Genomic DNA, 57,671 nt, shown 5'->3' with positions numbered 1-57,671 from the left:
GCGTCGGTCAACGTCTGCAGCACGTGCCAGCCGAAGCTGTCCTTCTTCGGTACGGAAGTGGGTGTCAGGGTGGAGGTGACGACGATTCGGATTCCGGAGTCGCTCACTGCGAACATGCACGACAGTTCGGCATCGGTGACCGAGCCCTTGATCAGCTGCGAGCACACCTCGTCGACGACCAACTTCACATCGGCGATGTCGTCGAGCGTGAAGTCGCTGAGCACTGCGAGGGTTTCGGCGACGGCACGAACCACAGGAAGTTGGTCTGCCTCTGCACGCACCCTCAGCTCGACCGGTGCACCGGAACCTCGCTCCAGTTCTTCGATCTTGCTGACCCCAGCCATCCGCACTTCCCATCGTCGCCGAGCAGTCGTTTTACCGTTCGCCGAGCCAGACTACCCAGCGCCCGGCGTTTCAATCCTGGCAGTCGGAAGCAACACAGGCGTCAGGTGAGCGCTCGGAGCGCTGCCGTTGCCGGCCCCACGAGCCTGCCTGCGCTCATCGTCGCTCCGGCGGATCCCTGCCCGGACGCCACCACCGTGTGCACGAGCACCGCCGACGTCTCTTCCGCCGCAGCGACCCGGTCGACCACGTCCGCCTGGGTACGGCGCGCATCGCACCGGCCCTCGACCACGTCCGCCAGGGCACGCACGAAGTCGGCACCGGCGACACGGACGTCGTCTCCGAGCGGGTGGAACGGCGGAACGGGATCGAGGCGACGTCCCGCAACAGGGATCCCGCGGCCGAGGGCACCGACTCCACCGCGTGTTGTGATTGCCGCCAGTACAGCGGCGGTGCTGCGAGAGCGTTCACCGCCACACCAACCGCGAGCTCGACGATCCTGTCCACGAAGGCGACCGGATCGGATGCCGATCCGTAGGTGATCATCAGCAGCGCGGTCACCGGTATCCAGATTCCGCTCGTACCGAACTTCGACCAACGGCCCACGAGCGCACCGACGAAGACGCTGACCGCCAGAGCCACACTCGGCTGGCCGACGATGCGAACCACGAGTGCCGCGACGAGAACCCCTGCGGTCACCGTGGCGATCTGCTCGGCCGCCGAGCGCAGGCTTCGGCTGATCGTCACCTCGATCAGGAACACCGCTGCGTAGGGAGCGAGGAAAGGCTGCGACATCGACAGCAGTTCGGTGGCCAGAATCCACGCCGCCGCCGCGGCACCCGCCATTTTCGCGGACACCACGAGGGTTTCGATCGTCCTGTCTCGCGAGGCCGACTGTCGTGTCCACCTCATCGCAGTTCGCCTACCCCACCCCGGTCGACCCGAAACCGCCCGGCCCGGGTGACGGGGACGCAGCGAACTGGCACGATCATCGATGTGGACTACTCGCAGGCACTTCGCTCTCTCGCTCGACGTCTCGGCACATCGACCTCGTACCGAGGCTGGGACGACACCGTTCGCGAAGTGAGCGACGACACCCTGCGTCGAGTGCTCGCCGCGCGCGGCTACGCAACCGAATCGACCGAGGACGTCGACCGAGCTCGGGCCGACATCGAGAACGCGCCGTGGCGGCGTCTGCTTCCGCCGGTGGTGGTGGCGACCCAGGGCACCGATGCAGTGGTGTGGGTGCATGTGCCACACGGCAATCCGGTCGAGGTCTCGATGGTCTCCGAGGACGGCGAGACCATCGAGGTGACCCAAGCCGACGTCTGGGTCGATCCCCGTGAGGTCGACGGCCGCCTGATCGGTCGCGCCACGTTCGTCGTTCCCGGCAGCGCACCGCTCGGTTGGCACAGCCTGACCGCGACGACGATCAGCGAGGACAACACGGTCCGAACCTCGGACACGGTCGTGGTGGTCACGCCGAAGTCGTTGTCCCCCAATGCAGAACTGGCAGACCGGCAGCGCACGGGTTTGCTCACTCAGTTGTATTCGGTGCGATCGAAGCGGTCGTGGGGAATCGGTGATCTCGGTGACCTGGAGGACATGGCCGACATCGCGGGCCGCGAGCACGGGTTCGACTACCTTCTCGTCAATCCGCTGCACGCCGACCGACCCACCACACCGGTCGAGGCGTCGCCCTACCTGCCGACCACCCGCCGGTTCTTCAACTCGCTCTACATCCGCGTGGAGAACATTCGCGAGACCGCACTGCTGTCGCCGCAACAGTTCGCCAAGGTCGAGAAAGCCGCGAAGCGTTTCGACAAGGCCAACAAGCGAACCGGGAAGCTGAACCGAGACTCGACATTCAGGGCCAAACTGCGTGCCCTGGAACGTGTTCACAAAGTGGAACGAAGCCCGGCCCGCGAGTCCGCATTCCGTGCATTCGTCGAACGGGAGGGTTCCGGACTGCGCGATTTCGCGGTGTGGAGCGCATTGGCGGAGAAATTCGGACCCGAGAATTCGGCGTGGACCGACAGAGCAGCGCACCCACGGACCGACTTCGTGCTCGAGCAGCGCACCAAGCTCGCCGAGCGCATCGACTTCCACATGTGGCTGCAGTGGATCTGCGACGAGCAGTTGGCCGCCGCGCAGCGTGCGGCGCTCGATGCGGGGATGGACATCGGCATCATGCACGATCTCGCCGTCGGCGTGGCGCGGGGCGGAGCCGACGCGTGGGCGCTCGGTGACGTGCTCGCGTCGGGAGTCACGGTGGGCGCACCGCCGGACAACTTCAACCAGCAGGGCCAGAACTGGAATCAACCCCCGTGGGATCCCGACCGACTCCGCGAGCTGGCATACGTGCCGTACCGGGACATGCTGCGCACGATCCTGCGTCATGCCGGCGGCATCCGCGTCGACCACATCCTGGGCCTGTTCCGCCTGTGGTGGATTCCGCAGGAGGCCGAGAACGCAGGCGGCGGAACGTATGTCGAGTACGACCACGAGGCCCTGATCGGCATCCTGGCCCTCGAGGCCGAACGCGCAGGCGCGGTGGTCGTCGGTGAGGATCTCGGCGTCTTCGAGCCGATGGTGCAGGAGTACCTCACCGAACGCGGCATCTTCGGCACCTCGATCCTGTGGTTCGAGGCCGACGAATCCGGACCGATCCCGCCCGAGAACTACCGCAGTCTGTGTCTGACGTCGGTGACCACGCACGACCTGCCGCCCACGGCCGGATATCTCGACGGCGAACACATCGACCTGCGATCACGTCTCGGCCTCCTCGAACGCGATATCGACTCCGAGAAGGAGGTCGACGCGAAAAAACGCGAGGCGGTTCTCGAGCTGGCGCGTGAGCGCGGATTGCTCGACGCCGACGCCGACAACCACCGAACGGTGGAAGCTCTGCATCGCCTCGTCCAGCGCAGTCCGTCCCTGCTGATCGGTGTCGCTCTCGTCGACGCCGTCGGAGAACATCGCATCCAGAACCAGCCCGGCACCGACGAAACCCAGTACGAGAACTGGAAGATCCCGTTGGCCGACGCCGAAGGCAAGCGAGTACTCGTCGACGACCTCGTCGATCACCCGCGCATGGTGTCGTTGGTGAACGCAATGACCGACCGCGTCGACGGCCCGAGAACGCCGGGGTCCACAATCGAAGAATGAGTCACCGTCGTCACCGCGAATCCAACCGACACTGATGGGCCGCATCACTACCCGCAGACCCGTCGTCCGACTCAGGAGTGGGCACCGCGTCGAGCGCCCGGACACCCTCGTGGTGGAGGAGCCGATGGAGTTGAGAGTCGACGGCACAGCGCTGGCCGTCACCATGCGAACTCCCGGCCACGACGTCGAGCTCGCTCACGGCTTCCTGCTGACCGAAGGTGTGATCGCCTCGGGGGCCGATATCGCAGCGGCTCGCTACTGCGACGGGGTCGACGACGAGGGCGCGAACACCTACAACGTCCTCGACGTCACCCTGGCCGAGGGTGTCGCTCCACCGGAGACCGGCGTCGAACGGAACTTCTACACGACGTCCTCGTGCGGGGTGTGCGGCAAGGGATCGTTGGACGCAATTCGATTGCGCACCAAGCATTCCCCCGTGGCCGATTCGGTCGTCGTGACGTCCGATACTCTGTCCGGGCTACCCGACACGTTGCGGGCCGCGCAGAAGGTCTTCGATGCCACCGGCGGTCTGCATGCCGCCGCCCTGTTCACCGCAGACGGCGAGATGCTCGTTCTACGTGAGGATGTCGGACGCCACAACGCCGTCGACAAGGTGGTCGGTTGGGCGGTGACCAACGATCGAATTCCCCTGCAGGCCACAGTGCTCATGGTCAGCGGCCGCGCCTCGTTCGAATTGGCCCAGAAGGCCGTGATGTCCGGAATACCGATTCTCGCAGCGGTCTCGGCCCCGTCCTCGCTTGCGGTCGACCTCGCCACCGAGTCCGGTTTGACGGTCGTCGGCTTCCTCCGCGGTAGGTCCATGAACATCTACTCTCACGCCCACCGCGTTCACGTCTCAGACGTCGGCGTCGACCAGTAGTTCGGCAGCGGTCGCATTTCTGACCTCGTCGACGGACACACCGGGCGCGGTCTCGACCAGGCGCAGTCCGCGTTCGGTGACGTCGAGTACGGCCATGTCCGAGATGATGCGGTGCACGCAGCCTTTGCCGGTGAGCGGCAGAGAGCAGCGTTCGAGGATCTTCGGCTCACCCTTGCGAGAGACGTGTTCCATCATCACGATGACGCGTCGCGCTCCGTGCACCAGATCCATCGCGCCACCCATCCCCTTGACCATGTGCCCGGGAATCATCCAGTTCGCCAGATCACCGGTGGCGCTGACCTGCATCGCCCCCAGTACTGCGACGTCGACCTGGCCGCCACGGATCATTCCGAACGACTGCGCGGAGTCGAAGTAGGACGCACCGGGCAGGACCGTGATGGTCTCCTTGCCCGCGTTGATGATCTCGGCGTCGAGTTCGTCCTCGGTGGGATAGGGGCCGACACCGAGCACTCCGTTCTCCGAATGCAGGATCACCGATACGTCGGTGGGGATGTAGTTGGGCACGAGAGTCGGCATGCCGATGCCGAGGTTGACGTACTGACCGTCGCCGAGTTCCTGCGCCACCCGAGCCGCCATCTGTTCGCGGGTCATCTTCTCGCTCATGCTCGTACCGTCCTCTGCTCGATGCCGACCTCGACCGGTCCGACGTGGACCACCCGCTGCACGTGAATACCCGGGGTGTGTATCTCGTCCGGTCCGATCTCCCCCGGCTCGACCAGATGCTCGACCTGTGCGACGGTGATGCGCCCCGACTCGGCGGCCGGCGGGTTGAAGTTTCGTGCACTGGCATGGAACACCAGGTTGCCGTGTCGGTCGCCCTTCCATGCGTGCACGAGCGCGTAGTCGGCGACTATTCCGCGTTCCATCACGTAGGTGACACCGTCGAATTCGCGGGTCTCCTTGGGAGGACTGGCCAGTGCGATACCGCCGCTGCCGTCGTAACGCAACGGCAATCCGCCGTCTGCGACCTGAGTTCCGACCCCTGCGGGGGTGAAGAACGCCGGAATGCCGGCACCGCCCGCTCGCAGTCGCTCGGCGAGGGTGCCCTGTGGGGTGAGCTCGACCTCGAGTTCTCCGGAGAGATACTGCCGCGCGAACTCCTTGTTCGAGCCGACGTACGAGCTGATGGTTCGGCGAATACGGTGCTGCGCCAGTAGCACTCCCAAGCCGAAGCCATCCGTCCCGCAGTTGTTGCTGATGGTTTCCAGATCGGTCGCACCCTGCGCGAGCACGGCGTCGATGAGAATCTCCGGCACTCCGACCAATCCGAAACCGCCGACGGCGATCGACGATCCGTCGGGAATGTCCGCTACGGCTTCGGTGGCGCTGGCCACGACTTTGTCCAACATGAGACGCACGCTACCGCATGTTGTGCGGAATATGAACAGGTTGCCACAATGCGAACATCTCGCTATGGTGTCTGTTGCGTAGATCACCACAATCGTGAGGAACCTTCGATGCTTCTTCTCCCGCCCGAGTATCGGGATCAATCGGGGGTCCATGCCCCGCTCGACTTCCCCGAGTACCGGACCACCGCTCTTCGGCATCCGGCGCAGCCGCTGACCCTGCTCCCCCAGCGACTCACCGAGATCACCGGACCGGTGCTGGGCGAGGGACGCGTCACCGCCGCCGACGCCGATCTCACCCTGGCGAACGGCGGTGAGGCACAAGGGCAGAGGATCATCGTGCACGGCCGCGTACTCGACAGCGACGGCAAGGCGATTCCGAACACCCTCGTCGAGGTGTGGCAAGCCAATGCAGGCGGCCGTTACCGCCACACCGGCGATCGGTGGCCTGCACCGCTCGATCCGCACTTCAACGGCACCGGACGCGTTCTCACCGATGCCGAGGGTCGATACCGCTTCACCACGATCAAGCCGGGCGCATACCCGTGGGGCAACCACCACAACGCGTGGCGGCCGGCCCACATTCACTTCTCGCTGTTCGGACAGGCGTTCACTCAGCGACTGGTGACCCAGATGTACTTCCCGGACGACCCCATGTTCTTTCAGGATCCGATCTTCAACGCCGCACCCGAGGACTCGCGAGCCCGAATGATCGGCGCGTTCGATTACGAAGCGACACAGGACAACTGGGCCCTCGGATTCCGATTCGACATCGTGCTCCGCGGCCGAAACGCCACCCCCTTCGAGGAAGACGACCACGATGACTGATCCCGAGTTCGCCCCGCGCTACCCGGTGGTCTCCGGTGCCGACTTCACCACCGCACCGTTCGGCCAGACGCCGTCTCAGACAGTGGGTCCCTACGTCCATATCGGACTGCTGTGGCCCGACGGTGAGAGCGTGGTACCGCAGGGCGCCGACGGCGAGATCACCGTCTCGTTCACGGTCATCGACGGAGCCCGAAACCCCATGTCCGACGCCATGATCGAGACCTGGCAGGCCGATGCCGACGGCCGGTTCGATCACCCCGACGATCCGCGCGGCGCGGTGGCGTCACGCACAGTCGGTTTCCGCGGCTTCGGGCGCGCGTTCGCGGACGAGACCGGGACGATGTCGATCACCACGATCAAGCCCGGACCGTTGCCGGCCGAGGACGATCGTGTCGAAGCACCGCACATCGACGTCAGCGTCTTTGCTCGCGGGATGCTCGACCGAGCTGTGACACGGGTGTACTTTCCCGACGAAGTCGAGGCCAATGCGGTCGATCCGGTGTTGTCCGCCATGCCTGCGCACAAGCGTGCCAGACTCGTCGCAGCACCGGTCCACGGTGGGTATCACCTGGACATCGTGCTGCAGAACACCGATCCGGACGGCGACGAGACTCCGTTCTTCGCGCTGTGACACACGATTGCCGAGAGGGGACGATGGAATCCGAGCGAGGGGCACTGTTCGATCCGACGTTCGGTAGCGATACCGTTGCGCCGCTCGTAGGCGACCGAGCCTGGGTGACAGCGATGTTCGCCGTCGAGGCGGCGCTCTCCCGGGCCGCGGTCACGGTCGGTCTCGTGCAGGCCGGTCACGCCGAGGTCGTCACCTCTGTTGCGACCGAACTCGGAGCGGGACTGGACATCGCGAGGCTCGGAGTGGATTCGGCGGCCGGAGGCAATCCGGTGATCCCGTTGGTGAAGATCCTTCGCAGCGAGGTGGCCGAGGCCGATGTTCCTGCTACGGCAGTGCATCCCGGGGCCACCAGCCAGGACATCATGGACACCGCGCTGATGCTCGTCTCCCGCGATGCGCTCGGTGCGATCGAGGGCTCGCTCGACGCCGCGAGTGCGGCAGCGCGGGGTCTTGCCCTGACCCACCGGACCACCCCGATGGCGGCGCGCACTCTCGGACAGCAGGCATTGCCCACCACCTTCGGTCTGGTGGCCGCGAACTGGTTCTCGGGGTTGCGCCGCGCGCAGACCGGGATCGCGGCCGTTCGACGTGCGTGCGCCGTCCAGTACGGCGGTGCTGCAGGCACTCTCGCGGCCGTGTATCCGCACGGACCCGCCATCGCAGCGGCGATGGCCGTCGAACTGGGCTTGGCTCGACAGAACACTCCCTGGCACACCGACCGCACCGCGATCGCCGACATCGCGTGTTCCCTGGGCATCGCGGCAGGAACGATCGGCAAGATCGCCCAGGACATCGTGTCGATGTCCGCCACCGAGTTGGGCGAGGTCTCGGAGGACGCGCCGGGTGGATCATCGGCGATGCCGCACAAGCGAAATCCCGTTGCGGCCATCACCGCTCAGGCTGCGGCCCGGCGAGTCCCGGGTGCGGTGTCGACGGTGCTGTCGAACATGGACCACGAACATCAGCGCGCCGCAGGAGCGTGGCATGCCGAATGGGAGACGATCACCGATCTGCTGCGCTTCACCGGTGGTGCCGCCCATCGACTCTCGCAGAGCCTGAGCGGGTTGCACGTTCATCCGGAGGCGATGGGCCGCAATCTCGATGCGACGGGTGGAGCGCTGCTCGCCGAACGTGTCACCGCGGCATTGGCAGCGCACACCGAGCAGGCCCGCGAGATAGTCACTGCGCGATGCGCGGTGGGAGCGCCGCTGGACAGCGACCCTGCCATCACGGCATTCCTGCCACCGTCGACGGTGCGCGAACTACTCGACCCGGCCGCGTATCTCGGCCACGCGCCCGAGCTGGTCGACGCGATCCTCGCCGAGCACGCCCTCGACACCGAACTCACCACAGAATCGAAGGATTCACGATGACCGTCGCACTTGCTCACGAACGCACCGAAGGACCCCGCGCCGACGCGGAGACCGTCGTGCTGATCGGATCGCTCGGCTCCGACCGATCGATGTGGAACCCGCAGATCGGACCACTGTCCGCTTCTGCCCATGTGGTCGCCGTCGATCTTCGTGGGCACGGGGCATCGCCGGTGCCATCGGGCCCGTACTCCGTCGCGGAACTGGCCGAAGATGTTCTGGCACTGATCGATTCCCTGAATCTACGGCGTGTACACATCGTCGGTCTCTCGCTCGGCGGCGCAGTCTCGCAGTGGATCGCCATCCACCGCCCGGAGCGCGTGATCACTCTGACGTTGCTGTGCACCTCGGCCAGGTTCGGTGAGCCGGCGCAATGGCTCGATCGGGCCGCAACGGTCAGGTCGGCGGGAACCGCGTCCCTGGCCGACGCCGTCCTCCAGCGCTGGTTCACCCCCGAACTGGCCGCTCGCGACGTCGATCTCGTCGACCGGCATCGCCGGATGATCGCCGGCACGTCCGACGAGGGCTACGCAGCATGCTGTGAGGCGTTGTCGGATTGGGACTCTCGTTCGGATCTGAACCGAATCACCGCTCCGACCCTGGTGATCGCGGGCCGGCAGGACCCCTCGACCACGCCCGAGGACCTGAAGATCATCGCCGACGGCGTCATCGGATCGACGTTCCGAGTTCTCGACCCGGCCGCGCACCTGGCCAACGTCGAACAAGCCGGGCCCGTCACCGCGGCGATCGCCGCACACATCGGAGCGGATGCGTATGCGCTCGGACGCGCAGCTGCCCACGATGCCGGAATGGCGGTGCGGCGCAGCATCCTCGGTGATGCGCACGTCGACCGCAGCGTCGCCGCGCGAACCGACTTCACCGCACCGTTCCAGGACTTCATCACCCGCACTGCATGGGGTGACATCTGGAATCGGCCAGGACTCGATCACCACACCCGCCGACTGCTGACCCTGGCGATCCTGACGGCGGTGGGCAACCAGCACGAACTCGACATGCACATTCGGGCCGCCTTGCGAGCGGGCACTGCGCCGGACACGATGGCGGAGGTGTTCCTGCACACCGCGGTGTACGCGGGAGTTCCGAACAGCAACAGTGCATTCGGTCTCGCGAACGCGGCCATCGCCGAGACATCGGCCGAGACCGAATCGGGTACCTCGTGAACTCCGCGGAATCGCCGCCGCCGTCCTCGGACTACGTCCAGTCACTGGGCCGTGGTCTTGCGGTGATCCGAGCCTTCGACGCCGAGCATCCGCGTCGAACACTCTCCGATGTCGCCCGAGCCACCGACCTCACCCGAGCCACCGCTCGGCGGTTCCTGCTCACCCTCGTCGAACTCGGCTACGTCCGTACCGACGGCTCGATGTTCTGGCTCACCCCGCGAGTGCTCGAGCTGGGCTACAGCTACCTGTCGAGCCTGTCGCTCCCGGAAGTCTCGGGACCGCACCTGGAGGCTCTCGCCGAACGAGTGCGCGAGTCGTCCTCGGTCTCGATTCTCGATGGTGACGACGTGGTGTACGTCGCCCGTGTTCCGGTCAGCCGCATCATGACCGTCGGCATCAACATCGGCACCCGATTTCCCGCGTTCGCAACATCGATGGGGCGCGTGCTGTTGGCCGGACTGCCTGCCGACGAACTCGCGGCATACCTCGATCGGGTGCGGTTGACTCCGCTCACCGGTAAGACCATCACCACTGCCGACGCGCTCGGCCGCGAACTCGACCGGGTCCGATCCGACGGCTTCTGCCTGGTGGACCAGGAACTCGAAGAGGGTTTGCGCTCCATCGCGGCTCCCATCCACGACGGACACGGAGCCGTGGTCGCAGCGGCGAACGTCTCGACCCAGGCCGCGCGGCATTCCGCCGATGCGGTGCGCACCGAACTGCTACCGGCTCTGCTCGACGCCACCCGCGCCATCGAGATCGACCTGCTCCGGGTGAGCACCGGACCCAACGACAAGCGAGGAACCACCCATGCCTGATGCCGTGATCTGCGAACCACTTCGGACCCCGGTCGGTCGCTTCGGCGGCCAGTTCAAGGACATTTCCGCCCAGGCTCTTGCCGGTGCCGTGATCGCCGAACTGGTCACCCGCACGGGCATTTCCGGTGCCGACATCGACGACGTGATCCTCGGTCAGGCGTCCCCGAACGGCGATGCACCGGCCATCGGACGCATTGCCGCGCTCGATGCAGATCTGGGTATCGACGTCCCCGGGATGCAGGTCGACCGTCGCTGCGGCTCCGGTCTGCAAGCGGTGTTGCAGGCGTGCATGCAGGTCCAGTCCGGCGGCAACGTTCTGGTGCTGGCGGGCGGTGTCGAGAGCATGAGTCAGACCGAGTTCTACGCCACCGGCATGCGCTGGGGCGTCAAGGCCGAGGCCGTGGCTCTGTCCGATCGCCTCGCCCGGGCGCGAGTGACCGCGGGCGGCAAGAACTTTCCGGTTCCCGGCGGCATGATCGAAACCGCAGAGAACCTGCGCGCGGAGTTCTCCATCAGCCGCGCCGATCAGGACGCACTCGCAGTCCAGTCCCACCGACGTGCAGTCGCCGCGCAGAACAGCGGTGTGTTCGCCGAGGAGATCGTGGGAGTGTCGGTCCCCCAACGTAGATCGGATCCGTTGCTCGTCACCACCGACGAGCATCCGCGAGCCGACACCACCGTGGAGTCACTGGCGAAGCTGAAGGCGATCCGCGCGTCGATCGACCCCGAGTCGACCGTCACCGCAGGAAACGCCAGCGGACAGAACGACGGTGCCGCCATCGCCATCGTCACCACCCCGGAAAAAGCTGCCGCACTGGGCCTTCGGCCGCTGGCACGATTGGCGGGCTGGGGCGTCGCAGGCGTGGCTCCACGCACGATGGGGATCGGGCCGGTCCCCGCGAGCGAGAAGGCTCTGGGACGGCTGGGACTGAGTCTCGACGACATGGGCATCATCGAACTCAACGAAGCATTCGCCGCGCAGGCTCTCGCCGTGACCAGGTCCTGGGGCATCGACCCCGACGACCCGCGACTGAACCCCCATGGCTCCGGCATCTCGCTCGGCCATCCCGTCGGAGCCACCGGAGCCCGCATTCTGGCGACGCTGTTGCGCGAAATGGACCGCCGAGAGGTCCGCTACGGACTCGAGACGATGTGCATCGGCGGCGGCCAGGGACTCGCTGCGGTGTTCGAGCGAATCGGCTGACCACCGTCCGGTGACTGCTACTGCAGTTGCGCCGCCAGTCGCACGGCCGAATTGGTCTCTCCGTAGCCCTCGTAGCCACCCACGCGCTGGACCACCTCGAAGAACAGGTCGTCACCGACGGTCTCGGTGAAGAAGTGGAAGAACTCGCCGCCGGTCGCGTCCGCGTCGTACAGGATCCCCAGACGCTGCATCGCGTCCAGGGTCTCGGGGCCGAGCCCGAATCGCGCGTCGAGATCGCGATAGTAGTTGGGCGAGATCCGCAACGGGGTGAGCCCGCGTTCGGTCATCGCTCTCGCAGCGGCATGGATGTCCTCGCATCCGAACGCCACGTGTCCGACGCCTCCGCGCCGGGCCGCGGGAAGCGGGTCCGAGTCGGACGGGCGGCCGGGAACCATGTTGAGCGAGAGTCGAATCGTGCCGTTGGCGGTGGCGAGGGTGAGGGCTCGGCTGCGAACCAGGCCTATCGCGTCGACGACGTCCTGGCCCTCGTGTGGCACCATGCCGAACACCGAGCGCAGCAGCAGCATCACCCCGTCCCAGCTCTCGGCAGGCACGGCGAGCGCGATGTGATCCACGTGCGTGACGCATGCCCGGTTCTCCTCCACCACCCTCGGCACCAGATCGAACGCCGATTGCCAGGCACCCGCACTGTCGCGGGTGCGTAGGTCCAGCGACGTCGCACCGGTCACGGCCAGACGCACCACCGCATCGGTCGCGTCAGCCACACCGGGCATGGAGACGGTGGATGCGGTGACTCCCAGTGCGCGGGCCCGAGTCAGCCACAGATCCGGGCGCTCGCTGCGAACCCCGATCTGGGCCAACGCCGGTAGATGAGCCGGGACACCCGGCGCGGTCCACAACGTGTCCACCGTGGTGTCGACGGCGACGGCCAGCGGACCCTGGGTGAACAGGCTGAGTCCGTGTTCGCTGTGTGCTGCGGTGAGATCGAAGCCCAGGTGCCGCAGTGTGGTGCCCAGCTGCGCTGCTTTCGCAGGCCCTGCCGCGATCCGCAGGGAGACGACGTTCTCGATCGGACCCGGCGGTGGCGGCGCGAACAGATCGTTTCCGTCCGTGGGTGTTTCGACGCCGCGCACCTGCTCCTGGAGGTACAGCAGCGACCGGTGCGCGTCGGATGCCGTGCGGCCGGTGTCGGAGTGTCGGAAGACGTCGTTGAAGATTTCGAGCGACCACGGGCCGGAATACCCGGAGCCCGCGACATCGGCACCGAAGCGCGCCAGATCGAAGCTGCCCTGACCGGGGAAGCATCGGTGATGTCTGCTCCACTGCAGTACGTCCATCACCAGGTGCGGGGCATCGGCCAACTGGAGGAAGAAGATCTTCTCGCCGGGGATCTCGCGAATGCCTGCGGAATCGTCACCGCGGGAGAGGATGTGGAAGCTGTCCAGGCACGTTCCCAGCGCGGGATGATCGACCTGCCGGACGATGTCCCAGGCGTGGCGGTAGGTGTTGACGTGGGCACCCCACGCCAACGCCTCGTACGCCAGTCGCATTCCGCGCCGATGCGCACGCTCGGCGAGGGTTGCCATCTGTTCGACCAGCAGGGCGTCGTCACGGACGGCACCGGCAAGCGGAGAGGAGCAGACCAACAGCAGATCGCACCCCAGCTGTTCCATCACGTCGAATTTGTGTTCGGCGCGAACGAGGTTGCGGGCGAACTGTTCCGGGTCGGCCGAGTCGGCGTCACGAAAGGGCTGATATAGATCGAGGGTCAAACCGAGGTCGGCTGCCTTCTTCGCAATGTCCTCGGGAAGGTCGGGTGAGCTGATCAAGTCCGGCTCGAACACCTCGAAGCCGTCGAACCCGGCGTCTGCGATGGCGCGCATCTTCTCGTCCAGCGAACCACTGAGCGATACCGTGGCCACCGATGTGGCGATGTGCTTCATGCGAGAGCACCTGCGGTCGCGCGATCCTCCAGTGCGATCAGCGAGCTCATGTGGGCGATCATGCGATCGGCGTCGGCGGTGCGTCCAGTGAATATCTCGAAGGCGTCGGCGGCCTGGAACACCGCCATTCCGGTTCCGCTGAGCGTTCGGCACCCAGCTCGGGATGCAGCAGCGAGCAATTCGGTTTCGGCGGGCCGATACACGACCTCGGCGACCCACATCCTCGGGTTCAGCAGTGACTCGGGCACAGCAGATCCGGGATGTTCGACCATTCCGATCGGGGTGGCATGCACCAGGCCGGTCGCGGTGTCGAGAACGGCGGCGAGCCGGTCGAGGCCCGCCGAGAGGATCTCGACGTCCGGGAACATCACGGACAAGGATTCCCGTAGTTGTTGTGCCCGCAGCGGATCGGCGTCCACGAGGGTGAGCCTGCCTGCGCCGCGGCGGGCCATCGCGTAGGCGACGGCCGCCCCTGCTCCCCCGGCACCGAGTTGCACCACGTCGCCTATGTCGGCACCGGGTAATCCGCGGCCGAAGTTGCGATCGAATCCGGACCAGTCGGTGTTGTGGCCGACGGCCCGGCCGTCGGCGAACACCACGGTGTTGACGGCTCCGAGTCGGGCGGCGTCCTCGGAGAGCGCATCGAGAGAGGAGATGACGCGTTGTTTGCACGGGTGCGTGATGTTGAGTCCCCGAAATCCGAGGTCCGCTGCGGTGGAGACGAGACGGGGAAGGTCCTCTTCGGTCAGTCCACGGCTGTCCAGGTCGATGATCCGATATTGGTAGGTCAGCCCGTGCTCGGAGCCCTCTCGTTCGTGCATCGCGGGCGTGAGCGACTTGCCGATACCCGTCCCGATCAGTCCGCAGAGCAGGGATTCCGGCATGTCGATCTCCTCGAGCCTTAATGTACGAATTGGTGAATTAGCTCGACGGTACTACGCGACCGCGTCGCGCCCAACCCTTTCGCCACAATCGGCGCCGATAGAGTTGTTCCATGGCTCCGCGCGCAACCGACACGTCCGACGACACCAGCGGACCCGGCGTCAAGCGTCGACGCAACAGCGACCTGACCCGGCACAACATCCTCGAGGTGGCCACCGAGGAGTTCGCGGACAAGGGCTTCGCAGGAGCGCGCATCGACGAGATCGCCGAGCGGACACACACGACCAAGCGAATGTTGTACTACTACTTCACCGACAAGGAAGGCCTGTACAAGGCCGTGCTCGAACGGTCGTACATGCGCATTCGCGAGCGCGAACGAGACGTGGACGTCGAAGGCCTCGGACCGGTCGAGGCCATTCGTGCCATCGCATCGCTGACATTCGACCATCACGAGGAAAATCCCGACTTCATTCGCCTGGTCTCCACCGAGAACATCCTTCGCGGCGAACACATCTCCACGTCCGAGGCCTTGAGCAACCTCGGCAATCCCGCCGCGGAGCTGCTGTCGAGCATCCTGGCGCGGGGCCAGGCGGACGGCGTGTTCCGGACGGACGTCGATGCCCTCGACGTACACATGACGATCAGCAGCTTCTGTGTGTTCCGCCTGTCGAATCGGTACACCTTCGAGGCCCTCTTCGGCCGTGACCTCACCGATCCCCGGCATCGAGACCGGCTGCGCTCGATGCTCGGCGACATGATCATCGCGTTCCTGACCTCGCCTTCTCGCTGAAATTCGCGATTTCTCGGTAGGTCTCGTCACGTCAGGGGTTGACACGTGGCATGGATCACGTTCAGTATTCAGAGGCACCCGGTGTTAACCATTTAGTACATTAGCGGTCCGATTGCCGAGAACGCATCGTCGACCAGCGCCTACGCTCCCCCGCCTCACGAAGAGAGACACGAGAACGATGGATTCGCACACCCCCGGCACCCACCCGACGCCGCTTCGCCCCGGGGCGAACCCGCGCAAAGCGGCGACAGCCGCATGGGTCGGAAGCGCCCTCGAGTACTACGACTTCTTCATCTACGGCACGGCCGCCGCGCTCGTCTTCGGCCGCGTGTTCTTCCCGGGCTCCAACCCGGCGACCGGCACCCTGCTGGCCCTGGCCACCTTCGGCGTCGGATACCTCGCACGGCCGCTCGGCGCACTGGTCCTCGGCCACATCGGTGATCGGTACGGACGCAAGAAGGTCATGGTCGCCACGGTCCTGCTGATGGGAATCGCCACCCTGGGCGTCGGCGTCCTGCCGTCGTACGAATCCATCGGCATCGCCGCTCCCATCATCCTGGTGCTGCTTCGGTTGTGCCAGGGATTCTCCGCCGGCGGCGAGCAGGCCGGAGCGAACTCGATGACGCTCGAACATGCCCCGGACAACAGGCGCGCGTTCTTCACCAGCTTCACCCTCAGCGGCACCCAGGGCGGACAGATTCTCGCCACCGCCGTGTTCCTGCCCGTCGCCATGCTCCCCGAGGAGGCACTGCTCAGCTGGGGTTGGCGAATCCCGTTCTTCCTCAGCGCTTTCGTCGTCGTCGCCGCCTTCGTCATCCGCCGTTCGCTCGACGAGACCCCGGTCTTCGAGGAAGAGAAGGCCTCGACCGAGCCGCAGCGCCTGCCCGTGGCCGAACTGCTCAGCGAGCATGGGTCGGCCGTGGTCCGCGTCATGTTGGCCGCAGTCATCGCCTCGGTCAGCACCATCTTCACCGTCTACGCGCTGTCCTACGCCGTGAACACCGTCGGCCTCGAACGCACCCCCATGCTGTGGGTCGGCGTTCTCGCCAACGTCGTCGCACTGTTCGCACTGCCCTTCTTCGGTGCACTGTCGGATCGCATCGGTCGCAAGCCGGTGTTCCTCTTCGGCTCCATCGGCTGCGCGATCCTGATGTTCGGCTACCTGTGGTCCATCTCGAGCGGCAACTACGTTCTCATCTTCGTCTTCGGCATCGTGATGTTCGGTTTCGTGCACAGCGCCACCGGCGGCGTCTGGCCCTCGTTCTACGGTGAGATGTTCCCGGCCCGGGTCCGCCTGACCGGAACCGCACTGGGAACCCAGATCGGTTTCGCCATCGCAGGATTCGCGCCGACCATCGCGGGCGCGATCGCCGGAGCCGAGATCGGTGCGTGGCTACCCGTCGCGATCGTCACCGCGGTCTTCTGCACCATCAACGTCGTGATCGTCGCGACCTCGAAGGAGACCTTCCGTACCCCCACCGACGAGCTCGGTGTTCGGACCCGCACCACCGACAGCGCGCGCGTCGCGTCGGTCTGACCGACATCGTGATCGACGCACTTCGACCTGCAGCGGCGGGCACCTGGACGGTGCTCGCCCTGCAGTATGCCAGTCGAACGGCAATGCGCGGCAACCTCTTTCACCAACGTGACGAACGCAGTACCGAAAGCCAGACGGTGGCCTACTACGTGTGGCTCGCCCTCTCGAAGAACAACACGGTGCTGATCGACGCCGGAATATCCGCTGCCACAGCAGAATCTGTCGACGGGCTCGACTATCACGGATCGCCGATCGACCTGCTCGGCGAGCTCGGCCTGACACCGGACGACATCGACACCTGCATCCTGACCCACCTGCACTACGACCACACCGGGGTCGTCGCGGAGCTCCCGATCGCACGATACGTGGTGCAGCGCAGAGAACTCGAGTACTGGACCGGGCCGTGGGCCGCCCGCATCACCCGAGAGCACTGGTTGCACTCGCGAGCCGACACCGAACACATCGAAACCGCCGATCGCGGCAGTCGACTCGACCTCGTCGACGGCGATCTCGACCTGTTCCCCGGGCTGTCCGCGCACGCCGTCGGCGGACACACTGCAGGCATGCAGGTGGTCAGGGTGAACACCGACCGCGGCCCGGTGGTGTTGGCCTCCGACGCCAGTCATTTCTACGAGAACTTCGAGGACGACAGCCCGTTCGCGATCCTGCACGCGTTGCCGGACATGTACGGGGCCTTCGACCGAATCCGAGAGCTCGCCGCCGGCTCCGGTACCGTCGTGCCCGGCCACGACCCCCTGGTTCGAGACCGATTCGCCGCGTTGACCGACGTTCCCGGCGCGCACGCGGTGATCATCGGCTGAACACAGCGACAACGACGAATCCCCGACCTCGCGATGAGGTCGGGGATTCGTCGTTGTTCGGCAGCTCGGTCGGCGCGTATCAGGCGGACTTGTCGCGGCGTTCCGGACGCTCGGGCTTGCGCGGCACGATGGTCGGCAGCACGTTGTCGTTTACGGTCTCGGCAGTCACGACGACCTTCTCCACGTCGTCGCGGCTCGGGATGTCGTACATCACCGGAAGCAGAACTTCTTCCATGATGGCGCGCAGTCCACGAGCACCGGTTCCACGGAGAATGGCCTGGTCCGCGATCGCTTCGAGGGCCTCGGTGGTGAACTCGAGCTCGACGCCGTCCATGTCGAACAACCGGCGATACTGCTTGACCAGCGCGTTCTTCGGCTCGGACAGAATCGTCACCAACGACTCCTTGTCCAGATTCGTCACCGACGCGATCATCGGCAGTCGCCCGATGAACTCGGGAATCAGACCAAACTTGATCAGATCCTCCGGCATGACCTCGGCGAAGTGATCCTGCGTGTCGATCTCGGCCTTCGAGCGAACTTCGGCTCCGAATCCGAGCCCGCGCTTGCCGACCCGATCGGAGACGATCTTCTCGAGTCCGGCGAATGCACCGGCGACGATGAAGAGCACGTTGGTGGTGTCGATCTGGATGAACTCCTGATGCGGATGCTTGCGACCACCCTGCGGCGGCACGCTGGCCTGAGTTCCTTCCAGAATCTTGAGCAGCGCCTGCTGCACGCCTTCACCGGACACGTCACGCGTGATCGACGGGTTCTCGCTCTTGCGAGCGATCTTGTCGACCTCGTCGATGTAGATGATGCCGGTCTCGGCGCGCTTGACGTCGTAGTCCGCGGCCTGGATCAGTTTGAGCAGGATGTTCTCGACATCCTCGCCCACGTATCCGGCCTCGGTGAGCGCGGTGGCGTCGGCGATGGCGAAGGGCACGTTGAGCATCTTGGCCAGGGTCTGCGCGAGGTATGTCTTTCCACACCCCGTCGGTCCGAGCATCAGGATGTTCGACTTCGCCAGTTCGACGGATTCGCCTCGCACGTCGCGTGCCTTGTCACCGGCCTGGATGCGCTTGTAATGGTTGTAGACCGCTACGGCCAATGTGCGCTTGGCAGCGTCCTGACCGATCACGTAGTTCTCGAGAAAGTCCTTGATCTCGGAGGGCTTGGGGAGGTCGTCGAGCTTGACCTCGCTCGATTCGGCCAATTCCTCTTCGATGATCTCGTTGCAGAGGTCGATGCACTCGTCGCAGATGTACACCCCTGGTCCAGCGATGAGCTTCTTGACCTGCTTCTGGCTCTTGCCGCAGAAGGAGCACTTCAGCAGATCGCCACCGTCACCGATGCGTGCCATTCGGAGGTTCCTACTTCCTTGTCCGCGTACGACCCACGCCGACCGGGTGTGGCCGAAACCTTCGTGGGCTACTTCTCGGTCTGTCGTCATGCCGACTTCGGTCGACCGAGTTCTTGGATGCGACGGTACCCGTGTTCGCCGAACATGGGCGGGTTGTTTCCGGTGATTCGCCACCCGATTTCGTCGAATGGACCATTCGGGTCGTCGATCACGACCGCCGGGCGGAGTTTCACACTCACGCCCGGCGTCGGAATCTTCTGCCGGACCCTTCAGGTCCGACCGGTGATACTCGCTCTGCTACTTCTGGGCAGAGAGCTTGCGGTACTCGAACACGGTGTCGATGATTCCGTAGTCCTTGGCCTGTTCCGCGGTGAGGATCTTGTCGCGATCGGTGTCCTTGCGGATGACGTCGGGATCCTTGCCGGTGTGGCGGCCGAGGGTGGTCTCCATGAGTCGACGCATGCGCTCGATCTCGGCGGCCTGGATCTCCAGGTCGGACACCTGGCCCTGAATGCCACCGCTCGAGGGCTGATGAATCAGCACGCGCGCGTTGGGCAACGCCGCACGCTTACCGGGAGTGCCTGCGGCGAGCAGGACGGCCGCGGCCGACGCGGCCTGGCCGAGGCAGACGGTCGCAACATCGGCGCGGACGTACTGCATCGTGTCGTAGATCGCCATCAGCGAGGTGAACGAGCCACCGGGCGAGTTGATGTACATCGTGATGTCTCGGTCGGGGTCGAGGCCCTCGAGCACCAGCAGCTGCGCCATGACGTCGTTGGCGGACGCGTCGTCGACCTGGACGCCGAGGAAGATGATGCGCTCCTCGAACAGCTTGTTGTACGGGTTCGATTCCTTCACGCCGTAGCTGGAGTGCTCGACGAAGGAGGGCAAAATGTATCGGGAGGACGGCAGCTGAGTGGGGTCGAACAGGTTTGTCATCGTTTCTCCAAGATGTAAGTGATCGAGGGTCGCCGGGAGCGGCCGAGTTACTCGCCGATTCCGCCGGCCTGCCGCGCACGGCTGACGACGTGGTCCACGAACCCGTATTCCTTGGCCGCCTGCGCCGTGAACCAGCGGTCACGATCTGAGTCTTCGGTGATCTGCTCGACGGTCTGGCCGGTGTGCTGGGCGATGAGCTCAGCCATCTCACGCTTGGTGTGCGCGAACTGCTCGGCCATGATGGCGATGTCGGAGGCACTGCCGCCGATACCGGCCGAAGGCTGATGCATCATGATGCGCGCGTGCGGCAGGGCGTAGCGCTTGCCCTTGGCACCGGCAGAGAGCAGGAACTGACCCATCGAGGCAGCCAGACCCATTCCGTAGGTCGCGATGTCGCACTCGGCGAATTCCATCGTGTCGAAAATGGCCATACCCGCGGTGACCGAGCCACCGGGCGAGTTGATGTACAGCGCGATGTCGCGAGTGGGGTCCTCGGCCGAGAGCAGCAGGATCTGAGCGCACAACTTGTTGGCGATGTCGTCGTCGACCTGGGTACCGAGGAAAATGATGCGGTTTTGAAGCAGACGCTCGTACACGGAGTCGCTGAGATTCAGCCCTGCTGCAGCCGAAGTCATGACGGGACTCTGCTGGTGCGAAGCCGCCGGATTCTGAACAGTCACGGTACCTGCCTTTTCCATAACAAATCGTTGGTTCCTGACACAGACACTAACGAAAGACGGCGGCTCCGGAGTCCCGGAACCGCCGTCGTTCGCTGTGAGCGTTACTTCTCTTGTTCGCCCTCGGAAGAATCTGCTGCTTCGACCTCGTCGGGAGCATCGGCGGGGCTGCCGAACAGCTCTGCGGTGTCGACGCTCGCGCCGGTGGTGTCGGTCACGGTGACGCGCTCGACGACCGAAGCCAGCGCCTTACCGCGCTTGACATCGGCGAACACGGCACCGAGCTGGTTGGCCTGCTGCACCTGCTGAATGAACTGCTCGGGCGGCATGCCGTAGCGCTGCGCCTGGAAGATGATTCGCTCGGTGAGCTCTTCCTGCCCGACCTGGGTGTTCTCGGCCTCGGCGATCGCATCGAGAAGGAGCTGGGTGCGCACCGACTTCTCGGCACCTTCCTTGACGTCCTTGTCGAATTCCTCGCGGCTCGAACCCTGCGACTCGAGCAGCTCGGCGAGTGCTTCCTCGTTGTGGTCGAGGCCGTGGATGGCCTCGTGCACCTGGGAATCGACCTCGGCCTTGACGACGGCCTCGGGAGCCGGGATCTCGATCGTGTCGAGCAGCGTCTCGAGCACCTTGTCGCGAATCTGACCGGCCTGCTCGACCTTCGCGACTCGCTCGACGCGGGTCCTCAGATCGGCGAGCAGCTCGTCGAACGTGTCGAACTCGCTGGCCAGCTGAGCGAACTCGTCGTCGGCCTCGGGCAGCTCGCGCTCCTTGACGGACACGACCTTGACCGTGACGACGGCTTCCTTGCCTGCGTACTCACCGGCAACGAGAGTGGAGGTGAATTCCTTCGACTCGTCGGCCGACACGCCGATGATCGCGTCGTCGAGTCCCTCGATGAGCTGGCCGGAGCCGACCTCGTGGGACAGCCCACTCGCGGTTGCCTCCTCGACGTTCTCGCCGTCGACGGTGGCCGAGAGGTCGATCGAGACGAAGTCGCCCGACTGGACGGGACGATCGACACCGGTCAGGGTGCCGAAACGCTGGCGCAGCGACTGCAGCTGCTCGTCGACGGCCTCGTCCTTGATCTCGAGCGGATCGACGACGACGCTGATGGTCGAGTAGTCGGGCAGATCGATCTCGGGGCGGACGTCGACCTCGGCGGTGAACGTGAGCTCGGTACCGTCCTCGATCTTGGTGATCTCGATCTCGGGCTGGCCGATGACCTTGACCTTCTCGTTGGTCACGGCCTCGGAGTAGCGAGAGGGAAGAGCGTCGTTGACGACCTGCTCGAGAACCGCACCACGGCCGACACGAGCCTCGAGCAACTTGGCCGGAGCCTTGCCGGGACGGAAGCCGGGGAGGCGGATCTGCTGAGCCAAAGCCTTGTACGCGCGGTCGAAATCAGGCTTGAGCTCCTCGAAGGGCACCTCAACGTTGATACGGACTCGCGTCGGGCTCAGCTGCTCGACGGTGCTCTTCACGGGACATGCTCCTTCTGGTGGTTCTTGCTTGCTGGTGGTTCCGGTGTGCTGTCTGCTCTCGCTCGCCACGAACACGGCGAGCCGTGCCTGCGGCTCTCTTTTGTCGGGGTGACAGGAATTGAACCTGCGACCCTCCGCTCCCAAAGCGGATGCGCTACCAAGCTGCGCCACACCCCGTCGTACGGACACAATTGAACAGCAACCGATAGTAGCCCCCCGTGGGCGCCCCACCGATGACGTTCGGACGAACCGCTCGCGGCGGGCCGGTTTGGAATCCGGCGTCGGCGTTGGGTACAGTCTTGAAACGCAGGCGACGGAACTGGCGATCCCACGACTGTTGTTTGCACGCCGATGTAGCTCAATGGTAGAGCCCCTGTCTTCCAAACAGGCTACGCGAGTTCGATTCTCGTCATCGGCTCCACCGAAAGGCCCCGCACTCCTGGTGCGGGGCTTTTTCGTGTCCGCGTACCCTGGACGGTGTCCGAATTGTCCGTACGAACCGGGCATGCATCGTCGGCGGAAGGTCCGCAGTGGAAATCGTCCTGATCGTCATCGTCATCGCCGCAGTGGCCCTGTTGGTGCTGCGAAGCAAGAAGAACTCGGCCGCGGCCGCCGAAACCGCGCTGGCCGACGCCAAGGCCGATGCCCGGCAGTCGATCGAGCGTCTCGGCGGCCAGGTCTACAACCTGATCGGCACCGACACCGCCTCCAAGCAGGCCCTGGCCGACGCATCCGAACGCAACATCGCCGCCGGTTCGCAGATCGACCAGGCCACTACCCCCGAACAGGCCCGACTGGCCAAGCAGACGGCGCTCGAGGGTCTCTACTACATCCGCGCCGCCCGCCTGGCGATGGGCATGGACCCGGGCCCGGAGGTCCAGGGCATCGACGGCCAGCAGCAGGCGGGTCGAGTCACCGAGGATCGCAAGGTCGACTTCGAGGGCCGTGAGATCGCGGCATCGCCGGATCCGTCCGATCGCACCCCGAACTACTACCCCGGTGGCCGAGTCGCGGGCCGTCCGGTACCCGCGGGCTGGTACTCCGAGCCGTGGTGGCGGCCGGCCTTGGTGGCAGGTGCATGGGGAATGGGTTCGATGTTCCTGTTCTCGGCGATGTTCTCCGGCATGGCCGGGGTTCCGGAAGAGACTGCGGCAGGCGAAGACGTGGGGGCCGACGGTTCCGGCGGGGGCAGCGGTGACGATTCCTATGGGGGCGGCGACGACATCGGCGGCGGCGGGGACGATATCGGCGGCGGCTTGGGCGATTTCGGCTTCTGAACTGCTCAGGTCGCCTGACAGACCGGGCACCAGAACAGGTTACGAGCCTGCATCACCGAGTGCAGGACCTCGGCTCCGCACACCCGGCAGGGATATCCCTGTCTGCGGTAGACGTAGGAGCGTGGTCGACGGGCACCGTAGGTGTCGCCGTGATCGTCCTCGGGTCGGATGGTGATGATGCGACCGCGTCGGACACCGATCTTCATCAGTTCGACGAGGTCGAACCAGATCGCGTCCCACTCGGATCGGTCGAGGTCCTTGCCCGGTCGCATGGGGTTGATCTCGTGCCGGAACAGGATCTCGGCGCGGTAGACGTTTCCGACGCCGGCGAGCACCTTCTGATCCATCAGCAACGTGCCGATTGCCGTGCGCGACTTGGAGATTCGCGCCCACGCTGCGTCCGGATCGGCGTCCTTACGCAGCGGGTCCGGTCCCAGGCGCGCCACCAGGGCGTCGACCTGCTCCTCGGTGTAGATCTCGCAGGCGGTGGGGCCGCGCAGGTCGACACCGTACTTCTCCCCCACCATGCGCAATCGCACGGCACCGACCGGATCGTCCAGCGGCACAGCCTGTTCGGTGAACTTCCCGTACAGACCGAGATGGATGTGAACGATCAGATCGGACTCGTATCGGTGCAGCAGATGCTTACCCCAGGCCTCGGCCTTCTCGAGGACGAGGCCGTCGATCAGCGCGGCACCGGAGGCGAACCGCCCCTGTGGACTGCTCGCCCGAACCGGTGCCCCGCCGAACCGACGTCCGTGCAACCGAGCCAGTCGGTGCAGAGTGTGACCCTCGGGCACCTATGCGGGCTTTCCCGGCACCTCGGGTGCCTCGCCACTGCGCTCGTACTCGGACAGGATGTCGATGCGACGCTGGTGGCGCTCCTCGCCCGAGAACGGGGTACCGAGGAAGGCGTCGACGATCGCGAGGGCTTCGGGCAGCGTGTGCATGCGGCCGCCGATGCCGATGAGCTGAGCGTCGTTGTGCTCGCGGGCCAACTTCGCGGTCTCGACGCTCCACGCCAACGCACAGCGAGCGCCGGGCACCTTGTTGGCGGCGATCTGCTCGCCGTTTCCGGAACCGCCGAGCACCAGGCCGCGGCTACCCGGATCGGCGACGACGCGGCGGGCTGCGTCGATGCAGAATGCCGGGTAGTCGTCGACGGGGTCGTAGTCGAAGGCACCGCAGTCGACGGGCTCGTGCCCGGTCGCCGTCAGGTGTTCGATGATCTGATTCTTGAACTCGAGGCCGGCGTGGTCGGCACCCAGGTATACGCGCATGCCTAGAGTCTGACAGGTGAACTCCGAAGCCGAGAAATTCGCCGGTGTGGACGGCGCGAAGGGCGCATGGGTGGTCGCGATCTCGGCCGGGACCACGCTGACGTGGACCGGTTGCGCGTCGGTGGCCGACGTGCTCGAGGTGACTCGGGACTGCGCACGAGTGGGAGTCGACATGCCGCTGTCGTTGCCCCGAGGCGGTTATCGCGTCAGCGAACTGGAGGCCAAGAGGTTTCTCGGAACGGCGAGGAGCTCGATCTTCCACACGCCGGTCGTCGACGTGCTCGCCGCCGAGTCGTATCCCGAAGCGTGTGCGGTGTCTCGGCAACTCACCGGCAAGGCGATCAGCAAGCAGACGTGGCACATCCTGCCGTCCGTGAAGGCCTGGCTCGATGCCGACTTCGACCGGGACCGGTACGTCGAGGTACATCCCGAATGCTCGTTCCGGGCGATGTCACCGACGACGACGTTCGCGTCGAAGAAGTCCGGCCGAGGCGCCGGGCAGCGTTTGTCCACCCTGATGCGCTGGCAAGAACACCTCGATCTCGCGGATCTGCCGCCCGGACCCGCCGTCGACGATGTTCTCGACGCGGCCGCAGCGGCGTGGTCGGCGAGGCGGTTTCACGTCGGCGAGCATCGGACGTTCGGTACCGAGGACAGCTCGGATCGGATCGTCGCCTGACGAACCCCGTGCGCGGAAACTCGTAGCAGGGTACGAATTTCCGCGCACGAGGGTCATGCGATCAGTCGAACTGTGGGTCCTCGTTGCGGGTGCGCTTGAGCTCGTAGAAGTGCGGGTACGACGCGAAGATCACCGACGCGTCCCAGAGCTTGCCTGCTTCTTCACCGCGCGGGATTCGGGAGAGCACGGGGCCGAAGAAGGCCACGCCGTTGACGTGGATGGTCGGGGTGCCGACATCGGGCCCCACCTTGTCCATGCCCGCGTGATGACTGGTCCGCAGGTCCTCGTCGTAGTCGGTGCTCTCGGCGGCCTTCGCAAGGTCACCGGGCAGATCCAGTTCTGCGAGCGACTCCGAGATCACGACGTCGAAATCCTTGTTGCCCTCGTTGTGAATTCGCGTTCCCATGGCCGCGTACAGCGGGGCGAGAACCTCGTCGCCCTTCAGTTTGGCTGCGGCGATCGCCACCCGAACCGGCCCCCAGGCCTTCTTCATCATCGCGGCGTATTCCTCGGGCAGATCGCGGCCCTCGTTGAGCACTGCCAGGCTCATGACGTGGAAGTTCACGTCGATGTCTCGCACCTGCTGCACCTCGAGAATCCACCGCGAGGTGATCCAACACCACGGGCACAGTGGGTCGAACCAAAAATCCGCAGTGTCTTTCTGTCCTGAACCGGCCACTGTCCTACTCCTTGGAAGTCGAGGTCAACGTCTCTTCATTGCGTAACAACCGCCCACCGCGCAGACATTCCGCACGGCCCGTCGGCCAGCGAGGGGTACGCGTGACGTGATGGGATGGAAGGCACTATCCATAACTACACGAAGAGGTGTCGACTGAAGTGGTTGCTCCCAACCTGACGCGTGACCAAGCCTCCGAGCGTTCGGCGATCATCGGGGAAACGAAGTACGCGATCGTTCTCGATCTCACCGACGGCGAGGGCAATCCGGGCGAGAAGACCTTCCGCTCGCTCACCACCATCACGTTCGCGGCCACCGCCGGGGCGTCGACTTTCGTGGACGTCATCGCGAGCACGATCCGCTCCGCGACGCTCAACGGCACCGATCTCGATACCGCCGACTACGACGAGTCGACCGGCCTCGCGCTCGAGAATCTGGCCGAGCACAACGAACTCGTCATCGATGCGGACTGCGTCTACTCGCACACGGGCGAGGGACTGCACCGTTTCGTCGACCCGTCGGACGGCACGGTCTACCTGTACTCGCAGTTCGAGACCGCCGATGCAAAGCGTATGTTCGCCTGCTTCGATCAACCCGATCTCAAGGCCACCTTCGATCTGAAGGTCACCGCGCCGGAGAGCTGGACGGTCATCTCCAATGCCGCGCACGCCGCCGAGCCTGCGGCGGGCGAGCACGTGTTCGACACGACACCGTTGATGAGCACCTACCTCGTCGCACTGATCGCCGGACCGTACGCGGAGTGGACCGACTCGTACACCGACGACCACGGCACCATTCCCCTCGGAATCTATTGCCGCGCTTCACTTGCCGAGCACATGGACGCAGAGCGCCTGTTCACCGAGACCAAGCAGGGCTTCGGTTTCTACCACGAGAACTTCGGCACTCCCTACGCCTTCGGCAAGTACGACCAGCTCTTCGTGCCCGAGTTCAATGCCGGTGCCATGGAGAACGCGGGTGCCGTCACGTTCCTCGAGGACTACGTCTTCCGGTCCAAGGTGACGCGGTACTCGTACGAACGGCGCGCGGAGACCGTGCTGCACGAGATGGCACACATGTGGTTCGGCGACCTGGTGACCATGACGTGGTGGGACGACCTGTGGCTCAACGAGTCGTTCGCGACGTTCGCCTCGGTGCTGTGCCAGTCCGAGGCAACCGAGTACACCAACGCGTGGACCACGTTCGCCAACGTCGAGAAGGCCTGGGCCTACCGTCAGGACCAGTTGCCGTCGACGCACCCCATCGCCGCCGACATTCCCGATCTCGCAGCCGTGGAGGTCAACTTCGACGGCATCACCTACGCCAAGGGCGCGAGTGTGCTCAAGCAACTGGTGGCGTATGTCGGCAAGGAGGACTTCCTCGCCGGATTGCGGGCGTACTTCGTCGATCATGCCTTCGCCAACGCCACGTTCTCGGATCTGCTTGCCGCTCTGGAGAAGTCGTCGGGACGCGATCTCTCCGACTGGGGTGCCCAGTGGCTGCGCACCACCGGCCTGAACACCTTGAGCCCGGATTTCGACGTCGACGCCGACGGCAAGTTCACCCGCTTCTCGGTGCTGCAGACCGGTGCTGCCCCGGGTGCGGGCGAGCATCGCGTGCACCGCATCGCGGTGGGAATCTACGACGACGTCGACGGCAAGCTGGTGCGCACCGACCGCGTCGAACTCGACCTCGACGCTGCCGAGTCGACGACCGTCGATGCGTTGGTCGGCGTCTCGCGCGGCAAGCTCGTCCTGGTCAACGACGACGACCTGACGTACTGCGCGGTGCGACTCGACCCGGACTCGCTCGATGTCCTTCTCTCTCGAATCGCCGACATCGCCGAGCCACTCCCCCGCACCCTCGCGTGGTCGGCGGCCTGGGAGATGACTCGATCCGCCGAGATGAAGGCGCGAGACTTCGTGGCCCTCGTCCAGCGCGGAATCGGCGCTGAGACGGAAGTGGGTGTGGTGCAACGACTTCTGCTGCAGGCCCAGACCGCAATCTCCAGCTACGCCGACCCGGCATGGGCGGCCGAGCACGGTACCCCCGAGTTCGCCGATGCACTGCTCGACCTGGCGCGCAGCGCCGAAGCAGGCTCGGATCACCAGCTGGCATTCGTCAATGCTCTCACCGGCACCGAGCTCGGCGACCGTCACATCGACGTGCTGAGGGCACTGCTCGACGGTGATGTGGAGGGGCAGTCGCTGGACGGCCTCGGCGTGGATACCGATCTGCGCTGGCGCATCGTCACGGCGCTGGCCGGTGCCGGTGCGATCGACGCCGACGGCCTGGACTCGCCGGTGATCGACGCCGAGGCGGCCAGGGACAACACTGCCGCCGGAGCCCGGTCGGCAGCGGCTGCACGAGCCGCTCGGCCCAGCGCGGAGGTCAAGGATCAGGCCTGGACGACAGTGGTGGACGACGATGCGGTTCCCAACATCACGGCCCGCTCGATCATCGGCGGCTTCGCCGGACCAGGTCAGGACGAGCTGCTCGAACCGTACGTCGCCCGCTATTTCGACGCCATCGAAGGTGTCTGGGCGCGTCGTTCGAGTGAGGTCGCGCAGACCGTCGTGGTGGGCCTGTACCCGTCCTGGTCGATCTCGGAGGACTCCCTCGCTGCGGCGGACGGGTTCCTCGACGGCGACCTACCGCCCGCGCTCCGTCGCCTGGTGATCGAGGGCCGGGCCGGCATCGTTCGGGCTCTCGCTGCACGGGAGTTCGACGCGAGCTGATCTCGACGGCACCGACGACGAGGGCCGGTTGCTCCACCCGGAGGTGGAGCAACCGGCCCTCGTCGTACGAGCGCGGTCGGGAGGAAGGGAGCTAGGGGCTCAGGATGGACGCGGCCATCACCCGGACGGAGGTGACCAGACCGTCGATGAGGTTTCCGTCGCGGAACGGGCCGAGGGCCGCGGTGACACCCAACTGTGCGACCCGGTCGGTCGCTCGGTTGGACACTCGCTTGCCGGTGCGGATCTCGAGTGCGTGCCGATTGGGGTCGACGGCGATCAGGACCGAACGAACGGCATCGGGAGTCCCGGGGAACACCGAATCCGCACCCGCGGCCGGATCGACGCCGAGATCACCGATGTAGACGTTGAACCGGATCTTGGTCTGCCGAATCGCTTGGGTGAGTGCGTCGTCGAGCGCAACCAGGTCCTGCGTGGCGAACGGCAGGTGCTCGGGATTTGCGGTCCCGAACTCGTGAGCCGCCGAGACGCGGCCGCTCGAGGTGAGCGCAGCCCCGAAAGGCAGGTCTTCTTCTCTGACGTCACTGCGGACGAGTTCACCACTTGCCACTTGCGGAACCTCCGATCGAGTCGGCTGTGTCGGCGTCGTGCGAACCGTGGCCTCCGAAAGGAGTCACCTCGTCCGTAGCACTCCACAGCAATGGCTCGCGCGTCCACTCGTCCGTCAGTCGGTAGGGCGGAACGTCCATACCGGGCTGCTTGTCGGTCAAGTAGGACAACGCGCCGAGGAGTCCGATCACCGCAACCGGAATCACCCCGAATATCAGCGTGGTCTCAAAAATGCTCACGGGGTGTGACGTTAGTCGACAATTGCGCGTCGGACCACGTCGGGGCCGGTGTTGTGACCGAAATGTGCAGACCTGACCGCGTCAGGCAGCACCCTCACCGAGGTACGCGAGCCACGTCGGGTCGAGCTCCTTGGTCGTCGCCAACAGTCGCCAGTGCGGACCCTTGGGCGGCACCAACTGGGCGCGCAGTGTCCAGCCGATCTCACTGAGCAATTTGTCCGCCTTGCGATGGTTGCACGAGGCGCAGCATGCGACGCAGTTCTCCCACGAGTGGCCACCTCCGCGACTACGCGGGACCACATGGTCGACGGTTTCGGCTTTGCTTCCGCAGTACGCGCACCGGAACCGGTCGCGGTGCATCAGCGCGGCGCGGGTCATCGGCACTCGCGCTCGGTACGGAACACGGACGAACGTCCGCAATCTGATCACCGAGGGCACCTGGACCGAGAAGTCCGCAGACCGAATGAACGGGCCCTCCGGATCGTCGTGCACCACGTCGGCTTTCCCACAAACGAGAAGAACCACCGCCCGGCGCATCGGAAGCGCGGTCAGTGGTTCGAATGTGGCATTGAGGAGCAGCACACGGCGCTTGACCCACGCCGGAACGGCGTCGTCGCCCGTGGCGGTGTGAGCCGTCGGCACCACACGCAGCGGAGAAGCCCCCGAGGCCGTCTCACGCTGGTCGTGCGTGGTGCGGCCCTCAGTGGGCGGGAGTTGTCGATGGCGGTGTTGCGAGTTCTTCATGCGTTGCTCCAGAGACAGTCGGCGCCCGCGCATGGCTTGCGTGGAACACGAGTGACAGTGGAACACGAATACACCGTCCACGCACAGCCTTTTTCTCGGCATTTTCTGTTGCCGAACGGTGAACATCTCGCGTCCTCGCGTTCACGATCGACGATCGGCGGCTCCATGCGCAGCGTGACTGGCGAGATCTCGACGTCTCCGTAGACTTTTCGGGTGTCCGTATCAACCTTCCTGTCCGCATCGTCCCTTCCCGACCCGTCGCTGTTGCGAGATCTCGACACCCGAGCTTTCGAGTTGACGGAGACCGGACGCGACTGGTTGGTCGATCGTCCGCTGCAGGCTCTGGGCTATCTGGTCCTCGCCATCGTGCTGCGACTGGTCCTGCACAAACTGATCGACCGATTCACCCGCAACAACGTCGGGAAGTCTCCGATGCTGTTGCGTCCGCTCCGCGACCGGTCGTCGAGCACCGTCAAGGGCGCGATTCTCAACGAGCGTCGCAAACAACGGGCCAACACGATCGGCTCGGTGCTCAAGTCGGCGGTCTCGGTCATGATTCTCACGTGGTTCGTGCTCTCGGTGCTCGATGTGGCGGGGGTCAATGTCGCTCCGTTCATCGCCTCGGCGGGCATCGTCGGTGTCGCCCTGGGCTTCGGTGCCCAGAACCTGGTTCGAGACTTTCTGTCGGGCATCTTCATGCTTCTCGAGGACCAGTACGGGGTGGGTGACGTCGTCGACCTCGGTGAAGCGACCGGCACCGTCGAGAGCGTGGGGCTACGCGTCACGACGATCAGGGATGTCAACGGCACGGTCTGGTACTGCCGCAACGGCGAGGTGCTGCGCGTGGGCAACATGAGTCAGGGTTTCGCGGTCGCCGTTCTCGATCTGCCCGTGTCCCACACGGCCAACATCGACGAGGCCCGCGCAGTCGCCGAACGCACCACGCTGAAGGTGGTGGAGTCCAAAGACTTCGCCGACGACATTCTCGAACCGCCCGAGATGCTCGGGGTCAATGCGGTCAGCGCCGACACGGTCACCATCCGCATCACGATCAAGACCCGCCCCGGCCGCCAGTGGGCCGTGCAGCGCCGACTCCACCAGGAGATACTCCAGGCATTCGACGATGCCGACATCAAGGCACCGTACGCACTGGGTCGCCCGGGTGGGGTCGTGGCCGAGCGCGGCAACTGAACAGACCATGATGGTGAGCGACGCCGACCAGGAACGAACAGAGAGAGTGTGATGACCGAACCGCAGCAGACGTTCTACGACGCGGTAGGCGGTGCCGAGACGTTCCGGTCACTCACGGCGAAGTTCTACGAGGAAGTCGCCAAGGACGAGATTGTGCGCCCGTTGTACCCGGAGGAGGATCTGGCACCGGCCGAACGGCGGATGCGGATGTTCCTCGAACAGTACTGGGGCGGTCCGCGGACGTATTCCGACGAGCGCGGCCATCCTCGATTGCGGATGCGACACAACCCGTTTCGGATCGGACCGATGGAGCGAGACGCGTGGCTTCGCTGCATGCACATCGCGATCGCGTCGATCGACCCGAAGGTCATGGACTCCGCGCACCGAGCACAGTTGATCGACTACATGGAGATGGCCGCCAATTCGATGATGAACTCGGCGATCTGACGGCGGCAGCGCAGCGGGCTACGGCGATCCGACCCGCTGCGGGCTCTTGCCGCCGGCAGCGGCCCTGAGGTTGCCCATGCGGGCGCGAACGGAACCGGCCACCTTGAGGGCGAAACTCACGGGCGCCGGCAGATGCTGGCGCAGAATGGCGTGCTTGCGTACGTAGTTCTCGACGTGCCACTCCGACCAGGTGCCCGCACGGAACAGTGCAGCATCACCCGGGAGCAGGGTGCGCGGTGCATGGTCGTCACTGGACACGGTCACCGAACCGTCCATGATGTGCACGATCTCGTCGACGGCGAAGTACCAACGGAAACGTCCCGCAGTGCAGTCCCATACGTTGGTGGTAGTAGTGCCGTCGATGCTCTTCGACCACTCGGCGAGGCGCGCCTGCGGGTTTCCTTCGAGAATCCAGGTGGGTTCGATGGGGCTGTCGTCGAGTGCGATGTCGCCGAGTCGTACGGCTTCGATGGTCGAAGTGATCATGGTTTCCGTCGCGTCCTCACCGTCGGGCGCGGCTTCCGCCGCTACTGGTTGCCAGAGCAGAAACATACAACACTTTCTCAACGAAACGGCACGAGTCGGTCATGTGAATGAGCACAAAGCTTTACTGTTCGTTGACCTGACATCCTGCCTCCCACTGTGCCCCAACGCCCCTGAATCGTTCCGCGGCCGATCGTTTGGCACTATTGCCCCTTGTGACCGATCCGATCGAAAGCTCCGAGCTGCTGTGGTGGCAGGACGCCGTCTTCTACCAGATCTATCCCCGGTCGTTCGCGGACTCCAACGGTGACGGCATCGGTGACCTCGACGGAATTCGGGACAAGCTCGGCTACCTCGAACTGCTTGGTATCGACGCCGTCTGGATCGGACCCATCACGCGGTCGCCCATGGCCGATCACGGGTACGACGTGTCCGATCCTCGCGACATCGACCCCTTGTTCGGCAACCTGGAGATCTTCGACGCGTTGGTCGACGAGGCTCATGCGCGCGACATCAAGGTCACGATGGATCTGGTGCCCAATCACACCAGCAGCGAGCACCCGTGGTTCAGATCGGCCCTGACAGCTGCGCGCGGTAGTGCCGAACGAGCCCGCTACATCTTTCGAGACGGACGCGGTGACGACGGTTCGCAGCCACCGAACAACTGGCCGAGCATCTTCGGTGGCCCGGCCTGGACCCGCATCACCGAGCCCGACGGGTCCCCCGGCCAGTGGTACCTGCACATCTTCGCGCCCGAGCAGCCGGATCTGAACTGGGACAATCCCGAGGTGTTCGAGGACTTCGCGCGCACCCTGCGATTCTGGCTCTCCCGCGGCGTCGACGGCTTCCGACTCGACGTGGCGCACGGTATGGCCAAACCGGTGGACCTGGCCGACATGAGTCTCGAACTGAACGCGTTGATGAAGAACGACGACGACGATCCCCGATTCAACAACCCTCGCGTCCACGAGCTGCATCGACGCATCAGAGCCGTCATGGACGAATTCCCCGACGCGGTGACCGTGGGCGAGATCTGGGTGCAGGACAACGTGCGGTTCTCCGAATACATCCGGCCCGACGAGCTGCACCTGGGCTTCAACTTCCGGCTGGCCAGCGTCGATTTCGATGCGTCGACCATCCGCGACGCCATCTCCAATTCCCTCGCCGCTGTCGAACTGGTTGCCGGAACTCCCACGTGGACATTGTCGAACCACGACGTCGAGCGCGAGGTCACCCGGTACGGCGGTGGGGACCGGGGTCGGGCGCGCTCCCGCGCCATGATTCTCGTCGAATTGGCCCTTCCCGGAACAATTTTCGTGTACAACGGTGCCGAGCTCGGGTTGCCCAACGTGCAACTGCCCGACAGCGCGTTGCAGGATCCGGTGTGGGAGCGATCCGGGCATGCCGAACGTGGCCGAGACGGCTGTCGGGTGCCGATGCCCTGGGAGGGACACTCACCGCCCTTCGGATTCTCCTCCACGGATCGAACCTGGTTGCCGATGCCGCCGGAGTGGGACGGGTACACCGCCGAGGCGCAACTCGAGGACGTCGATTCGATGCTGAGCCTCTACCGGACGGCCTTCGAACTGCGGGCGCTGCGTCCGGAATTCACCGGCACCGGAATCGATTGGTACGGATCACCTCCCGGCTGCCTGGCGTTTCGCCGAAGCGGCGGCCTGATCTGTGCCCTGAACGCCTCGGAGGAGTCGATCCCGCTGCCTCCCGGCGAGTTGCTGCTGGCCAGTGCCCCGCTGGTGGACGGCAAACTTCCGGCGAACGCTGCTGCGTGGCTCGTCTAACGCTCGACGGTGAGCGACAACTGCTGCCCGGCCCGACGAGCGAAGATCGACCCGTAGCGGGCATCGAGGCGTAGCCACACCTTCGACACGCGCACCCGAACGACCTCGTCGGGTGCGATTCGATCCGGGTCGATGTCGACGGTCAACGGATCGCTGCCACTGTGCGGAACGAAACCCATTGCGGTGAGGGCGAACACCGTCCGCATGGAGATCGACACGTCGTCGGCGTCACCGGCGACGTGGAGAACTTCCTGTTCGAGCAACGAACTCGGCGGGCCGTGGCTGCTGCCGTGCTCCTTGGCCAGTGCGACGCCGCGTTGCGCGAGCCCCACGAGCACCCTGGCGGGCACATCGTCGAGATGGTCGAATCCGCCGTCCGGCGGCAGGGCACCGCGCCACGCGGAATCCATCGAGAACCCCGGGTCGATCACACCGTCGACCGCCTGCGCCGCCGCCGCAACCAACACGTCGGCACCGGCACTGGTGTCGTCGGGCACCACGGTTCCGGTGATCACCCGCGCTGCCAGCGCATCGAAACCCGTTGCTGCCCAACACGAAACACCGCCACCCGCTCGGGTCCGCATACGGATCACCGCAGCTTCGTCCAGACGCAGCGCCCTGCTGCAGAACGTCGCGAGGTTCTCCCGCTCGACCGCGTCGGGAACGGTCAGTACGCGCTCATACACGCTGCCAGCTCATCAAGAACTCGCGCTCGGTCGGGGTGAGTCGACGCAACCGCTGCGCATCGATGTCGAACGCCGCGATCTGCGTCGAGGCCACGACGGCGGCAGGGGTGTCCAGCGAGGCACCCCTGGCCCGCACCTCGTAACCGACGACGAAGTCCACCGCCCGCACCGCATCGATCCACATGAAGACATCGAGGGGACCGTCCTCGTGCCGGAGCTGGCCTCGATACTTCACGTGCAGATCCGCGATCACCGCTCCGTGACGCAGGTTCGCCGTGGGCCTCCCGTCCACCAACAGCCACGGAATGCGGGCCTCTTCGAGGAGAGTGACCATCCGGGCATGGTTGATGTGTTGGTACACATCCATGTCCGACCACCGCACGTCCACGGTGGCATGGAAGCCCACTCGCGCGGTTGCAGGTCGCTGGTCGGACAGATGGGCGTCGGGCACACTCACGTGGTCGTTCCCTCTTCTCGGTCGAGTGTCGTCGTTTTCGGCAGTTGCGACGTGGTGCGGAAGGTCATGACACCGTGTCGATCACGGCACCATGTCGGTCACGGCACCATGTTGCGCACCTGTCGGGCAGCGACCGACAGGGTGGCCAGGTCGAGGGTTCCCGACTCGGCGATCTCGGTCAATGCCGCGCGAGACCTCGCGAGCCGGGACGAGTTGGTCGACTCCCATTCCGCGATCTTCTCCGCTACCGACTCCTCCGGCTCGCCGCCTGCCAGTACGGCCTGCGTGATTCCCCGGAGAGAGGAGTACAGGTCGTCGCGAAGGGCCAAGCGCGCCAACGAGTGCCAGCGATCTCCACGAGCCAGCTTGGAGACGGCAGTGAGCAACCAGTCGATACCGATGTGCGCGTCCAGGGCGAAATAGAGCTCGGCGACCTCGGCTCCGTCCCGATCCACGATGTCGGCGATGTCGATGATGTCGAGCAGGCAGTACACGTCGAGCAACCCGTAGATCCGACGAGCCAGGTCGGCCGGCGCGCCGCGTTCGATCGCCGCAGCCGATCGCGAGTCCAGGTCGCTGGCTTGATGCCCGGAGATCCACGTCGACACCGACGGTTGCAGTGCCCGCACCTGGCCGGCGTACCGGCTGATCTCGGCTCCGACGGCCAGCGGCTGGGGACGGTTGGCGAGCAGCCACCGCGAGACGCGGTCGAGCATGCGGCGCGACTCGAGCAACAGTTCGGCCGAGACCGCTGTCGGCACGTCCGCGGCCCTGATCGAGTTCCACACCTCGTCGAGTCCGAATATCTCGGTGGCGGCCGCGAACGCGCGAATGGCATCGGTGCCTGCCGCACCCGAATCCTCGGTCAATCTGTAGGGGAACGTGATGCCGCCGCAGTCGATGGCCTCGTTGGCCAGCGTCGTGGCCACCAGCTGCCGCCGGAGCGGATGTGCGGTGATCGCGTCGGCATACGGCTCGCGCAGCGGCTCGGGGAAGTACTTGGGTAGCCGCGGAGCGAAGACGTCGCTGTCGGGGAGTTCGCTGTCGAGCAACTCCGCTTCCAACGCCAACTTCACGTGAGCCATCAACGTCGCCAGTTCCGGCGAGGTCAATCCTCGGCCGTCCTGCTTGCGTCGACGCAGGTCCGCCTCGGTCGGTAGCGCCTCGAGCTCTCGGTCGAGTCCGCGGCGCACTTCCAGGTCCTCGATCACCCGACTGTGCACCGTGACCAGGCTCGGTGCGTCGAACCTCGATGTGCCGAGCAGCTCGTTCTGCATGATGTTGTCCCACAACACCAATCTGCCCACCTCGTCGGTCATGGACGCGAGCAGCTCGTCTCGATCCTCGCGCGCCAGGTTGCCGTTGGTGATGGCCGTTTCCAACAGGATCTTGATGTTGACCTCGTGATCGGAGCAGTCGACACCCGCCGAGTTGTCCACGGCGTCGGTGTTGATCTTGCCTCCGGCAGCGGCGTATTCGATGCGGCCCAGGGCGGTCGCTCCGAGGTTGCCGCCCTCCCCCACCACTGCGGCGCGGACGTCGATTCCGTCGACCCTGACCATGTCGTTGGCCTTGTCGCCGACCTCGGCATTGGTCTCGGTCGATGCCTTGATGTACGTGCCGATTCCGCCGTTCCACAGCAGATCGGCCGGAGCCCGAAGGATTGCGTTCACCAGCTCCGGCGGAGACAGCGCGTCCACGGAATCGCCCAGCCCCAAGGCGGCACGTGCAGCCGCACTGATCGGGACGGACTTGCGGGTCCGTTCCCACACTCCACCGCCCGCACTGATGAGCGAGGTGTCGTAGTCCGCCCACGACGACCGCGGCAGTGCGAACAACCGCTCCCGCTCGGCGAACGAGGACTCACGCTCGGGGTCGGGATCGAGAAAGATGTGCCGGTGATCGAACGCGGCGAGCAGGCGAATGTGCCGGCTGAGCAACATGCCGTTGCCGAACACGTCCCCGCTCATGTCGCCGACACCGACGACGGTGAAATCCTGGCTCTGCGTGTCGATTCCGAGCTCGCGGAAGTGGCGTTTGACGCTCTCCCACGCACCCTTGGCGGTGATGCCCATGGCTTTGTGGTCGTAGCCGGCCGAACCACCGGAGGCGAAGGCGTCGCCGAGCCAGAAGCCGTACTTCGCGGCCACGTCGTTGGCCATGTCGGAGAACGTCGCGGTGCCCTTGTCCGCGGCAACGACCAGGTAGGTGTCGTCTCCGTCGCGGCGTACGACGCCGGTGGGAACCGTCACCGTTCCGGTGGCACGGTCGAGATTGTCGGTGATGTCGAGCAACCCGGCGATGAACAGCCGGTAGCAGGCCTTGCCTTCCTCGGCATGGGCCTGACGATCTCGATCGGCGTCACCGGTCACGACGGGGGGCCGCTTGACGACGAATCCGCCTTTGGCTCCGACCGGCACGATGACGGCGTTCTTGACCATCTGGGCTTTGGCGAGTCCGAGGATCTCGGTCCGGAAGTCCTCACGTCGATCCGACCAGCGCAGTCCGCCGCGAGCCACGGCCCCGAACCGCAGGTGCACACCTTCGACGCGGGGTGAGTACACGAAGATCTCGAACTTCGGCTTCGGCTTGGGCAATTCGGCGATCGACTGCGGGTCGAACTTGAGCGAGAGGTACTCGCGATGTTCGCCGTCGACTCCCACCACGAAGTAGTTGGTTCGCAAGGTCGCGCGAATCAGCTCGAACATGCTGCGCAGGATTCGGTCGGCATCGAGGCTGACGACCTCGTCGATCAGTTCCCCCAGCTGGGTACCGATCGACTGCGCGTTCTCCTCCGAGCTCGCCTCGGGATCGAACTGCGCCTCGAACAACCCGACCAACAGCCGAGCGGTGCGCGGATGCGTCAGCAGCACACCTTCGATGTTGAACTGACTGTAGGGAAAACCGGCCTGGCGCAGATACTTCGCGTAGGCGCGCAACACCACGGCCTGCCGCCAGTGCAGGCCCGCGCGCATGACCAGCTCGTTGAACCGGTCTGCCTCGGCAGCGCCGCTCCACACCGCCGCGAACGCGTCGGTGAACCGATGCTGCACTCGGCTCTCACGATCGGCGGTGCCTGCCTCGGACAATTCCGCATCGATGTCACCGTCGATTGCCGAGCGCAGCATCTCGCGCGAGGCGGAGAGCCCGAAATCATATATCCAGCAAGACATTCCGTCCGGCCGAACCACGGGGTACGGTCGTTCGTCGTCGACCTCGACGCCGAGGCTCTGCAGAATGGGCAGCACCTGCGACAGCGAGACGCCCGCGCCGCCGATGTACAACGAAAACCGCCAACTGCCAACGGCGGACTGCTCGTTGCGGTAGAGCTGCATGTCGATCGACTCGGCACCGAGCCCTTCGAGGCGCGCGATGTCGGTGACCGCCCGAGCCGGACTGAAATCCTGCTTGTAGGCCTCGGGGAACGCCTCGGTGTACCGCTGAATACGCAGCGGGTCGACCGTACGGTCGAGCGAGACTGCGTCGCCGAGGGAATCCTCCCAGGTTCTGGTGGTCTCGGTCAGCGCCGCCTCGATCCGGGTGATGTCCTCGGCACCGAGCTCCGTCGACGCCGTTCCCGGTGCGCGACGAACGGTCACGTGCAACAGCGCCAGGTCCGATTCCGTCACGCGCGCTGTGTAGTCGAGCGAGGTACCACCGAGTTCGCGGAGCAACCGATCCTGGATGGCGAGACGCACACGGGTGGTGTAACGATCGCGCGGCAGGTACACCAGGGCGGAGACGAAGGAGCCGCTGGCGTCGGGCCGGACGAACAGTTTGACCTTGCGCCGACGGCCAAGTGCCAGAACAGCACTCGCGGTCTCGAACAGCCAGGCCGCAGAGGTGGCGAACAGTTCCGAGCGCGGCATCGACTGCAGCACTTCGAGCATCGCCTGACCGGAGAACGACCCGAGATCGTGGCCTGCGCGGGCGATCACCGATCGAACCCGACGCTCGATCACCGGAATGTCGAGCACGTTCTCGTGCAGCGCCGTGACGGTGAAGACGCCGACGAAGCGGTGCTCGGCGGAATTCTCGTTGTCGAGAACACTCACGAAGTAGGGGTAGACCGCGCGGTGCACCGTGGCCGGACTCGCACCCTGCGTCAGGGTCACCAGATCGCGCTGACCGAGGGGTTCCGAGCCGTCCACCTCGTGCGCCGCGTCGCGCAGGACACCGAGACTGCTCGACTCGTCGCCGGTGGCCGTCCGTGCGCCGTCGACTCCGTCGATCCGGTAGCGGCGGTAGCCGAGGAGCGTGTAATGGCCGTCGCCCAGCCAACGCAGCAACGCGGCGGCGTCGCGATGATCGACGGCGATGTCGGACTCCGGATCACCGGCCCGCTGGGCCGCTCCGTCGAGCAGATCGGCGACTTCGGCCTGCACCCGACGCATTCGATCGGTGTCGCCGACCACCTGACGCACGTCGGCCAACACCCGGCGCGCCTCCGACTCGACGCGGGCGAGCGCGTCCTCGGACGTGGCGGGATGCAGCTGAACGTGAATCCAGGATTCGCGTCGACCGTCGGCGGTCAGGCCCGTCAGCTTGCCGTCGGCGTCGCGGGCCACCGAGAGGATGGGATGAACCACGTCGGTGTACTCGATGCCGAGTCGGGAGAGCAGCGAGATGACCGATTCGACGAGGAGCGGCATGTCGTCGGTGACGATCTGCAGGTAGCTGCCCGCGGCCCGATGGGCGGCAGAACTCGACTCACTCGGTCGGTGAACCGCCACGTTCGCGGTCTCGGGACGCCGCTGCGCGGCCAACCGGACGTGCCGATGAAAGGACGTGGTGTCGGGGCTGTGCGCGGACGCTCCGACGGCCGTCGTGTCCACGTGCTCGAAGTACTCGGCACGCAGGGTCGCCAGCTCGGCCAGGAGTCGGTCGTCGAGCCCGTCGGCCCAATCGTTGTCGGGCAGGTCCAGCGAGCGTGGCATGGTGTTCGAGTACTCCCTCGTGAGGATTTTCCCGACGCCCGCCGATCGCCGGTCGTCGATGACTACTCGACCTTAGTGTCGAACACCCCGTTACCGCAGTGACCTCGCAGACCCAGCGCGTGGCGAACTGTGCGACGGCTCTATTCGACGTGCAGGTACTCGGTGAGCAGTCCCCGCTCGTGCTCGTCCAGAGGACGCGACGACGAGGTTGCGAGATCGAAGGCGACCATCGTCGCCTCGGCATCCGCGCACACTTTTCCGTCGCGGTCGGTCACCACGTGCCGTACGCCGTAGGAGGTGGTCCCGATACGCGTGACCCACAGGTCGATCGTCAACGGTCCGGAGTCGTCGAGAATCGGGTGCAGAAAATCGGTGACGAGCTTTCGGACCACGGCCGCACCCCGTTGCTTCGAGCCTCCCAAGACCGCGTTCAGAAACTGAACGCGGCCTTCCTGGAGGTATTCGACGAAGCGGGTGTTGTTGACGTGGCCGAGGCGATCGGAATCTCCCCACCGCACCTGGAGCGTGCAGGTGAAGGTCTTTCCTGCCACGTCAGTCCCTGGTCAGCTTCCGGTGTGTGACGCGATGCGGACGGGCCGCGTCGGGTCCGAGGCGTTCGACCTTGTTGGCCTCGTAGCCCTCGAAGTTGCCCTCGTACCAGTACCACGCGGCCTCGTTGTCGCCGAAGCCACCTTCCCAGGCCAGGATGTGCGTGCAGGTGCGGTCCAGGAACCACCGGTCGTGCGAGATGACCACGGCGCAACCGGGGAATTCCTCGAGCGCGTTCTCGAGCGATCCGAGTGTTTCGACGTCGAGGTCGTTGGTCGGCTCGTCGAGCAGGATCAGGTTGCCGCCCTGCTTGAGTGTCATCGCCAGGTTCAGACGGTTGCGCTCACCACCGGACAGAACTCCTGCAGGCTTCTGCTGATCGTGACCCTTGAACCCGAACGAACTGATGTACGCGCGGGACGGGAACTCGGAGTTGCCGACGGTGATGAAGTCGAGGCCGTCGGAGACCGTCTCCCACACCGTCTTCTTCGAGTCGATGCCCGACCGGTTCTGGTCGACGTAGCTGAGTTTGACCGTCTGTCCGATCTTGACCTCACCGCCGTCCGGCTCCTCGAGCCCGACGATCGTCTTGAACAGCGTCGTCTTACCAACACCGTTGGGGCCGATGACGCCGACGATGCCGTTGCGGGGCAACGTGAACGAGAGATCCTTGATCAGTACGCGGCCGTCGAAGCCCTTGTCCAGGCTCTTGACCTCCACCACGACGTCGCCGAGGCGCGGCGGGTTGGGGATCTGGATCTCGTCGAAGTCGAGCTTCCTGGTCTTCTCGGCCTCGGCCACCATCTCGTCGTAGCGAGCCAGACGAGACTTGCTCTTGGCCTGACGCGCCTTGGCACCGGAGCGAACCCAGGCGAGTTCGTCCTTGAGGCGCTTCTGCAGCTTCTGGTCCTTCTTGCCCGATACCTCGAGGCGTTCGGCCTTCTTCTCCAGGTACGTGGAGTAGTTGCCCTCGTACGGGTACAGGTGTCCGCGGTCGACCTCGGCGATCCACTGCGCCACGTGGTCGAGGAAGTACCGGTCGTGAGTGACGGCGAGAATTGCACCCGAGTACGCGGCCAGGTGCTGCTCGAGCCAGAGCACGCTCTCGGCGTCGAGGTGGTTGGTCGGCTCGTCGAGCAGCAGCAGGTCCGGCTTGCTCAGCAGCAGCTTGCACAGCGCCACGCGGCGCTTCTCACCACCGGAGAGGTTGGTGACGGGCGACTCGGGCGGCGGGCAGCGCAGCGCGTCCATCGCCTGTTCGAGCTGGGAGTCGATCTCCCAGGCATCGGCGTGGTCGAGCTTTTCCTGCAGCTCGCCCATCTCTTCCATCAGCTCGTCGGAGTAGTCGGTGGCCATCAGCTCGGCGATCTCGTTGTACCGCTTGAGCTGGACCATCGTCTCGCCGAGGCCGTCCTCGACGTTCTCACGAACGGTCTTGGTGTCGTCGAGGACCGGTTCCTGCATGAGGATGCCGACCGAGGCACCGGGAGCGAGGAACGCCTCACCGTTTCCGGGCTGATCGATTCCCGCCATGATCTTGAGGATGCTGGACTTACCGGCGCCGTTGGGGCCGACGACGCCGATCTTCGCTCCCGGATAGAAGCTCATCGTCACGTCGTCGAGGATGACTTTGTCGCCGTGCGCCTTGCGCACCTTCTTCATGGTGTAAATGAATTCAGCCATGACGCCCAGCTTATCGGTGCGAGCGAGTCTCCGGCACCACCGCCCGAGGGCGCAGCCGCCGTCCACACCCGATCGTAGGTTCCGATGCAGCGCGGACGGCGGGTCCCGGGAGTGCGTCAGGCCGGAACGGACTCGCGCACGTCGTCGTCGATGCGGTCGTGATCGCGATCCTCATCCGCGTCCACGGGTTCGGTCGCTCCCGGATCGCCGTCCGTCGCAGCGTCGGATGCCACCGCTCGCGTCCGGTGGATCGAGACGTTGCAGCGCGCGAGATCCGGTCCGACGGCACTGGCCCGCATCTCGAGATCTGCGCGTTCGACTCCGTCACGATTGGTGTACTCGTTGGTGCGTAGCTGTCCGTAGGCGATGATCGGGTCGCCCTTCATCAGCGACGCCCCGACGCCGCGCACCAGGCGACGCCAGCACGTGACCGTCAGGTAGAGGGTTCCACCGTCGGTCCATTCGCCGGTGTTGCGGTCCTGCCGTCGGGCGTTGCTGGCCATCCGGAAGCTGAGGACCTCGTCGCCGGTGGGCGTGGAGCGCTTGACGGGATTGGTGATGACCGTGCCGACCACGGCGCATTGTGCTTCGTACATGTTGTCTTCCCCTCGATCGATGTCGCGTGATTGCGATCGAGTTCGAGACTGCTACGCGGAGAACGTCCGCGGTGAACGAGTCGGCGAAATGTGGACAACTGCCCGGTCTGTGGATGAACGGCCGGAATCGGGGTCCGTGCGAGCCGAGAATGTCGGGGAGGTGTGCTAGTCGGGAATTTCGGCGTACATGTGGCCGTCGAGCACGGGAACCACGCGGCCCGCAGTGAGCGAAGCAACAAGCGCCGCAGTCGAATCGGCGTCCGGCACCGCGACTGTCAATACCGCGCACGCGCCGTAGGAGGTGCCGACCACCAGGACTCCATGCCCCCGCAGTTCCGATTCCACCCGGCCGACCTCGGCGTGATCGAGTTCGAGCGTCATGATCTCGCGTCGCTCCCGGGTCAGGAACGTCGCTCCGGACAGGGCCTCGGTCACCGCGCCGCCGTAGGCACGCGCCAGTCCGCCGGTGCCCAGCTTGGTTCCGCCGAAGTATCTGCTGACGACCGCGACGACGTTGGTCAGGTGATGGCCGCGGAGCACGTCGAGCATCGGTGTACCTGCCGTGCCACCGGGTTCACCGTCGTCGTTGGACCGCTCGACTCGTTGTGCCTCACCCGCGGTGTCGACGCGCAGGTCGGTGGACGACGCGTCGACGATGAACGCCGAACAATGATGTCCGGCAGCAGGATCGGCCTTGCGAGCTGCGGCGATCACCGCCCGCGCCTCCGCTTCGGTGCCCGCGCGATCGACGACGGCGACGAACCTGGACTTCTTGACGTCGGTCTCGCACTCGACGCGGCTCGCGATGGTGCGCAGTGGGGTCACCCGGTCACTCTCATGCAGCCACACTGTCCACGACATCGTCTGCGGCACGGACCAATTGGGCGTACATGCCGTCGTTCTCCAGCAGGGACTCGTGGGTTCCGACCTCGCGAACGACGCCGTGGTCGAGTACTGCGATGCGGTCCGCGGAGCGCACCGTGGACAGTCGATGCGCGATCAGGATGGTCGTTCGCCCCTCCATCAGGCCGTCGAGCGCGGTTTGCACTGCGCGTTCGGTGCGATTGTCCAGAGCGCTGGTCGCTTCGTCGAGCACCAGGATCGGCGGGTTGCGCAGCACCGTTCTGGCGATCGCGATGCGCTGCTTCTCACCGCCCGAGAAGCGGTACCCGCGCTCGCCGACCATGGTGTCGTAGCCGTCGTCGAGGCCGTCGATGAAGTCGTGGATCTGCGCCGTGCGAGCCGCCGCGACGATCTCCTCGTCGGTGGCGTCGGGTTTGGCGAATCGCAGGTTCTCTCGAATGGTGGCGTGGAACAGGTACGTCTCCTGCGAGACGACGCCGACCAGGTCGGCGATGGTCTCCGATGCGAGCTCCCGCAGATCGATGCCGTCGATGGTCACCGTTCCGGCCGTCGGATCGTGCAGCCGCGCAACGAGATAGCCCAGGGTCGTCTTACCGGATCCGGTGGCACCGACCAGGGCGAGAGTGCTTCCGGCCGGGACCTCGAGGTCGATGTCGCTCAAGGTCGGAACCGTCGCCGCGGCGTAGGTGAAGTCGACACCGCGGAAGGCGACGTCGCCGCGGACGGTCTCCCGGGGCAGTGCCACCGGGTGTGCGGGCTCGGCGACGTCGATCGGTAGATCGAGGTACTCGAATACCCGACCGAACAGGGCGAGCGAGGCCTGCACCTCGACGCCGGTGTTGAGCAATTGCATGGTGGGCCGGAACAATTGGGTCTGCAGAGCGGTGAACGCGACGAGGGTGCCGATCGTCAGCGCGCTCCCCTGCCCGATGGTGATGCCGGCGAACCAGTACACCAGTGCAGGCATGACGGCGAAGCTGATCTGGATCGTCGCCATGCGCCATTTGCCTGCCATCATCGCCGCGAGTTCGACGCCCGCGACCTCGTGGGATCGGGCGGCGAACTTGTCGGTCAGTGCCTGGGCGGAACCGGTGGTCTTGCCCAGCAGAATGCCGCTGACCGACAGTGATTCCTCGATCTGCACCGACAGGTCGCCGAGCAACTTCTGTCGTTTGGTGGAGATCTTGCGCCGCTCGTCGCCGATGCGGCGGGCGACGCGGACGAAGACCGGCAGGATGATCAACGAGAACGTGGCGAGCTTCCAGTCCAGCAGGAAGAGTGCGACCACCGTCGCGGCAACGGTCGTGGCGTTCTGCGCGATGGACGTGGCGGTGTTGGTGACCACCGATTGCATGCCGCCGATGTCGTTGGCGATACGTGATTGGACCTCGCCGGTGCGGGTGCGCGCGAAGAACCCGAGGGATTGGCGTTGCAGGTGCGAGTAGACCTGGACGCGAAGATCGTGCATGAGTCGTTGACCGACGCCGTTGGACATCCAGGTCTGTACGACGCCGAGAGTGTTGGTGGCGACTGCAACTGCGATCATGCCGAGTGCGATGAAGCTGACGAGCGTGACGTCGCGGTCGGGTATCGCATGATCGAGGAGTTCGCGAAGAAGCAAGGGGGACGCGAGCGCGATGATCGCGCTGACGACGATGATCGCGCTGACGGCGGCGATCTTGCGGCGGTAGGGCGTGAACAGAGCCAGGACTCGGCGCACGGGTGCTGGATCGGACGCGAGGAGAGAACGTTCGGGTCGGCTTTCCAAGTAGACCTCCGTGGTAGCTGAAGTGCGGGGTCACCGAAGTGATATGCAGAGGCTACCTCACTATGAGGTAACCGGCAACCGTCGCTATGATCCGTTGCATGGAAACCGGACACTCGCCCAACCTGAGCGATTCGTTCATGGCCGTTGCGCGGCGCATCCGACGCAGCCACATGGCTGCGTTGGAACCGTTCGGCCTCAATCCTTCGCAGAGCCGAGCCCTGCACGTGTTGGCGCGCGAGCCCGAGTCCGTGCGACTACGCGATTTGGCCGAACACCTGCGGATCGTGGCGCGGTCGGCCACCGACATCGTCGACTCCCTCGAGGCGGCGCATCTGGTGACGCGGCAACAGGACCCGAGCGATCGGCGAGCCGTCCTGGTCGAGCTGACCGACACCGGCCGTGCGCTGCTGGACCGGATCGACGACGCACGCCGTCAGGTGTCCTCGGACATGTTCGACGGCCTGGAGCCCGCGGAACGCGTCGAGCTGAACCGACTGTTGAGCAAGATCGCCGAGACGGACTGACCCGAAGGCCGATCAGTGCTCGCCGGTTCGATCGCGTCGAGCGAGCTCGGCGAACATCGCATTGTGCGCGGCCAGATCTGCATCGTGATCGCGCTCGGCGGCGCGGTCACCACGCCTGGCATCCCGATCGTCGCTGCGGGACCACTGGATCAGCAGCGCCAGCATGACGAGCACCAGCGGAACCTCGCCGGTGGCCCAGGCGATACCGCCGCCGAGCTTCTGATCCCCGAGCAGATCGGAGTTCCAATCCAGCCCGAGCGTCCGGTAGAACCAGGCACCCATCACGGTGTTCATACTCATCAGTGCCACTCCGAAGAAGGCATGGAACGGCAGCGAACCGAACACGACTGCGAGTTTGGTGACCGGAGCGATCTTGCGCGGAGACGGATCGACACCGATGACGGTCCAGTAGAACAGGTAACCGCTGAGCACGAAGTGCAGGTTCATCAGCAGGTGCGCGCCGTGACTGTCCAGTACCGCTCCGAAGATGCCACCGAGATAGAGGACGTAGAAGCCGCCGACGAAGATCAACGAGGCGACGAGCGGATGGGTCAGGAACTGCGAGATTCGACTGTGCAGTCCGAGCAACAGCCATTCACGAATCCCGGGAACGCCGTCCTTGCCCGCCGCGGGCAGCACCCGCAATGCCAGCGTCAACGCACCACCGAGCGCGAGCAGGACCGGTGCCAGCATCGAGAGCATCATGTGACCGGTCATGTGCACGCTGAACACGGCCGTGGAGTAGCGACCGATTCCCGAGGACGTGCTGATCAGAAGCGTCAGGCAGCCCAGGACCCACGCCACGGTACGGCCGACGGGCCACGCGTCGCCGCGCAGCCGCAGTCGACGAACGCCGATCAGGTACACCACGGCCATGACGATGGCAGCGGTACCGAAGATCAGATCGAAGCGCCAGTCCAGCGCCATCCGCGCGAACGTCGGCGGGCCGCTGAGGTCGTATCCGAGTGCAGCCTCTGTCGGCGTGAGATCGGGGTCGATCTCGGCGGGAGGCGGTGTGCGGCCGAGCCCGACGGCCAGTCCGATGGTCGCCGCGAGGACCAGTATCTCGGCTCCGGCGAAGCGGAGCAGCGGCCCACGGGCCGAGGGATCGGCGACCAGGGCCGGTAGTGCGCGTCGACGCTGCATCCAGCCGAAACCGCCCAGCACGATCAGGGCCACGATCTTGCCCACGATCAGCAGGCCGTAGGTGGTGGTGAACAGGTCGGAGATCGATACGCGAACCAACGCGTTGATGACGCCACTGATGCCCATCACCACGAAACAGACTCCGGCGATCGTGGAGAATCGGCGAGCCGCGACATCGGCATGCGCACCGCGCCTGCGAACGTGTGCCAGCAGCGCGAACAGTCCGCCCGCCCACAGCGACGCGGCTCCGAGGTGCAGGATCAAGCTGTTGGTGGCAATGTCGTGCGATCCGCCTGCCGAGGAGTGGCCGCTCAGCGCGATCGGCAGCAGCGTCGCCAGGGAGAACCCGAGCAGTGCGGGAGTCCAGGCCCACCGCAACACCGTGCGCGACGCGATGGCGAGCACAACGGCCATGATGGCGGTCCAACGCCAGGCGCTGGCGATCTCCACCTGGTCGAGTGCGACCCACAGGTTCGCCGGCTTGATGGCTTCGGTGAAGGGCTGCCCCGAGGTGTCGGAGAGTGTCAGCGGCACGAGGAGCAACGCGCAGACGGCCCAGACGATCGAGGCGACCGAACCGGTCCGCACGGCGCGGTACCCGTCGACGTCGAGCACGCCGTTCTTCTGCGGCGGTACGAGGAACGCGGCCAGCAGGAACGATCCGATGGCGATGACGGCGGCGATCTCGCCTATCGCCCGTAGGGCAGGTAGACCGTAGGTCGTGGCCGGGCCCGGGTCCGGTATTCCGAGCAACACCAGGGCGTCGGACGCGGAGAGCATCACGATGAGTGCGGCAACCACACCCGCGATGACGCCCGCGGTGACGAACACCGTGGTCGTGGCCGAACGCGGATCCACATCCGCCCGGACATCGTCCGCCTGCAATTCGGCGGTCGAGGGTTCGGTCTTCTCGAGATCCGGTGTTGCCATACCACCAGAGTAAGAGGTGATCGGCGGTAGTCGAAACGCGAGTCCTACACAGCGTCGTACTTGCCCGTGCTCACGGCCTCGGTCGCGTCGTGGTGGATGCGTCCGCGTCGGGCGCGCAGCGGTTCACCGGTACCGCCCCAACGGTGGGCGATGATCTCCGCGGCGATCGATACCGCTGTCTCCTGCGGCGTCCGCGCCCCGAGGTCGAGCCCGATCGGACTGGCCAGACGAGTGAGTTCGGTCTCTGTCAGACCCGCCGCACGCAACCGAGCCGTGCGGTCGTCGTGGGTACGGCGTGATCCCATCGCGCCGACGAACGCCAGAGAGGGGATGCGCAACGCCACTTCGAGCAGCGGCACGTCGAACTTGGGGTCGTGCGTCAACACACAGACGACAGTGCGTTCGTCCACCTCTCCCGCCGCGAACTGCTCGGACAGATAGTCGTGCGGCCACGCGACCACGACCTGCTCGGCGGCGGGGAACCGCTGCGGGGTCGCGAAGACTGCCCGTGCGTCGCAGACGGTGACGCGGTAGCCGAGAAATGCGCCCTGCTGCGCCACCGCGGCGGCGAAGTCGATGGCTCCGAACACCAGCATCCGCGGCGGCGGAGCGTGGCTCGAGACGAACACCTCCATCCCCTCCCCTCGTCGCTGACCGTCGGGGCCGTAGGTCAGAACAGCCGAACGACCCGCGGCGAGAAGCCCTTTCGCATCGTCGGCCACGGCGGCGTCGGCCCGCGCGCTGCCGAGCGAGCCACGGGTGCCCGATTCTCCGACGACGATCCTTCGGCCGAGCCGTTCCGGATCGGAGTGTGCGACGACGGTGGCCACCGCCACGGGCACGTTGCCGCGAACGTCCGCAACGAGAGCCTCGAATTCGGGAAACGTGTGCCGTGAGATCCGCTGCACGAACACGTCGAGAGTTCCGCCGCAGGTGAGTCCGACGGCAAAAGCGTCGTCGTCGGATATCCCGTATCGCGTGAGGACGGGCGCGCCGGAATCCATCACGTCCTGTGCGAGGTCGTACACCGCACCCTCGACACAACCGCCCGAGACCGATCCGGCAACGGCACCGTCCGAACCGACGACCATCGACGCACCGACCGGACGCGGAGCCGAATCGAAGGTGCGAACCACCGTCGCGACCGCGGCCACGTCGCCGAACTGCCAGCTGTGCAGTACGTCGTCCAAGATGTCGTGCATCGAACCTCCTTCGGCACAGGTCGGAAGGATTCCGAGAACACCGGCTTCCCTCAGGATGCCAGCTCGCCCCGTGCCTGCTTCGACGGCACGGGCGGAAAGGTACACTCGTCAACCGTGCTCGAGCGGGTCCACCCCGCACGAGCCAGCCTCCGTAGCTCAGGGGATAGAGCAAGGGCCTTCTAATCCCTTGGTCGCAGGTTCGAATCCTGCCGGGGGCACACTCTGACCAGCACGAACACGTGACGCCTCGGCCCACTGTGGTTGACTCGACGGTAACGAAGGGTCACACGTGCATCAGCTCACTCTCGGAGTCCTCTCACGTTCACGCAAGCCGAATGAGCGGCGACTGCCGATTCATCCACTACATCTCGATCGCATCGATGCCGACATCCGAGCCCGCATGTTTCTCGAATCCGGCTACGGCGAACCGTTCGGAATGTCCGACGAGCACTTGGCCGCGCAGGTTGCGGGCATCGGCACCCGTGCCGAACTCATCGCTCGCTGCGATGTGATCCTGCTGCCGAAGCCGCAGGCCGAGGATCTCGCCGCGCTTCGCCCCGGGCAGACCCTGTGGGGTTGGCCGCACTGCGTCCAGGATCGAGCCCTCACCCAGATCGCCGTCGAACGCAAACTGACGCTGATCGCATTCGAGGCCATGAACCACTGGACGCAGGACGGCTGGTTCAATCTCCATGTGTTCCACAAGAACAACGAATTGGCCGGCTACTGCTCGGTGCTGCACGCACTGCAGCTGATCGGTTCCACGGGCGACTACGGCCGACGGTTGCGTGCCGCGGTCATCGGTTTCGGGGCCACGGCCCGCGGTGCCGTCACCGCTCTGAACGCGCACGGCATCCACGACGTCGACGTCCTGACACAACGCGGTGTCACGGCCGTCGGTTCGCCCATTCATTCGGCCAACATCGTGAACTTCGATCTCGACGACGCCGATCCCCGACGAAGCCGAGCTCTCACGCCCGAGGGACGGGTGCCGCTGTCCCGGTTCCTCGCCGACCACGACGTGATCGTCAATTGTGTTCTGCAGGACACCAATGCACCGTTGACGTTCCTGACGAACGACGATCTACCCACTCTCGCACCGGGAACTCTCGTGGTCGACGTCTCCTGCGACGAGGGAATGGGCTTCGAATGGGCCAGACCCACCTCGTTCACCGATCCCATGTTCACCGTCGGCGACAACGTCAAGTACTACGCCGTCGACCACAGCCCGTCCTATCTGTGGAACTCGGCCACCTGGGAGATCAGCGAATCGTTGCTGCCGTATCTGCGAACCGTCCTCGACGGCCCCTCGGCGTGGAGCCGTGATGCCACCATCGAGCGATCGATCGAGATCAGGAGCGGCGTCATCATCAACCCCAATATCCTTGCGTTCCAACACCGCAGTGCGGAGTACCCGCACACCGCCGCATGAACGAGGACGCAGCGTCGATCATCGGCTGGACCGAGGACGGTAGCGAGCGGACGTCTCGCTGGCAGTCCGAGAACGGCGCTCCCCCACCGCGCGTGGTGCGGATCGTGAACGATTCGACCACCGCCGACGTGGCGTACAAGATGGCCACGATCGGTGAGGCGTTGTTGTGGCGCGGCGATTACAACAACGCACGACAGCTGTTGACGGCGATGACCCGGCGGGTACCGGCAGCGAAACACCTGCCGGACGCGTCGGGTGCGGAGCGGTTCCATCTGCACCGCCAGTATCAAGCGCGACGTGCGCGAGTGCTGGGAATGCTTCTGGTGGAACTCGATTCGGATGTCCGTCTCGATCTCGGCCGGGCACCGGACGTGCGGGCGGCCGTGACGGACGCTCTCGGCCCGGACGCCGCGCCGTGCGTGCTGTCGTTGCGCGAACTGCTCGGCATGGTCGGCGCACACGAGTGGCGACGCAAGGGCGTCTTCGTTCCGGCGCTCGACGCCTCGATCCATCCCCACTACGGAGTCTTCTCCCCTGTCCGCGGCGAGTACGTTCGGCTCGTCGCCGACGCCCCGCTGCCGGACACGGACCGAGCGTTCGACATCGGCACCGGCTCGGGCGTGCTGGCTGCGGTACTCGCCAGGCGCGGGGTGACCTCGGTGGTCGCGACCGACAAGGATCCGCGGTCGGTCGCGTGCGCACGAGCCAACATCGATGCTCTCGGGTACGCCGATCGAGTCGAGGTGGTGCAGGCCGACATCTTCCCGTCCGGCCGCGCGGGACTGATCGTGTGCAATCCGCCCTGGATCCCCACGAAACCGACATCGGGCATCGAACATGCGGTGTACGACCCCGGGTCTCGAATGCTCAAATCCTTCCTGAGCCGGCTCCGCGGGCACCTGACGCCTGACGGTGAAGCATGGCTGGTGGTTTCCGACCTCGCCGAACTGCTCGAATTGGTCACTCGCGCAGACCTTCTCACCGCCATCGACGCTGCGGGTCTGGCCGTCGTCGGCCGCACCGACACCACCCCGACGCACTCACGCGTCACCGACAGCTCCGATGTGCTGCACGAGGCGCGCTCGCGCGAGACCACGTCGTTGTGGCGGCTGCGCGCACGCTGAGCGTGGACACACGACAGCGCCGCCCGAGTGATGCTCGGGCGGCGCTGTGTGATCTTGTACCGCTCTACCGTTCGCGGGTCTCGAACTCACCGTTGATCACGGTGCCCAGCGGGGCGTCACGCTCCGCCTTCTTCGCGGCCTCGCGCATCTCGATGCCATCGGTGATCAGGTCACCGATTTCACGAGTGACGTCGCGGACGGCTCCGGCGATGATCACCACGATCCGGCCGACGTGAGTCGCGGCAGATTCGGTGAATTCCTGCACGGTGTCCTTGTTGCGCTCGAACTTTCCTACCAACAGGACCGCCCCCTTCGAAGTCGTCACGCTGCGCTGGTCTTCTTACGCTCGACGATAACACCGGCCGGAGCCGCCGATCCCGTGAGCGAATTGGGCAGCGCGAGCTTGAAGATCTTGCCCCACACGGTGCCGATCTGGTGGAAGAAGCCGCCGGTGTTGTACGGCAGATCGTACTTCTCGCACAGGGCCTTGACCTCGGGCGCGATCTGCGGGTACCGATGCGCAGGCAGGTCGGGGAACAGATGGTGCTCGATCTGGTGCGAGAGGTTGCCCGACATGATGTGGAACAGCGGGGTGCCCTCGATGTTGGCCGAACCCAGCATCTGGCGCACGTACCACTCGCCGCGGGTCTCCTCTGCGGTCTCTTCCTGGCTGAACGTCTGAACTCCGGTCGGGAAGTGTCCACAGAAGATGATCGAGTAGGTCCACACGTTGCGGATGAGGTTCGCGGCCACGTTACCGACCACGGTCGAGACGAAGAACGGCCCGGTCAGCGCCGGGAAGATCACGTAGTCCTTGAGCGCCTGCTTGCCCGCCTTGCGCCACATGCCCTGCAGCAGCGGCTTCACGTCGTGCCACTTGCGCTTGCCCGCCACGATGTTCTCGGTTTCGAGGTCGTGGAGCATCACGCCCCACTCGAAGAACGTCATCAGCAGGAACGCGTAGACCGGGTTACCGAGGTAGTACGGGTTCCACTTCTGCTCCTGGTCCATCCGCAGCACGCCGTAACCGATGTCGCGGTCCATGCCGACGATGTTGGTGAAGGTGTGGTGCATGTAGTTGTGCGAATGCTTCCACTGATCCGCCGGGCAGACGGTGTCCCACTCGAACACCTCGGAGTTCAGGCCGGGCTCACGCATCCAGTCGTACTGGCCGTGCATGACGTTGTGGCCGATCTCCATGTTGTCCAGGATCTTCGCAACACCGAGGGCACCGACTCCGGCCAGCCACGCAGGCGGCAGGAAGGGCAGGTACATCAGTGCGCGTCCGGTGATCTCGAGGCCGCGCTGGGCCTTGATGATCTTGTAGATGTATTCGCGGTCCTCGTCGCCGAGCTTGGCGACGGTGCGGGCGCGCAGATCGTCGAGCTCGCGGCCGAGTTCCTGGACCTGTTCGTAGGTCAGCACGGTCGGCTCGTCCGGCAACGTCTCGTTGCGGCGGAAGGGAAGGACTGTGGTGGGCAGGATCGAGAGAATCGTTCCGAGCATCTGCTGGTCTCCAATTCGATCGGGTCGAGATGGGTCTGGACTGTCGGTGTCAGGGGTGGATCTAGATGTCGATGTCGACGTCGCCCACGGCAACGGACACGCACAGCTGGATCTTCTTGTCGGATTCGGTGTCGGTCTCACCGGTCTTGATGTTCTTGGTGCAGCCGGACTTCTTCACCGAGGTGCAGGTGAAGCAAATTCCCATCCGGCATCCGTTCGCCGGTGAGAGGCCCGCCGCCTCGGCCTGTTCGAGCAGCGTCTCGCCGTCGTTCTCCGAGGTCACATCGCTGCCGGAGAACGTCGTGGTTCCGGTGACGTCGTCACTGACGGTGGCGAACGAGGGCGTGAATTCCTCGAGGTGCAGCCGCTCGCTCAATCCTGCGTCGTCGAAGAACGACGTCACGCCCTTCATGAGCCCAGGAGGTCCACACAGGAACGTGTCGGCCTCGGCGAACCACGGGGCCACTGCGTCGAGATGTTCCTGGCCGAAGAACCCGTACAGGTCGCCGCCCGTCTTCTGCTCGGTGTACGCGAAGACGATGTTCACGTTCTCGTGCTCTGCAGCGATCTTCTCCAGGTCCTTCTTGTACGCCACGTCGTTCTCGGTGAACGCGTAGTGCAGGAAGGTCAGGTCGCTGCTGTACCCCTCGTCCAGCAGCGACCTGAGCATCGACAGCACCGGCGTGATGCCGCTGCCACCGCTGATCAGCAACGTCTTCGCCGGGCGTGGTTCGGGAAGCTCGAACGTGCCGTCCGCCTGAGACAGGCTGACCACCAGACCGACGTGCGCGTTCTTGTGCAGGTACTGCGAGACCAGCCCCTCGGGATGCGCCTTGATCGTCAGTTCGATCCGGCCGTCCGCGCGGTACTGCGAGCAGGCAGGCGAGTAGCAGCGGGTGTGACGAACACCGTCGATCACGACGCCGACCTGAACGAACTGGCCGGCCTTGAATCCCTTCCACTGACGCGTGGGGCGGATGGTGAGAGTCAACGATTCTTCGGTGGACCGGTGTATCGCAGTAACTTCACCGCGCAGGTCTCGAACGGTCGTCATGGGATCGACCAGTTCGAGGTACCGGTCGAGCGCGTGGGGTGTGGCCATGGCCTCGAACAGGGAAAGAAGCGAGAACTTGCGCAAACCCGAGGTCCGCGGCGGACGTTCTTGAAGCGTCATTCCATCCTCCCTAACCGGATCGAAACCTACGACCCATTCAGTGAACGATTGTGCACTAACATGAGTGTGGCAGAGCGACACCGGTACCTGTCAACGTTTATGTGACAGCCGTTACAGAGCGAATCGACCGTTCCGTGAGTGTCGGGGAGGAACCGGAAGGGAGATCACAGAATGCGCGCCCATAAACTGGACGTTGTGACAGAACCGGGGACCCGTGCCGAGCGCAAGGAACGCACGCGTCAGGCATTGATCGAGGGCACCCTCGACCTGCTACGCGAGCGCTCTTTCGCCAGCGTCAGCCTGCGTGAGGTCGCCCGATCCGCCGGCATCGTCCCCACCGCGTTCTACCGACACTTCGCGTCCATGGAGGACCTCGGCGTCGCGCTCGTCGAGGACAGCATGCGCATGCTGCGGCAGATGCTGCGCGACGCTCGACGCAACCCGAGCGCCACGACCGCCACCGAATCCTTCGGCATCCTGGTCCGCCAGGTTCGTACCCACGAGGATCAGTTCCGATTTCTCAGTCGTGAACGGTACGGCGGCGTCACCGAGGTGCGGCGCGCCTTCGCCACCGAGCTACGCCTGTTCGTCAGCGAGCTGACCATCGACCTCTCCCGCATGCCCGGCCTCGAGCAGTGGGACGTCGCCGACCTCGAGATGACGGCCGACCTACTCGTCTCGACGATGCTCACCGCGGTGGTCGGACTGTTGGAAATCGACAGGCCGGGTAGTCAGAACGAGAAGGAACTGATTCAGCGGACCGAGAAGCAGATCCGCATGATCATGCTCGGAATGAGCCGATGGGAACCACGACGGGCTTGACCGTTCGAGAACGAGACGGCCGCGAAGGGATGTTCATGACCGAGGTACGAGTCGGCGAGTACGTGTTCGACGTTGCGATATCGGGACCGTCGGACGGTGTTCCGGTGGTTGCACTGCACGGGTTTCCGCAGACCAACGCGTCGTGGACCGCGGTGACGCCCGGCGTGGTGGACGCAGGCTGTCGTGTGATCGCCCCGAACCAGCGGGGCTACTCCCCCGGTGCCCGCCCGATCGGTGTCGAGCACTATCGCATCGAACGTCTCACCGGCGACGTTCTCGGCCTGCTCGACGCACTCGAGGTGCCCTCGGCGCATCTGGTCGGACACGACTGGGGTGCGGTGGTCGCCTGGCACGTGGCGGCCGAGCATCCGGACCGCGTGCGCACGCTCACCGCGGCGTCGGTCCCGCACTCGGCTGCATTCAACTGGGCCATCCGTCAGGATCCGGATCAGCAGGAGCGGTCGAAGTACTTCGGCCTGCTTCGGGAGCCGGAGAAGGCCGAGCGAGTTCTGGTGGAGAACGACGCGCAGCGTCTGCGCGCGATGTTCGGTGCCGAGAGCCTCGACGACGAGTACGTTCGTCATCTCACCGTCCCCGGGGCGCTGACGGCCGCATCGAGTTGGTATGCCGCGATGACCAGAGAGTTCGCGAACCTGCCGCCGGTGACCGTGCCCACCACATACGTCTGGAGCAACGGCGACACCGCCATCGGTCGAGCGGGAGCGGAGCGCTGCGGCGAATTCGTCGATGCACCATACCGATTCGTCGAACTGGACGGCATCTCGCACTGGATCCCGGAGGAAGCCCCAGGGGAACTCACGGCCGAGATCCTGGCCCGTATCGACTCCGTTCAGACCTGATCCGGAGCCCGCACCTTCAGCAACGCCAGCAGACCGGCAGCGAGAACGATGATCAACCCGGCGATACCCGCGCGGTCGGCGTCGAACATCCACACGAACAGGCCGAACAGAGACGGTGCGAGGAACGACGCGGCACGACCCGTCGTCGCGAACAGTCCGAAGAACTGACCTTCTCGTCCCGGCGGAGCCAACCGGGCCAGGAAGGTGCGAGCGGACGACTGCGCTGGTCCGACGAACAGGCACAGGATCAGCCCGAAGATCCAGAACATCGTCGGTCCCGAGACGAACAGCAGAACGGTTCCGGCCGCGATCATGGACGTGAGCGAGAAGACGATGACCTTCTTGGGTCCGATTCTGTCGTCGAACCGCCCGGCGACGATGGCACCGAGGCCTGCGATGACGTTGGCGGCGACGCCGAACAGCAGAACGTCACCCGCACCGATGCCGTAGACACTGACGGCGAGAACGGCCCCGAAGGTGAAGACACCTGCAAGTCCGTCTCGGAACAGTGCACTGGCGATCAGGTAGTACACGGCGCGCCGGTCTGCGCTCCACAGCTCACGGACATCGCGAAACAGAACACGGTACGAGGCCGCGAACCCGGCTTCGGCGGCCTTCGGATCGGCGACGGCTCGCGGCACTTCGGGAACGGAGAACATCACCGGGACGGCCGAGACGGCGAACCACACGGCAGCGAGCAGCGCGACGAGTCGGATGTTGAGTCCACCGTCGGTACTCAGACCCAGAACCCCGCGGGTGTCGCCGTCGCCGGCGATGAAGCCGACGTAGCACAGAAGCAGCAGTACGATTCCGCCGAAATAGCCCATGGACCAACCGAACCCGGATACTCGGCCGATGTTCTCCGGCGTGGAAACCTGCCGCAGCATCGAGTTGTAGGGGATGCTGGCCAGCTCGAACATGATGGACCCGAGACCGAGCAGCAGCAGGCCCAGCCAGAGATAGTGGTAGTCGTCTCGGACGAAGAACAGGCCTGCCATGGCGACGACCGTCAGCGTGGTCAACACTCCGAGCAGCCACTTGCGTTTGCCACGCGCGTCGAAGTATTGCCCGCAGACCGGTGCGAGGAGCGCGATCACGACGCTGGACACGG

At 65.3% G+C, this 57,671-nt stretch carries 53 protein-coding genes and 3 tRNA genes (2 of these 56 cut by a window edge); 24 read left to right on the top strand and 32 right to left on the bottom strand.

Annotated elements, in window-relative coordinates:
* Positions 1–344, bottom strand: the 5' portion of a protein-coding gene (locus CH296_RS19515; protein ID WP_032394587.1) for an anti-sigma factor. It extends 88 nt beyond the left edge of the window; only the first 344 of its 432 coding nucleotides appear in the window; the start codon lies at positions 342–344; its stop codon lies off the left edge, out of view.
* Positions 345–498: 154 nt separating this feature from the next.
* Positions 499–1,254 (bottom strand): aromatic acid exporter family protein, encoded by a 756-nt coding sequence (locus CH296_RS19510; RefSeq protein ID WP_094685553.1) that lies wholly within the window; start codon positions 1,252–1,254, stop codon positions 499–501.
* An 84-nt stretch (positions 1,255–1,338) separates the two neighbouring features.
* Between CH296_RS19510 and malQ the strand changes: the two genes are divergently transcribed.
* Together malQ and fdhD are read left to right on the top strand one after the other, a co-directional pair.
* Positions 1,339–3,510, top strand: a complete 2,172-nt coding sequence (gene malQ / locus CH296_RS19505) for a 4-alpha-glucanotransferase (RefSeq protein WP_052049369.1) — start codon at positions 1,339–1,341, stop codon at positions 3,508–3,510.
* Between the two features lie 34 nt (positions 3,511–3,544).
* Complete coding sequence (gene fdhD, locus CH296_RS19500) at positions 3,545–4,390, top strand: formate dehydrogenase accessory sulfurtransferase FdhD (protein ID WP_032394588.1); 846 nt, start codon at positions 3,545–3,547, stop codon at positions 4,388–4,390.
* Here the strand turns inward: fdhD and CH296_RS19495 are convergent.
* A complete protein-coding gene (locus CH296_RS19495) occupies positions 4,367–5,014 on the bottom strand; it encodes a CoA transferase subunit B (protein WP_094631079.1) in 648 nt (215 codons plus the stop codon). The two genes, fdhD and CH296_RS19495, sit on opposite strands and share 24 nt — an antisense overlap.
* Positions 5,011–5,760: a CoA transferase subunit A gene (locus tag CH296_RS19490; RefSeq protein ID WP_179272913.1), complete on the bottom strand. Its 750-nt coding sequence runs from the start codon at positions 5,758–5,760 to the stop codon at positions 5,011–5,013. Before CH296_RS19490 ends, CH296_RS19495 begins: the two co-directional genes overlap by 4 nt.
* Positions 5,761–5,868: 108 nt before the next feature.
* Here CH296_RS19490 and pcaH point away from each other — a divergent pair, with 108 nt between their 5' ends.
* From pcaH to CH296_RS19460, 6 genes are read left to right on the top strand one after another with little or no spacing between them, the layout of a single operon-like run.
* Positions 5,869–6,585 (top strand): protocatechuate 3,4-dioxygenase subunit beta, encoded by a 717-nt coding sequence (gene pcaH, locus CH296_RS19485; RefSeq protein WP_032394590.1) that lies wholly within the window; start codon positions 5,869–5,871, stop codon positions 6,583–6,585.
* Entirely contained in the window at positions 6,578–7,216 is a 639-nt protein-coding gene (gene pcaG, locus CH296_RS19480; RefSeq protein WP_094685552.1) for a protocatechuate 3,4-dioxygenase subunit alpha, read from the top strand. The genes pcaH and pcaG overlap by 8 nt, the downstream gene beginning before the upstream one ends.
* A 23-nt stretch (positions 7,217–7,239) precedes the next feature.
* Complete coding sequence (gene pcaB, locus CH296_RS19475) at positions 7,240–8,589, top strand: 3-carboxy-cis,cis-muconate cycloisomerase (RefSeq protein WP_094685551.1); 1,350 nt, start codon at positions 7,240–7,242, stop codon at positions 8,587–8,589.
* Positions 8,586–9,767: a 3-oxoadipate enol-lactonase gene (gene pcaD / locus CH296_RS19470; protein WP_094647529.1), complete on the top strand. Its 1,182-nt coding sequence runs from the start codon at positions 8,586–8,588 to the stop codon at positions 9,765–9,767. Before pcaB ends, pcaD begins: the two co-directional genes overlap by 4 nt.
* Positions 9,764–10,585, top strand: coding sequence for an IclR family transcriptional regulator (locus CH296_RS19465; RefSeq protein WP_094631076.1), 822 nt, complete (start codon positions 9,764–9,766; stop codon positions 10,583–10,585). The genes pcaD and CH296_RS19465 overlap by 4 nt, the downstream gene beginning before the upstream one ends.
* Entirely contained in the window at positions 10,578–11,789 is a 1,212-nt protein-coding gene (locus CH296_RS19460) for an acetyl-CoA C-acetyltransferase (RefSeq protein WP_094685550.1), read from the top strand. The genes CH296_RS19465 and CH296_RS19460 overlap by 8 nt, the downstream gene beginning before the upstream one ends.
* Before the next feature lie 17 nt (positions 11,790–11,806).
* Here CH296_RS19460 and CH296_RS19455 read toward each other — a convergent pair whose 3' ends face one another.
* Entirely contained in the window at positions 11,807–13,693 is a 1,887-nt protein-coding gene (locus CH296_RS19455; RefSeq protein WP_094685549.1) for a sugar phosphate isomerase/epimerase and 4-hydroxyphenylpyruvate domain-containing protein, read from the bottom strand.
* Positions 13,690–14,577: a shikimate dehydrogenase gene (locus CH296_RS19450; RefSeq protein ID WP_094685548.1), complete on the bottom strand. Its 888-nt coding sequence runs from the start codon at positions 14,575–14,577 to the stop codon at positions 13,690–13,692. The genes CH296_RS19455 and CH296_RS19450 overlap by 4 nt, the downstream gene beginning before the upstream one ends.
* A 110-nt stretch (positions 14,578–14,687) precedes the next feature.
* On the opposite strand from CH296_RS19450, the gene CH296_RS19445 reads away from it, so the two are divergent.
* From CH296_RS19445 to CH296_RS19435, 3 genes are all read left to right on the top strand, one after another.
* Entirely contained in the window at positions 14,688–15,365 is a 678-nt protein-coding gene (locus CH296_RS19445; RefSeq protein WP_032394598.1) for a TetR/AcrR family transcriptional regulator, read from the top strand.
* 178 nt (positions 15,366–15,543) lie between these two features.
* On the top strand, positions 15,544–16,902 hold the full coding sequence (locus CH296_RS19440; protein ID WP_032394599.1) for an MFS transporter: 1,359 nt from the start codon (positions 15,544–15,546) through the stop codon (positions 16,900–16,902).
* Positions 16,903–16,910: 8 nt separating this feature from the next.
* A complete protein-coding gene (locus CH296_RS19435; protein ID WP_256980511.1) occupies positions 16,911–17,723 on the top strand; it encodes an N-acyl homoserine lactonase family protein in 813 nt (270 codons plus the stop codon).
* 79 nt (positions 17,724–17,802) lie between these two features.
* On the opposite strand, the gene clpX is transcribed toward CH296_RS19435, so the two are convergent.
* The 5 genes from clpX to CH296_RS19410 all read right to left on the bottom strand — a co-directional run bounded on the left by clpX (position 17,803) and on the right by CH296_RS19410 (position 22,360).
* Complete coding sequence (clpX, locus tag CH296_RS19430; RefSeq protein ID WP_032394600.1) at positions 17,803–19,083, bottom strand: ATP-dependent Clp protease ATP-binding subunit ClpX; 1,281 nt, start codon at positions 19,081–19,083, stop codon at positions 17,803–17,805.
* Between the two features lie 297 nt (positions 19,084–19,380).
* A complete protein-coding gene (locus CH296_RS19425; protein ID WP_094631072.1) occupies positions 19,381–20,022 on the bottom strand; it encodes an ATP-dependent Clp protease proteolytic subunit in 642 nt (213 codons plus the stop codon).
* Positions 20,023–20,069: 47 nt separating this feature from the next.
* A complete protein-coding gene (locus tag CH296_RS19420) occupies positions 20,070–20,720 on the bottom strand; it encodes an ATP-dependent Clp protease proteolytic subunit (RefSeq protein WP_082073666.1) in 651 nt (216 codons plus the stop codon).
* 83 nt (positions 20,721–20,803) lie between these two features.
* Positions 20,804–22,183, bottom strand: a complete 1,380-nt coding sequence (tig, locus tag CH296_RS19415) for a trigger factor (RefSeq protein WP_032394780.1) — start codon at positions 22,181–22,183, stop codon at positions 20,804–20,806.
* Between the two features lie 103 nt (positions 22,184–22,286).
* Positions 22,287–22,360 (bottom strand) — tRNA-Pro (locus tag CH296_RS19410).
* A 170-nt stretch (positions 22,361–22,530) separates the two neighbouring features.
* Here CH296_RS19410 and CH296_RS19405 point away from each other — a divergent pair.
* Both CH296_RS19405 and CH296_RS19400 read left to right on the top strand, forming a co-directional pair.
* A tRNA-Gly gene (locus CH296_RS19405) sits at positions 22,531–22,604 on the top strand.
* Between the two features lie 109 nt (positions 22,605–22,713).
* Entirely contained in the window at positions 22,714–23,460 is a 747-nt protein-coding gene (locus CH296_RS19400; protein WP_094685547.1) for a hypothetical protein, read from the top strand.
* A 5-nt stretch (positions 23,461–23,465) separates the two neighbouring features.
* On the opposite strand, the gene CH296_RS19395 is transcribed toward CH296_RS19400, so the two are convergent.
* Positions 23,466–24,260, bottom strand: a complete 795-nt coding sequence (locus tag CH296_RS19395) for an Fpg/Nei family DNA glycosylase (RefSeq protein WP_094685546.1) — start codon at positions 24,258–24,260, stop codon at positions 23,466–23,468.
* Positions 24,261–24,740, bottom strand: a complete 480-nt coding sequence (locus CH296_RS19390; protein ID WP_032379225.1) for a ribose-5-phosphate isomerase — start codon at positions 24,738–24,740, stop codon at positions 24,261–24,263.
* Between the two features lie 16 nt (positions 24,741–24,756).
* Between CH296_RS19390 and CH296_RS19385 the strand changes: the two genes are divergently transcribed.
* Positions 24,757–25,419 (top strand): DUF429 domain-containing protein, encoded by a 663-nt coding sequence (locus CH296_RS19385; RefSeq protein WP_094631070.1) that lies wholly within the window; start codon positions 24,757–24,759, stop codon positions 25,417–25,419.
* Between the two features lie 61 nt (positions 25,420–25,480).
* On the opposite strand, the gene CH296_RS19380 is transcribed toward CH296_RS19385, so the two are convergent.
* Entirely contained in the window at positions 25,481–26,098 is a 618-nt protein-coding gene (locus CH296_RS19380; RefSeq protein WP_045194585.1) for a DsbA family protein, read from the bottom strand.
* 158 nt (positions 26,099–26,256) lie between these two features.
* Here CH296_RS19380 and pepN point away from each other — a divergent pair, with 158 nt between their 5' ends.
* Complete coding sequence (pepN, locus tag CH296_RS19375; protein WP_094685545.1) at positions 26,257–28,830, top strand: aminopeptidase N; 2,574 nt, start codon at positions 26,257–26,259, stop codon at positions 28,828–28,830.
* 91 nt (positions 28,831–28,921) lie between these two features.
* On the opposite strand, the gene CH296_RS19370 is transcribed toward pepN, so the two are convergent.
* From CH296_RS19370 to CH296_RS19360, 3 genes are all read right to left on the bottom strand, one after another.
* Positions 28,922–29,398, bottom strand: coding sequence for a DUF5130 family protein (locus CH296_RS19370; protein WP_032394604.1), 477 nt, complete (start codon positions 29,396–29,398; stop codon positions 28,922–28,924).
* Positions 29,385–29,636: a membrane protein gene (locus CH296_RS19365; RefSeq protein ID WP_032394605.1), complete on the bottom strand. Its 252-nt coding sequence runs from the start codon at positions 29,634–29,636 to the stop codon at positions 29,385–29,387. The genes CH296_RS19370 and CH296_RS19365 overlap by 14 nt, the downstream gene beginning before the upstream one ends.
* A gap of 81 nt (positions 29,637–29,717) precedes the next feature.
* Entirely contained in the window at positions 29,718–30,380 is a 663-nt protein-coding gene (locus tag CH296_RS19360; RefSeq protein WP_176459074.1) for an HNH endonuclease, read from the bottom strand.
* Positions 30,381–30,611: 231 nt separating this feature from the next.
* Here CH296_RS19360 and CH296_RS19355 point away from each other — a divergent pair, with 231 nt between their 5' ends.
* Positions 30,612–31,571 carry a mechanosensitive ion channel family protein gene (locus tag CH296_RS19355; RefSeq protein ID WP_045199538.1) on the top strand — a complete coding sequence of 320 codons (960 nt, stop codon included), beginning with the start codon at positions 30,612–30,614 and terminating at the stop codon, positions 31,569–31,571.
* Between the two features lie 51 nt (positions 31,572–31,622).
* On the top strand, positions 31,623–32,018 hold the full coding sequence (locus CH296_RS19350) for a globin (RefSeq protein ID WP_032394607.1): 396 nt from the start codon (positions 31,623–31,625) through the stop codon (positions 32,016–32,018).
* Between the two features lie 18 nt (positions 32,019–32,036).
* On the opposite strand, the gene CH296_RS19345 is transcribed toward CH296_RS19350, so the two are convergent.
* Entirely contained in the window at positions 32,037–32,504 is a 468-nt protein-coding gene (locus tag CH296_RS19345) for a cupin domain-containing protein (protein WP_094685608.1), read from the bottom strand.
* A 212-nt stretch (positions 32,505–32,716) separates the two neighbouring features.
* On the opposite strand from CH296_RS19345, the gene CH296_RS19340 reads away from it, so the two are divergent.
* Positions 32,717–34,300, top strand: coding sequence for a glycoside hydrolase family 13 protein (locus CH296_RS19340; RefSeq protein ID WP_094647518.1), 1,584 nt, complete (start codon positions 32,717–32,719; stop codon positions 34,298–34,300).
* Here CH296_RS19340 and CH296_RS19335 read toward each other — a convergent pair.
* The 8 genes from CH296_RS19335 to CH296_RS19300 all read right to left on the bottom strand — a co-directional run bounded on the left by CH296_RS19335 (position 34,297) and on the right by CH296_RS19300 (position 45,792).
* The gene (locus tag CH296_RS19335; RefSeq protein WP_045194580.1) at positions 34,297–34,986 is read right to left on the bottom strand and encodes a hypothetical protein; all 690 of its coding nucleotides are present in this window, start codon (positions 34,984–34,986) and stop codon (positions 34,297–34,299) included. The two genes, CH296_RS19340 and CH296_RS19335, sit on opposite strands and share 4 nt — an antisense overlap.
* Positions 34,979–35,443: a thioesterase family protein gene (locus CH296_RS19330; protein WP_052049348.1), complete on the bottom strand. Its 465-nt coding sequence runs from the start codon at positions 35,441–35,443 to the stop codon at positions 34,979–34,981. Before CH296_RS19330 ends, CH296_RS19335 begins: the two co-directional genes overlap by 8 nt.
* Positions 35,444–35,541: 98 nt before the next feature.
* Positions 35,542–40,380, bottom strand: coding sequence for an NAD-glutamate dehydrogenase (locus tag CH296_RS19325; RefSeq protein WP_094685544.1), 4,839 nt, complete (start codon positions 40,378–40,380; stop codon positions 35,542–35,544).
* 140 nt (positions 40,381–40,520) lie between these two features.
* Positions 40,521–40,931: a thioesterase family protein gene (locus CH296_RS19320; RefSeq protein ID WP_094685543.1), complete on the bottom strand. Its 411-nt coding sequence runs from the start codon at positions 40,929–40,931 to the stop codon at positions 40,521–40,523.
* 1 nt (position 40,932) lies between these two features.
* The gene (gene ettA, locus CH296_RS19315) at positions 40,933–42,612 is read right to left on the bottom strand and encodes an energy-dependent translational throttle protein EttA (protein WP_032394612.1); all 1,680 of its coding nucleotides are present in this window, start codon (positions 42,610–42,612) and stop codon (positions 40,933–40,935) included.
* 116 nt (positions 42,613–42,728) lie between these two features.
* Positions 42,729–43,208, bottom strand: coding sequence for a single-stranded DNA-binding protein (locus CH296_RS19310; RefSeq protein WP_094631065.1), 480 nt, complete (start codon positions 43,206–43,208; stop codon positions 42,729–42,731).
* Positions 43,209–43,373: 165 nt separating this feature from the next.
* Positions 43,374–44,033, bottom strand: coding sequence for a YigZ family protein (locus tag CH296_RS19305; RefSeq protein WP_235387072.1), 660 nt, complete (start codon positions 44,031–44,033; stop codon positions 43,374–43,376).
* A 10-nt stretch (positions 44,034–44,043) separates the two neighbouring features.
* On the bottom strand, positions 44,044–45,792 hold the full coding sequence (locus CH296_RS19300; protein WP_094631064.1) for an ABC transporter ATP-binding protein: 1,749 nt from the start codon (positions 45,790–45,792) through the stop codon (positions 44,044–44,046).
* A gap of 146 nt (positions 45,793–45,938) precedes the next feature.
* Between CH296_RS19300 and CH296_RS19295 the strand changes: the two genes are divergently transcribed.
* A complete protein-coding gene (locus CH296_RS19295) occupies positions 45,939–46,364 on the top strand; it encodes a MarR family winged helix-turn-helix transcriptional regulator (RefSeq protein WP_254924271.1) in 426 nt (141 codons plus the stop codon).
* Between the two features lie 12 nt (positions 46,365–46,376).
* Here the strand turns inward: CH296_RS19295 and CH296_RS19290 are convergent, their stop codons facing one another.
* Both CH296_RS19290 and CH296_RS19285 read right to left on the bottom strand, forming a co-directional pair.
* Positions 46,377–48,440: a cytochrome c oxidase assembly protein gene (locus CH296_RS19290; protein ID WP_179277778.1), complete on the bottom strand. Its 2,064-nt coding sequence runs from the start codon at positions 48,438–48,440 to the stop codon at positions 46,377–46,379.
* Between the two features lie 44 nt (positions 48,441–48,484).
* Positions 48,485–49,642 (bottom strand): XdhC family protein, encoded by a 1,158-nt coding sequence (locus tag CH296_RS19285; protein ID WP_094685606.1) that lies wholly within the window; start codon positions 49,640–49,642, stop codon positions 48,485–48,487.
* Positions 49,643–49,787: 145 nt separating this feature from the next.
* Between CH296_RS19285 and CH296_RS19280 the strand changes: the two genes are divergently transcribed.
* The 3 genes from CH296_RS19280 to CH296_RS19270 all read left to right on the top strand — a co-directional run bounded on the left by CH296_RS19280 (position 49,788) and on the right by CH296_RS19270 (position 52,198).
* A tRNA-Arg gene (locus CH296_RS19280) sits at positions 49,788–49,860 on the top strand.
* A gap of 71 nt (positions 49,861–49,931) precedes the next feature.
* Complete coding sequence (locus tag CH296_RS19275) at positions 49,932–51,074, top strand: N(5)-(carboxyethyl)ornithine synthase (protein WP_094685542.1); 1,143 nt, start codon at positions 49,932–49,934, stop codon at positions 51,072–51,074.
* Positions 51,071–52,198 carry a class I SAM-dependent methyltransferase gene (locus CH296_RS19270; RefSeq protein ID WP_094685541.1) on the top strand — a complete coding sequence of 376 codons (1,128 nt, stop codon included), beginning with the start codon at positions 51,071–51,073 and terminating at the stop codon, positions 52,196–52,198. The genes CH296_RS19275 and CH296_RS19270 overlap by 4 nt, the downstream gene beginning before the upstream one ends.
* A 64-nt stretch (positions 52,199–52,262) precedes the next feature.
* Here the strand turns inward: CH296_RS19270 and CH296_RS19265 are convergent, their stop codons facing one another.
* The 3 genes from CH296_RS19265 to CH296_RS19255 all read right to left on the bottom strand — a co-directional run bounded on the left by CH296_RS19265 (position 52,263) and on the right by CH296_RS19255 (position 54,878).
* Complete coding sequence (locus tag CH296_RS19265; protein WP_032394788.1) at positions 52,263–52,496, bottom strand: hypothetical protein; 234 nt, start codon at positions 52,494–52,496, stop codon at positions 52,263–52,265.
* Positions 52,497–52,519: 23 nt separating this feature from the next.
* On the bottom strand, positions 52,520–53,704 hold the full coding sequence (locus CH296_RS19260; protein ID WP_032394619.1) for an acyl-CoA desaturase: 1,185 nt from the start codon (positions 53,702–53,704) through the stop codon (positions 52,520–52,522).
* A gap of 61 nt (positions 53,705–53,765) precedes the next feature.
* Positions 53,766–54,878 (bottom strand): ferredoxin reductase, encoded by a 1,113-nt coding sequence (locus CH296_RS19255; protein ID WP_094685540.1) that lies wholly within the window; start codon positions 54,876–54,878, stop codon positions 53,766–53,768.
* A gap of 171 nt (positions 54,879–55,049) precedes the next feature.
* Here CH296_RS19255 and CH296_RS19250 point away from each other — a divergent pair, with 171 nt between their 5' ends.
* Both CH296_RS19250 and CH296_RS19245 read left to right on the top strand, forming a co-directional pair.
* Positions 55,050–55,700: a TetR family transcriptional regulator gene (locus CH296_RS19250; protein ID WP_179277777.1), complete on the top strand. Its 651-nt coding sequence runs from the start codon at positions 55,050–55,052 to the stop codon at positions 55,698–55,700.
* 29 nt (positions 55,701–55,729) lie between these two features.
* Positions 55,730–56,560 (top strand): alpha/beta fold hydrolase, encoded by an 831-nt coding sequence (locus CH296_RS19245; protein WP_094685539.1) that lies wholly within the window; start codon positions 55,730–55,732, stop codon positions 56,558–56,560.
* Here the strand turns inward: CH296_RS19245 and CH296_RS19240 are convergent.
* A protein-coding gene (locus tag CH296_RS19240) for an MFS transporter (RefSeq protein WP_094631044.1) crosses the window boundary here: on the bottom strand, positions 56,551–57,671 show its 3' portion. Its footprint extends 202 nt past the window's final position; the window shows 1,121 of its 1,323 coding nt (coding positions 203–1,323); its start codon lies beyond the right edge, outside the window; its stop codon occupies positions 56,551–56,553. The two genes, CH296_RS19245 and CH296_RS19240, sit on opposite strands and share 10 nt — an antisense overlap.

It is taken from the genome of Rhodococcus sp. 14-2496-1d (assembly GCF_002259365.1).
Lineage (GTDB): Bacteria > Actinomycetota > Actinomycetes > Mycobacteriales > Mycobacteriaceae > Rhodococcoides.
This window is presented reverse-complemented; position numbering and strand designations above follow the sequence as displayed.

What these genes read in the sequence shown, in the direction of transcription:
- CH296_RS19460 (WP_094685550.1), top strand. Translation starts at nt 10,578, where the DNA reads ATGCCTGATGCCGTGATCTGCGAACCACTTCGGACCCCGGTCGGTCGC.
- CH296_RS19260 (WP_032394619.1), bottom strand. Translation starts at nt 53,704, where the DNA reads ATGCTCGGAACGATTCTCTCGATCCTGCCCACCACAGTCCTTCCCTTC.
- CH296_RS19490 (WP_179272913.1), bottom strand. Translation starts at nt 5,760, where the DNA reads ATGTTGGACAAAGTCGTGGCCAGCGCCACCGAAGCCGTAGCGGACATT.
- CH296_RS19250 (WP_179277777.1), top strand. Translation starts at nt 55,050, where the DNA reads ATGCGCGCCCATAAACTGGACGTTGTGACAGAACCGGGGACCCGTGCC.
- CH296_RS19345 (WP_094685608.1), bottom strand. Translation starts at nt 32,504, where the DNA reads ATGATCACTTCGACCATCGAAGCCGTACGACTCGGCGACATCGCACTC.
- ettA (WP_032394612.1), bottom strand. Translation starts at nt 42,612, where the DNA reads ATGGCTGAATTCATTTACACCATGAAGAAGGTGCGCAAGGCGCACGGC.
- CH296_RS19360 (WP_176459074.1), bottom strand. Translation starts at nt 30,380, where the DNA reads ATGAAGAACTCGCAACACCGCCATCGACAACTCCCGCCCACTGAGGGC.
- CH296_RS19390 (WP_032379225.1), bottom strand. Translation starts at nt 24,740, where the DNA reads ATGCGCGTATACCTGGGTGCCGACCACGCCGGCCTCGAGTTCAAGAAT.
- pcaG (WP_094685552.1), top strand. Translation starts at nt 6,578, where the DNA reads ATGACTGATCCCGAGTTCGCCCCGCGCTACCCGGTGGTCTCCGGTGCC.
- CH296_RS19425 (WP_094631072.1), bottom strand. Translation starts at nt 20,022, where the DNA reads ATGACAAACCTGTTCGACCCCACTCAGCTGCCGTCCTCCCGATACATT.
- CH296_RS19310 (WP_094631065.1), bottom strand. Translation starts at nt 43,208, where the DNA reads ATGTACGAAGCACAATGCGCCGTGGTCGGCACGGTCATCACCAATCCC.
- CH296_RS19295 (WP_254924271.1), top strand. Translation starts at nt 45,939, where the DNA reads ATGGAAACCGGACACTCGCCCAACCTGAGCGATTCGTTCATGGCCGTT.
- pcaB (WP_094685551.1), top strand. Translation starts at nt 7,240, where the DNA reads ATGGAATCCGAGCGAGGGGCACTGTTCGATCCGACGTTCGGTAGCGAT.
- CH296_RS19350 (WP_032394607.1), top strand. Translation starts at nt 31,623, where the DNA reads ATGACCGAACCGCAGCAGACGTTCTACGACGCGGTAGGCGGTGCCGAG.
- pcaH (WP_032394590.1), top strand. Translation starts at nt 5,869, where the DNA reads ATGCTTCTTCTCCCGCCCGAGTATCGGGATCAATCGGGGGTCCATGCC.
- CH296_RS19420 (WP_082073666.1), bottom strand. Translation starts at nt 20,720, where the DNA reads ATGGAAAAGGCAGGTACCGTGACTGTTCAGAATCCGGCGGCTTCGCAC.
- clpX (WP_032394600.1), bottom strand. Translation starts at nt 19,083, where the DNA reads ATGGCACGCATCGGTGACGGTGGCGATCTGCTGAAGTGCTCCTTCTGC.
- CH296_RS19450 (WP_094685548.1), bottom strand. Translation starts at nt 14,577, where the DNA reads ATGCCGGAATCCCTGCTCTGCGGACTGATCGGGACGGGTATCGGCAAG.
- CH296_RS19270 (WP_094685541.1), top strand. Translation starts at nt 51,071, where the DNA reads ATGAACGAGGACGCAGCGTCGATCATCGGCTGGACCGAGGACGGTAGC.
- CH296_RS19495 (WP_094631079.1), bottom strand. Translation starts at nt 5,014, where the DNA reads ATGAGCGAGAAGATGACCCGCGAACAGATGGCGGCTCGGGTGGCGCAG.
- CH296_RS19325 (WP_094685544.1), bottom strand. Translation starts at nt 40,380, where the DNA reads ATGCCACGCTCGCTGGACCTGCCCGACAACGATTGGGCCGACGGGCTC.
- CH296_RS19445 (WP_032394598.1), top strand. Translation starts at nt 14,688, where the DNA reads ATGGCTCCGCGCGCAACCGACACGTCCGACGACACCAGCGGACCCGGC.
- fdhD (WP_032394588.1), top strand. Translation starts at nt 3,545, where the DNA reads ATGGGCCGCATCACTACCCGCAGACCCGTCGTCCGACTCAGGAGTGGG.
- CH296_RS19455 (WP_094685549.1), bottom strand. Translation starts at nt 13,693, where the DNA reads ATGAAGCACATCGCCACATCGGTGGCCACGGTATCGCTCAGTGGTTCG.
- CH296_RS19245 (WP_094685539.1), top strand. Translation starts at nt 55,730, where the DNA reads ATGTTCATGACCGAGGTACGAGTCGGCGAGTACGTGTTCGACGTTGCG.
- CH296_RS19510 (WP_094685553.1), bottom strand. Translation starts at nt 1,254, where the DNA reads ATGAGGTGGACACGACAGTCGGCCTCGCGAGACAGGACGATCGAAACC.
- CH296_RS19440 (WP_032394599.1), top strand. Translation starts at nt 15,544, where the DNA reads ATGGATTCGCACACCCCCGGCACCCACCCGACGCCGCTTCGCCCCGGG.
- CH296_RS19290 (WP_179277778.1), bottom strand. Translation starts at nt 48,440, where the DNA reads ATGGCAACACCGGATCTCGAGAAGACCGAACCCTCGACCGCCGAATTG.
- CH296_RS19255 (WP_094685540.1), bottom strand. Translation starts at nt 54,878, where the DNA reads ATGACGCTTCAAGAACGTCCGCCGCGGACCTCGGGTTTGCGCAAGTTC.
- CH296_RS19285 (WP_094685606.1), bottom strand. Translation starts at nt 49,642, where the DNA reads ATGCACGACATCTTGGACGACGTACTGCACAGCTGGCAGTTCGGCGAC.
- pcaD (WP_094647529.1), top strand. Translation starts at nt 8,586, where the DNA reads ATGACCGTCGCACTTGCTCACGAACGCACCGAAGGACCCCGCGCCGAC.